Source organism: Clostridium sp. CM042, from assembly GCF_055080995.1.
On sequence record NZ_CM143646.1, the window covers coordinates 2,901,543 to 2,959,213 of the forward strand.

The following is a 57,671-nucleotide window of genomic DNA, read 5'->3' on the forward strand; positions in this document are numbered from 1 at the left end:
GAAAAGAAAGAAGAAATATGCTAGAGAGAATATTTGCCTTAGAAAAATACGGCACCAAGCTTTATGAAAAAATAAGATCAGTTAGAAATGAAAACCTAAAAACTCAGACTATGATTCAGGGAGAAATGAAGGGATATGAAGACGTAGGTGAAGAAGGTCATAATGAAATAAAATCTGTACTAGATGGGTTAAAGCAGGAAGAAAAACAAATTAAAGCTGAGAAAAAAACTGTGGATAAAGACTTCGAGGAATATAAAACTATCTGGGAGTTACAACAAGAAAAGAGTCAGTATGAAAAAAAAGAAGCTGACTTAAACAAGCAAGCAGAAGAAATAAAAAATAAAAAAGAAAAATTCACTAAGGGAAGTTCAGCATTAAATGTAAAACCCTATATTGATAATGTGCACGAAACTAAAAAAAGATTAGCGATAAACAAGGATACACTTCAAAAACTAAGTAGTGCTTTTTTAGTCATATGTCAAAAACTGAACATTACAAAAACTTCTTATGATAAAGCATGGACTGATAAAAACAATAAACTTCCTATTTTAATTGAAAAGGAAGTAAGCCTTAAACAAGCTGCAAATATTGAAGAGAAAATAACCTATCTAGCTAAAGAAAAAGATATCCTTTTAAAACAGCATAAAGAACTTACGCGAAATATTAGTGAGAAAAATCTAAAGAATGCAATTATTGTTACTAATAAGTCGAAAATAGAAAATAGACTGGGAGTTACTGAAGAAAAACTAAGTGAAATAGAGATACTACCAGAGTATAGGGAAAAACTGTATAACGCCTATAACAGTGAACTAGAAGTTTCAGCTACGGCGAAAAATGTACAAGAGCTTAAGAAAAAAGCGGAAGATTTAAAGAATGGGGCAAATACCACAAAGTTAATGCATAGAGAAGCTATTATACTTAAGGAAAGCAAACAAAATAAACTAGTTCTTTTAGAAGAAAAAAGTAAGAAAATAGCAAATAATTTCCCGGGAGATAATAATTTGTTGCTAGAAAAGCAGGAGGCCTATAGTTCGCTACGGGATACCCTAGAGAAAGCTGTAGAAAACCATAAAATAAAGGGTGAACTTCAAGGGAAATATAGAACTATTAACATTGAAACCGAAAAAGGTAGGTTAAATCTAAAAAATGCAGAAGAATCTATAGAAAGTGTGAAAGCTCAGCTTAAAATTATAGAAGGTGAGATAAAGGAAATAGAACGAGCTAACATGGCAGCAGTTTTAGCCTCTAGTTTAAAAGAGGGAGACGAACTTGGTAAGCTAAGACTATGCCCAGTATGTGGGTCGGAGCATCATCCCCGTATAGCAGAGCTAAAAGTAGATACTAATTTAGAAGTTAAGAAAAGTTTAAAGCAAAGTGGAGAGTTAAACCTAGAAAATTTATCTAAAGATTATCAAAAAGAGCAAATAAAACTTGTGAGGTTAATAAGCGATGAGGAGTATATAAATAGCCAATTAGAAATAGTTAATGTTAAGCTTCACGATATAAATATTGAGAAACTTCGCGCCGAGAAGGATGCAAGGGAATCCTCATTAATTCAGTTTAAGGAAAACTTAGAAGTCTACAACAAACAAAAAACTGAGATAGACTTAGCACTAAATAATCTGCGTGATGAAAAAAGCAAAGTATATATGGAAGAAGCAACACTCAGGGAAGGTTTAAGAAAAGAAAACGAAGCGCTAATAGTAATAGAGGAAGAGTTGTCTATTGCAGAAGGAAGGTTAAAACTGCTGAGCGAAAAGCATGAGCTTTTAAAAGTAGACTTGATTAATCAGGAGAACCCATTTAAGCAAAATCAAAGTAGTAGCATAACATCAGTATCCATAAAGGGAAAAATACAGCAACTAAAAGATTTAGATAATGAGGTAATAAAATTAACGGGTACTGCAAGAAAGCTTCGAGTAGAGCTAGTAACATTAGAAAAGGATGCATCTGACGTAGACAAGTGCTTAAGGGATCTTACCACTTCAAAAACGGAAATAGAAACCAGCGGTAAGGAAAAGAAGGCAGAAATAGACCGTTTGACTATCCAAATAGTTGAACTGTGTGGATTTATCCCCAATAAAGATCTCGCTCTTATAGAGCGCACACCTAAAACTGAAATAGAAAAGGTGAAAAATGAAATAAAAGATATAACGTCTATTGAGGCCAGCTTAAAAGATATTTTAGAAAAAGAAAATATAGAAAAGCAAAGATTAGATACTCAAAAAACCAGTGAAGAAAACAAAAGTGAAATGCTTTTAAAGATGCTGCAAGAGGGAGAAAAAAAATTAAACGTAGTTCTTAAAGAAAATTCCTTTAAAAATGCTGAAATAGCTTGTCTCTATTTAATTTCAAGAGGAGACTTGTTACTAATTGAAAAAGAAATAAAACAGTATGAAGAATCTAAACGTAGCATAATAGATAATTTACAAAGAGTAGAAAATTTACTTAATGGGAAAGAAATAGACGCTACACTCTTTGAAGAGGTAAAAGAAAAAAGAGAAGTACTTGGGAAGATTTTAGAAGAAAAAACCAAAGCAATAGGAGCTCAACATAGGGCCCTTGAGGAAATGGAAAGAAAGCTACTAGAAGTTAAAAACCTTATAATAAAGAGAAGCGCTATAGAACACAAGCTTAGTCTTTTAAGAGAAATTGATACATTAATTCAAGGGAATAAATTTGTGGAATATGTAGCTACGAAGCAGCTAAAATACATATCTATGGAAGCCTCAAAACGATTAAAAGACATAACAAGAGGACGTTATGCATTGGAGCTTGATTCTGATGGAGCCTTTGTAATGAGAGATGATTTTAATGGAGGAACAAGACGTGAAACAAACACTTTATCCGGTGGAGAAACCTTCTTAACTTCACTATGTCTTGCGCTTGCGCTGTCTTCACAAATTCAGTTAAAAGGTAGTGCTCCACTAGAGTTCTTCTTCTTAGATGAAGGATTTGGTACACTAGACACGAATCTTTTAGAAGTAGTAATGAACTCACTTGAAAAACTTCATTCAAGTACATTATCTGTGGGAATAATAAGTCATGTGGAGGAACTTCGCAGTAGAGTGCCTGTAAAACTAATAATTACTCCGTCAGAGCAGGGACAGGGAGGAAGCAAGGTAAAACTAGAGTATACGTAGAAGTATCACATTTCTCCTGCGTGCCTTGCAAACGGGCTTAAAACTAGAAATTTGATTAAAAAATTCTAATCTTTTGCGAATATAAAATTCCCTGGCACTCACATTCAACCTCCTGTTGTTATGCATAGTGATTCTATGTGCCTTACATGCGAACAACCTATTAATTAAAATTTAACTAGAATTTAACTAAATTTAACTAAAATCTAATTGCAATCAAGCCAACTAAAATTGCGAAGTATATAAAAAAGGGAGGATTTAGATGAAATTTAATGAAAAAATTACATATCCGATAGTTACCGTGGATATTGAGATATTTATTAAAGTATAGTATCATGTAAAATAATGTTATAATAGCATTTTCAAAATGTAAAAAAAGATGAAGGAGTGATAATAGTGAGAGTAGAAGGATTAGAGAGAATATGTCCACTTTGTGGACAAGACAATAATTGTCAACATGGTCAAGGTGGATGTTGGTGTGATACAGTAAAAGTCCCTAAGTACATTTTAGATTTGATTCCTAATGATAAAAAGGGTAAAGCTTGTATATGTAAATCTTGTTTAGAAAAACACCAGAAATAAATGAAATTAGTGATTATAGGTTAATCTCAGAAAAGGGAGGTGTTTAATAAATGAATTTAATTTTTCATACAGTTTTCAGCATTTCAACTGCACCAATATGTGCTAAAAAGATAGCAGAAGGTGATAAGCCAATAGGGTATTTAACATTGGGATTTGCAGGGAATATAATTGGACATGGTATTATGGATTTAATTCCGCATAACTATCCATTAACAAGAAGTACAGATGTATTAATTTCATTCGGAATATTTCTTCTATCAGTGATATTTGTGAAAAAAAAGTATATATCTTCAGTTTTATTTTGTTTTTTAGGGGGAGCATTACCTGATTTAATAGATAAAGCATTTTTCCCATTAATAGGATTAAGACACTTGAAAATTTTCCCTTGGCACTGGGCTACCACTATTAACTTCTTTTATAATCAATACTTCAATTTGTTTAATCAATCCATTAATATAGTATTTAAAATGGTTAATAGCTTAGTAATAATTGTATCTTTAGTCTTATTATTAGTAAATGTAAAATTTATTGTTCATCATATGTTGAAACAGATAAAAACAGACGACAAAAAAACATTAACAAAATAACTTTTAATTCACAATGGTCTTAAACTGCGTCGAGAGTGTATTCTAATGTGAACAGAGGAGGTATTCGGTTGTTTCAAGATGGATTCCCAAATAATTTGATAGATGATGTGACCAGAGTAGTTGAATTGATTCCTATCTGTAGTACATCGGAAGATACCATTCAATATTATTAAGATGGTGTCGAGAATTTACATAGTAGAGTTAATTCACATTCTTCTTATATATCGGTGCAAGTAATCCAATATCATTAGATGTTGGGGGTAACGACATTTCAGAAGGAAAGTCTCCAAACTTATATAAGTGGGGGTAGCTACCACAGCAAAAAAACAAAACTTCAGTGGAAGTCTAAATATCATTCTGAAGTCGTTGATATTGCAGCTTCGCAGAAGATGATTTAATATGTTAAGTGTATATTAATATACTGAAAGTAACACAATATCAATTGTGTTACTTTCAATTTGGTCGAAATGTTAGTATAGTAATACTAAAACAAATGTCAGTAATTCTAATGATTAAGAGCATCATTTCCAATTACAAATTTTCCTAATCTCTTAAATGGATATATAATAAATTGTGCTTTTCCTTTTATATCTTTACTATCTATATACGGGTTTTCCCATCTTCGGGCATCTAATGAATCCGCTCTATTGTCTCCAAAAAACAAATATTTATTTTCTGGAATTTTAAATTTTTTATCTAAATCATCCATATATACTACATATGGTTCCTCAATTTTGCTTCCATTAATAAAAACTTGCCCTTTATTTTTTATAATAACTTCATCGCCTGGAAGCCCTATCAGTCTCTTTATTAATGTCATTTTTAATTCAGCTGATTCAAAAACTATTAAATCACCTCTTTTTAGCTTCTCTTTATTATAAATTCTTGTAACGGTAATTTTATCGCCTATCTTTATAGTAGGGTACATTGATGCCGAAGGAACTTTAATATTATAAAATAGAAATTTATATATTAAAGTTGCCAAAATTATTGCTGCAAGTATGGCGAATAACCACTCTTTGATAAAATGTTTTAATAGTTTCAATTATTTAACCTCCTCATTAAAATTAAAATGCAATAGTTGGAGTAAAAATAGTCATACAAATACATATTAAAATCCATGCTTGAATCAAAAATTTCAAAAACTTTTCTGAAACCCAAGAAAGACAAGATAAATACCAAGAACTGCATTGATTTGAGTCATAAAAAAGCTTTTGGTATATCCTTTGTTTCGTTCCATCGGGAGGTTCAATTTCTACATCTATGAATTTAAACATTTCTTTTAAGATTTCATCTTCTTTTATCATATAATTCATCTCCTGATATCTTAAGAAATTCTATTTTGAAACTGTTTTTTGATCTTTGTAATATGCCATCAATAGACTTTGGCGTTTTGCACAAACATTTTGCAATTTCATTTACACTATAATCATCTATATATTTAAGAATAAGAACATACTTATAATTGGGCTTCAAATTATTTAAGGTTTCTAAAATTATTTTTCTAGTTTCCGAATTTATAATCATAAATTCAATATCTTGGTTATCCTTTACATAATCGAGTTCTTCTGCGTAAGCAAAATCCTCTTTTCTAATATTATTTCTATAATAATTTAATATTTTATTTTTTGCTATTCCACATAACCAAGTTTTATATGAACTTGTACCTTTATAGTTAATGAGTCCTTTCATTGCACTGATAAAGGTCTCTTGAACTATGTCTTCGGTGGCTTCTTTGTTTGCTGCTAATCTTAAAAATACAAAAGAATAAACAGAATTAAAATTTGTTTCATATATTTTCTTGAAATTTTCTTTATTCACATTTAAAATATTTTTTATCATCTATTTCCACCTAACCATCTGTAGTACTAAAGTATAATTACTCTTAATTTACCATATTTTTAAAGGATTTCATATCTTTAGTAACACAACAAGAAGAAATCCCCTGAAAAAATTTAAATAAACTTACTTTTTTCTCCTGTATAATAAATAGCAAGCTGATGTAGTGCTCTTGTACAAGCTACATATAAAAGATTCCTATCAAACTCACTGTTATAATTGTCATTTGAAACATTGCACACAAGCACTACATCAAATTCTAGACCTTTTGATATATAAGAAGGAATAGCAAGGGTACCCTTTATACTCTCAGTATCTTCTGTATTTAACAATTTAATGTTAGTTAAATTGGATAGTTTTTTTTGAACCAATAGTGTTTCTTTCTCCGTTTTGCAAATAACTGCAATAGACTCATAACCACGATTTTCATAGTTATGAATATCTTGAATTATAGCTTCATAAAGCAACTCTTCATTGTCCTTAAATATAATTTGTGGCTCTGATTCATGTCTCTCAAAGGAAACAAACTCCTGTTTGCTATTTAATATTTTCTGAGTAAATGAATTAATCTCCATGGAAGACCTAAAACTTTTATTCATAGAAAGCTTTATGCTCTTTTTCTTGTGTAGAATTTTCTCTATATCATCATATATAGATTTATCACCACGTTTTTCGAGAGTTTGGTTAAAGTCACCGAGTACTGTAAACTTAGCTCTAGGTAGCAGAAGATTAAAAACTTCATATTGGAGTGGATAATAATCTTGGGCTTCATCAATAACAACCTGCCGTATATCTGAAAACTCGCGACTACCGTTAAGCCTTAGTTTGATATATAAAAGGGGAGCACAGTCTTCGTAATTAATATAGCCTTTATGGAGACTTTCTATGGTTTCTGATGCCATTTGGTTAATGTTTTTTGGTAATTCTAACCCTTGCGAAAGTTTTAAAAGAAGTCCTGTTTTATTAAAAAGTAATTTATACAAATCCGCGTAATCAACCTGCGTAAATTTATGAATATGATTCATTAATACTTTAGCTTCTTTAATTGCCATTAATCTGCTAAAAGATTTTACCTCTAATTCATGCCCGACGCCATTTAGAACAATTTTTTGGATTTTTTCAAGCCTTGCTTTTCTTAAAGGATGAATCTTATTAAGCATCATACTTTCAATTCTTTTAAGTTTTTTTGATATTGGCATATCCATTTTACTATTTAGAAAAAGATTATTTAGCTGCTCCTTTGTTTCAATAATTTTTCCATCATAATATAAGTCTTCAAAATGGGTTAATTTATGCTCATAATACTTTATTAATCTATCCAAAATAGTTACAAATGTTTTCGAACCTTTAAATTTAGTGTTCTCCATTTTTATATTTAAATTTTGGTGATTATCATTAATAATCAAAGTTTCAAGTTGCTGTTTTCTACTTTCATATATAAATCTATTATCTAAAAAATCAACTACAATGTTGTCAAAAGTAGTTTCCTCTACATTTTCCTCACCTAGTTCTGGTAAAACTCCAGAAATATATTTGCTAAAAACAGAACTAGGAGAAATTATAATAATATTGTTTGAATGTATCTTTGATTCCATACCAACATAAAGCAAATATGCAATTCTATGTAGTGCTATAGATGTTTTACCGCTTCCAGCTACGCCTTGTACAATCAAAAGCTCATTTTCAGTATCTCTAATAATTACATCTTGTTCCTTTTGGATGGTTTCAACAATATTTTTCATATTTGAGGAAGAATTGTGGCTTAACACTTCTTGTAAGATATCATCATTAATTGTTATGCTGCTATCAAAAAAATACTTAAGCTCAGAATTCTCAATTTTATATTGCCTCTTCATAAAAATATCTCCTGAAATTATTCCGAAGGGAGCATTATATGATCCTTTACCAATTTCATATTGATAAAACATACTTGAAATAGGGGAGCGCCAATCGTATATTAAAATTGAACTTGTATCATTATCTATTAAATTATAAAGACCAATATAAATTTGATCTGTATCATCATAAGCATCTTCCTTAAAATCAAACCTTCCAAAATAAGGTGAGTTTAAAATCCGTGTATATTTTTTTATTCGTTCTAGTGCTTTTTCGTAATTATAATTTTGACTATCAACGTCGCAAAGATGTTGAAGCATTTCTGGAATCCTATCAAAATCATTTGAAGAATGAACAGTTTCTTGCCACATATCTCTTCTCGAAGCAATAAGATCTCTTTTCCTAAAATTTATCTCATATTCGTCTTTACCTAATTCTTTTTTGAGGAAGTTAAGTGTACTTTTAAGATATAGAAGTTCCTCTTGTTTATTTAGCTCATAATCATTCATTTTCTCACGCTCCTATGTTTTTTGTAAAAATCATTGACATTATCATTCATTATGTGTTATAATAAAAGTGACATATATAGTATAATTATTATAGATATATCCAAATTTAATTATATCTAAAAATCTTGTTTAAGTAAAGCTTATACGTGATTTTTTTTATTTAAATACTTAAATACTTAAATACTTAAATACTTAAATTTTTAAGTTATACTAATATTAAAAACTGTAAAAGAAATTAATAATAACAATTTAATAACAGAGATATAGAGGGCAATTAGATGCCTTCTTTTTTTATTGTTTAGGAAAGTATACTTTTTTTAATATAATATATAATGTTACAAGGCAAAGTGAGCAAATATTTTGTGATAGAAAAGGATTGCATTTACGAAAATACCAAATTAAAATGTGCAATATGCTATTCTGACAACCTTGAAAAGACTAAAGAGAGAACAGTTGCAAAACTGGTAATTAAAAAAAAGAGACATTGCAAAAACTTTCTAAAACATATTCAAAGGCAGCTTTTGCATGTGAAGATTTGATTTGCAATGGCTGAGTAGTAACCTTTTCTTAATAAATTTGTAAGAATTATGATGAGTATTTTGTAAAAAATATTCTGTATAATTATTTATAGTTAGTTATTTAGGGGGGAAATCAAATGAGAAAAGCAAGCATGATTGTAATTGTTCTAGTGATAGCAAGTATAGCAATAATAATTTCAATAAATACTTATCCATATACTCAAGCAGAAAATCTGTCATTAAATAAAAATGTATATAATTTTCTAGCGGATAAAGGAAATCAAAAAGATACCTATGGTGCAGCAATAGAATTAAATCAGGGTAGTTCAAAAAATACCTGCGTTTATTTTATGGCTGAAGTGCTAAGGAGAAACAATATTAATGTGCCCAAGGAAACAAGCAATACAGAACAAATTATATCTATACTTACGGAAAAGGGCTTTAAAAAACAAAAGGATTATGAAAACTTAAAGCCTGGAGATATATGTTTCACCACAGATGATAAGAGTGGCTTTCCAAGTCATACATATGTATTTATGAAATGGGTAAAGGAGGGGAATTACGATTACGCCTATATATGTGATAATCAAGCAAAAGATTATGAGGGCAAAGTTTATCATATTCGGAATATAAATGTTATAACTAAATCTAATGGTGCTGCTAAAGATCCTTTTGCATTCTTCATGAGAAAGTCCTGATTGTAAAGTGTTCTCATTAACATATATATAATACAGGTAAGGGGATGATTAGCATGACTAAGTTTAATGTTTTAGTTGTAGACGATGAATATGAAATTAGGGAAGCTATTGAAATATATTTAAAAAATGAAGGGATGGCAGTATTTCAAGTCTAAAGAAAAGGTTTATGCTAATTTAGACGGAAAAAAGGCTTGGAGAGTATTCATTATTTAATCCAATCTCGATTTTATTCGATTATTAAGGTTACATACAAAAAAAAATAAAAATGTGTTATAAAAAATATAAATCTGGTTTCTATTATATGTCTAGACAAAAATGATGTAAAAACAAAACCAACCAAAATAAATACATATAGAGAAGATAGAGTACTATAATCGCAACGAATTTTATAGATTTGAACTTTTTGCAATGTATTTGTTTATAAAAGATAAAATAAAGACAGCTAGGAGGTGATTGTGCGATTTATGACATTTGAAGAATTATTTAAAAAGTATTATCCGGATGTTGTTAAACGTACTATCCAAATTGTGAAAAATCAAACAGTTGCCGAAGATCTTTCGCAAGAGGTATTTGTACAACTCTATAAAACAAACTGGAAAGAGATTGAGTATCTTAATGGATGGCTTGCTAAATCTGCAATATATGTTTCATATAATTATTTACGATCAGAAAAAAGACACCAAGCACGTGTAGAAAAAGCAAGTTTTTTCTTAGAATCACAAGATATGCAAACACTTGATGACAAATTGATTCGAAAACAGGAAATTGAGAACGTACGAAATATTATGGATGAATTGAAAGAGCAAGATAGAAAACTTTTATTGTTGCGGTACTCAGGATTAAAATATAAAGAGATAGCTGAAATATTAGAAATAGAAACATCTGCTATTGGTACGATTCTAGTTCGTGCTCAAAAAAAATTTAGGAATCTCTATACAAAAAAACTGGAGGTGAAGGTATGAAATGTTATGACATAGGAATATTGCAAGCATATATAGATGGGGAAATTTATCCCAAAATGATGCTAAGAGTTGCACAGCATTTGGATATATGTGAAGTTTGTCAGAGGCAATTTAATGAATTAATAGAGATGAATGAATGGGAAGTAGAATTAAAAAAACAAGAGATACAAAGCGATACAATTGATGTTGAAAAAGCATGGAATGAATTAGAATATAAATTAGATAATAAAAACATAATTAGTAAAATTAGAGGAGTGTTTATAAATATGAATAAAATGAAACGATTTGCTACGGTAGTCACAGCATTAGCCTTAATGGTTAGTATACCTGCAGGTGCAAGTACTATTTACAATCTATTCAAAAATCATGTAGTAGAAGACAAGGTGGTTAATGAAGGGTTGAGTCGTGAAGATGGAACAGTTGTAGATGCAACAAAAAATGGTGAATTTCAAACTTTAGATAAAAAAATTACCGATCAAAACATTACCGTTCATTTAACAGATTTATATGTTTCAGAATCTCGTGTCTCTGTTCACTATAGAATAGAAGATAAAAATGGTAATCTTATTCCTGTTCAATATGATACAAAAGGCATAGAGTTAAAATATGATGGCATTATAGATGGCAAACAAGTAGAAGCACCTGAATATTACTTGGACAAAAATGCTGGTACCATTTCACAACTCCAATTTATACAAAGTGAAAACCATTTGCCTTTTAAATTGCTCAAAGATAACAAGCAGTTAGAAATCGGTATTCGTGATATTGGAGATAAAGCAGATGGAACCACTACATTTGCTGGATTTAATCCAATTGATTACCCTGTGACTTTAGATATTAATATTAATAAAATTGGGAAAGTTTCAGGTTCTTGGAAGGGACAATTGGAAATTAAGGGGAAAAATTAACAAATCCAAAGTATACTCCATATGCCAAGTTTAGCTATCTGTTCAAAAATATTAAGTTGTTTAATTTTATTAATACAAAACATATTCTCCTCCTCTGTTGATAATATTTTTTGTAGTGACATTTATTCTCTCACAGTGGAGGAAAATATAAAAGCCTAACGGCTTAAAAGTTAGGTGGTTCAATGATTGATGAATTGCGCAATCGGCTAATTTATAGTTAGTTATTTAGGAGGGAAAGCAAATTATAAAATCAAAAACAAGATTCTGAGGCAAAGTTTATCACATTCGGAATATAAATGTTATAGCTAAATCCAATGTTCTTGCTAAATATGCTTTTGCATTCTTCATGAGAAAGTCTTGGTTGTAAGATTGTCTTATTAACATAAATACTATAGTTAAAGAGGTGTCTCATGGAAGTACAAACAATAAAACACAAAAAATCTATTAGTATTAGTATAATTTCTTTTTCTATTCTATTTGTCTTATATTTGGGTATGTCAATATATTTTAACAATCATTTTTATTTTGGTTCTTCAATTAATGGTATTAATGCTTCTGGTAAAACAGTAGATGAATTAGATAAAGAAATATCAGCAAAATGCAAAATATATACACTTGAACTTCAAGAACGTGGCGGTGTGAAAGAACAACTTAAAGCTGATGACATTGGACTTAAATATAATGCAAAGGATAAAATTCAAGTTTTAAAAGACAGTCAAAATTCTTTTGCGTGGATTTATGAGGTTTTTAATTCAAAAGCTTCTAAATTATCTGGCATAGTGTCCTATGATGAAAAACTATTAAAAAAACATTTTGATAATCTCTCTTGTTTTGATAGCAATAAAATAATTGAGCCTAAAAATCCTAGCTTTAAATATTCAGATACCGGATATGCAATTGTAAAAGAAGTTATGGGAAACAAAATCAATAGAAAGCAAATGCATGCAGCTATAGTAAATGCAATTCTCAACGGAGAAACAACAATAAATTTGGAAACAACAAATCAATACATTAATCCAAAATATACTTCAACTTCTAAAGAAGTTAAAAACACTAAAATTTTGCTTGATTATTATGTAGCTTCAAAAATCACTTATACATTTACTGGAGGTAAAGAAGTTTTAGATGGTTCTATAATACACAACTGGTTAGTAGTTAATAACAATCTTGCAATTTCATTTGATGAAAACAAAATGAAAGATTATGTAAGTGAACTGGGCAATCATTATAATACCTATGGGACTGAAAGAGATTTTGCTACATCACTCGGAACAACGATAAAAGTATGTGGGGGCGATTATGGATGGTTAGTTGATCGCACGGGAGAAGTCAATGATTTAATTGTGTCTATAAAAGCTGGACAAACCATAACAAAGCAGCCTAAGTATACCCAAACTGCAGTATCTCATGATGTAAATGATATCGGGAATACCTATGTGGAAATTAATATGACAAAACAACATATGTGGTTTTATAAGAATGGTTCCCTTATTGCAGACGGAGATGTTGTTACTGGTAATGTAAGCAAAAAATATACAACACCAACAGGTGTTTATAAACTAAAATACAAAGAAAAAAATGCCACATTAAAGGGAGAGGGTTACAGTGTACCTGTCAATTGCTTTATGCCATTTAATGGTGGTATTGGAATACATGGTGCAAGTTGGAGAAATGTCTTTGGCGGAAGTATATATTTAACAAATGGTTCTCATGGTTGTATAAATGCACCAGACCGTTTAGCCATTACGATATACAATAATATCGATGCTAATACTCCAGTTATTTGCTATAAATAGTAATTGTGTTGATTTCAATTTGGGGCTATCGACGTATGTAAAAATGTACGGTACTATATAGATATATTTAATATGATAGAACAAAACATAGTGAATTAAAATGGAGGAGAAAACATGAAATTATTTTTATATTATATTTTGGCGATTAACTTATACGGTGTTTTTGCCATGTATTCAGACAAGAAAAAGTCACAAAGGGGAAAATGGAGAACTCCAGAGAACACTCTTTTCACTATAGCTTCTGCTTTTGGGGCTTTGGGTATTTTTATAGGTATGCGTTTATTTAGGCATAAAACTAAGCATAACAAGTTTGTAATAGGGATACCATTGATACTTGTAGTTCAATTGTTTATATTTTTCAAATACATATATAAGATGCTATAATTCTTATAATTTTGCCTTGAAATTTTAGTGTTTTGAGGGTATAATAAAGATAAATTGTAGATAGCCATAGTAGAAAGGTGGTGGAATTATGGAAAATAAAATGTTTGAATTTATGACCAAAATGTATTCAGAAATGCAAGAAGGTTTTAAAGATTTAAAAACTGAGGTTAAAGGAAACACCCAAAGGCTTGATACCATTGAAAATAAACTTGATACAATTGAAAATGATGTTAAAAAATTAGGTATAACGATAGATGAAAAACTGATTCCAACTGACATGGCCATCTTGGATGGATATAAACATAATTCTGAACATATTACAATTATTGATGATAAAATTGATAGACTTCAAATAGATGTAAATAGTATAAGTATGAAAGTATCCTATAATGATAGTAGAATTATAGAAATATCGAAGGATCTTAAGAAAGCAAAATAACTATAACCACAGGAGGGATTTTCTCAATTAGGAGGAATTCATTTGAGGTTTATTCCCAACCTGTGGATAACTATTCTGTAAAATTAAATAAATTTTCATAAAAACTGTATTTGTTGGTATAATACGGTCTAAAAAGCATATATTATAAAAAGTTATCCTCTTTTAGTGGATAACTTTCTTTAAATTGTGGATAGATTTTCAATTGTCTGAAAATAGTAAGATTGAAATCTTCTCTGTTACAGATATTTGGTATCCATTATAATGAAAGAAAAAATCAAAGGTACTACTTAATTTACAGTCCAATATTCATAGTTTTACATATATTTACACAGAACTATAAATTTCATAATTTTGTCTTGAAATTTTACTATTTTGAGGTTATAATAGTGGACGTACTTACTTATATAACATAAAAAATAGGTAATAACTTATAAAGAAACTTTGAATTTAAAAATAAATTAAATGATGAATCACATAAAACAATATGTTATTAGAATTTGACAAGTAAAGTTCAAATTTGTGGATAACTAGTGTGTAAAATTGAATAAACCTTCAAGTAACTGTATTTTTATTAAAATATAGTTTATTTAGCGTGTTAATAAACAAAGTTATCCCCTTTTAGTGGATAACTTTGTCGAAATTGTGGATGAATTTTTAATTGCTTGAAAACAATTCACAATACAAACTTTCTTTTCTATCCTCTTTAAGTCTAAATTTTTCTCTAATCTGGGTTACGTTCTCCTCAGAGATATCAGCTATAACTAAACCTTCATCCATATATAGGCTGCTTATTACGTTCCCTAGTGGGTCTACAATCATGGAGTCACCACTGTAGGTTAATCCATTTCCTTCACCCATTCGGTTTATACCTGCTATATAACATTGATTTTCGATGGCTCTTGCCTTGAGTAAGCTAATCCAGTGTTCACGGCGATCCATAGGCCAGTTAGCTGCAACGGTTATTAATGTAGCGGTCTTAGATGCTATCTGAAATATTTCTGGAAAACGTAAATCGTAGCATATGAAAGGGGAAATAGTAAAATTAAAAGCATTGAAGTAGTTGATTTCATTTCCGCTTTGGTAAAATTTAGTTTCGCATCCAAAGGAAAAAGGATGAATTTTAGTGTAATTCACAAGATCCGTGCCTTGGGGGACGCCACTAGGAACGCCTCGATGAATTACCCGAGGAACGCCTCGATGAATTGCCCGAGGCACGCCTCGATGAATTACCCGAGGCGACACTACAGAGTATTTGTTTTTGCTGTTTGTTTTTCCTTCTACATATCCAAAGCCTATGAAAATGTTAAATTTAGAGCTTATTTCCTTGAAAAATTCTACGGTTTCATTATTATCTTCCCCTATTAAAGAAGTATTCATAGAAAAGCCTGTTAAAGTCATTTCAGGGAAAAAAATAATATCCACATTTTCAGTAGTTGCGTGCTTTATAAATTGTATTGCGGTTTCTTTATTCTTAGTTTTATCTTCCCAAACAATATCTAATTGAGCTAGTGCTAATTTCATGTTATCGACTCCTTATTAATAATATCTTCATATAATGCATATTATATCAGAGTAAGTATTAAAAGATTAAATCAAAATTTTTTGAAAAATATAATGTGTAAAATATGTTTATATTTATAAATAATTGAAGGTGAAAACATGTAGGACAGTGAGAAATAGTATATAATGGGTATGTTAACGAATGCTCTACTATCAGAGCAACCTGCATGTTGAATCTTCATAGGATAATTAATTGTTAACTGAAAAGGTGGTTGCTATATGTTAAAAAATTTAAAACAACTTATATGTAGGGTTATGGATGATGATATTACTGCATTGGCAGCTCAGCTTGCTTATGATTTGTTGTTATCATTTTTTCCTTTTTTATTGCTACTAATTAGCATGTTAAGTTATAGCAATCTAGAAACTAGAGATGTGTTGGTATATCTACATCAAATAATGCCCAAGAGTGCTTTTGATTTAATTTACAATACTGTTATAGAAGTGCTGGATTCAAGAAATGTGAATTTACTATCATTAAGTATAATAGGCATAATGTGGTCAGGGTCCAGTGGTTTCAGGGCTATAATAAAGGGACTAAATAAAGCCTATGATGAGGAAGAGACAAGACCTTTTTGGCAAACATTAGCTATATCTATATTATTTATGCTAGGACTTGTAGTAGCTATTATTGTGGGAGTATCCCTGGTAGTTTTTGGACAAATGATAGGAAGAGTTATAGTAGCACGTTTAAATCTATCTAGCGAGTTTATATTGAATTGGGATATTATGAGATACTTAGTATCTTTAGGCGGGATGGCATTTACATTTGCAGCATTATATTATTTTACTCCTTGTAGAAGGTTAACATGGAGAGAGGTAATGCCCGGAGCTGTTTTTAGTACTTTAGGATGGTTAATATCTTCTTTAGGGTTTGCATATTATGTTAATAATTTCAATAATTATTCTAGGATATATGGTGGAATAGGGGCAGTAATAGTGCTTATGTTATGGCTTTATTTAACATCCGTAATAATACTATTAGGGGGGGAGGTTAATGCATTGCTAGCTTTCGAGCGAGAAGGCAAACAAAAACCTAAGTGTAAAAAGTATTAACGACATTTTACAAGGAAAGTCTCCAAATTTTATAAGCTAGAAATCTATATTATAACAAAAAGAAAAATTTAGTGGGAGTTTAAACCTCCTTCTGAAGTCGTTAATATTACAGCACTGTAGGTGATGATTAATGATATAATGAAGAAGATGTAAGACAAAAAAATAGCTTTGTATTGTGAAATTTTAAGTTTCATAAAATATTAACACTTATTTAAAGGTATTATGGTATACTTAATACTGCAGTGAAACTGAAGAAAAGTGTATTAAATTGTAATTAATAAGTTTTTAATAATATTTTATTATATATAAAATAAAGAGGTGCATTATATGAAAACTCTAGGAAAATGGAAAAAACCAATATTAATACTAAGTGATGCAGTACTAATAAACTTAGCATATATATTAGCTATCTTTTTTAGATATAATTATAAAAATTTCAAGTTCTATTCAAGTGACTTTAAAGAGATAGCGTTAATTGTGACAGTTATATACATAGCTTGCTTTTTTCTCTTCAAACTTTATGACAGCCTTTGGAGTTATGCAAGTGTAGATGAATTTATGCTTGTTATTGGGGGATGTCTTACTGGTAATATTGCAACTATTGCTTTTATTAGAATTATTGGACATAATTTTGCTTATGGGGTAAGTATAATAGCTTGTGCTTTTAGCATTATATTTATAGTTGGTATTAGAATGTCCTTTAGAATCTACGGTAGATTCGAAAGTATTGTAAGTTGTAATGTCAGTAAAGGTGACCGAAAGAGAGTAATGATAATTGGTGCTGGAGCGGCTGCAGCTATGGTTATAAAAGAAATGAAAAGCAGTAACCAGAGTAAATATATACCGATAGCTGTAATTGATGATGAAGATTATAAAAAAGGAAACACTATTATGGGAGTGAAGGTCCTTGGAGATAGACGAGAAATACCTACCATAGCAAAAGAAAAGAATATAGAAACCATACTTATAGCAATTCCAACCATAGAAGATGAAGATAAGAGACAAATACTCGAAATATGCAAAAAAACAAGTTGTAAGATAGAAATTATTCCAGGCATGTATGACATAATAGACGGCAAAGTTTCATTAAGCCAAATTAGGAAAGTGGAGATTGAGGACTTACTTGGACGTAAGGCAGTAGAACTTGATATGGAAGGCATAGCAAGTTTTATTCGCGATAAAACAATACTAGTAACAGGTGGCGGTGGATCTATTGGTTCTGAATTATGTCGTCAAATTATAAAATTTGGACCTAAGCAATTAATTATTTTTGATATATATGAAAATAATGCTTATGATCTTCAAATGGAACTTCAGTATAAATATCCGAACTTAGATTTAAAAGTATTAATAGGGTCTGTTAGAGATAAACAAAGACTTGAGAATGTCTTTGAAGAATATTTACCAAATATAGTTTTCCATGCAGCGGCACATAAGCATGTTCCACTAATGGAAGAAAGCCCTATGGAAGCTATAAAAAACAATGTGTTCGGAACCTTTAACGTAACGAATTGCGCGAATAAGTTTAATGTTGAAAAATTCGTGATGATATCCACAGATAAAGCGGTAAATCCAACCAATGTTATGGGTGCTACTAAGAGAATGTGTGAAATGATTATACAATCTATGGACAAAATAAGTAAAACACACTTTGTGGCAGTTAGATTTGGAAATGTATTAGGCAGTAACGGATCCGTTATACCCCTATTTAAAAACCAAATAGCTCATGGTGGTCCAGTTACACTTACTAATAAATATATAACTAGGTTCTTTATGACAATACCCGAAGCAGCACAATTGGTGCTTCAATCTGGAGCATATGCAGAAGGTGGAGAAATTTTTGTGCTTGATATGGGGCAACCTGTTAAGATATATGATTTAGCGTGGGATTTAATAAAGCTTTCAGGGTTTGAACCAAACAAAGATATTAAAATAGAAATTACAGGACTTAGGCCGGGAGAAAAGCTTTATGAAGAACTATTAATGAGTGAAGAGGGACTTATTAATACTAAACATGAAAAGATTTTTATTGGGAAACCAACGTTTAGTGATTTGGATGTTATGAAAGAGAGAATGAAAGAACTTAAGGTCATTATCGAAAAAGATGATATAACATTATTACTTGAAAAAATAGAAGCAATAGTTCCAACATATAACAGAGGTACGGCAGAAAGTGAAGACACCACTGTAGAAGAATAATCAAAAAGCAGAGTAATTTTAAAAAAACAGGGGGCATAATATGGAGAGATTTCTGGATGTTATAATTAGCCTATTGATAATAGTGTTGTTATCACCACTATTTTTAATTATAGGGATAATCATAAAGCTTAATTCAAAAGGGCCAATATTTTTTACCCAGATGAGAATAGGCAAAAATAATGAATTATTCAAATTGTATAAATTTAGGACGATGAAAATTGGAACTCCTAATGTTGCAACTGATAAACTTGATAATTCAAAAAGTTATATAACGTGTATTGGGAAAATTCTAAGAAAGACTAGTATTGATGAACTTCCACAATTAATTAACACTCTTAAAGGGGATATGACTTTTGTGGGACCAAGACCTGCTTTATATAATCAGCTTGAGCTTAAGGAAATGAGAACGAAAGCAGGAGTTCATAAACTACTTCCAGGAGTTACTGGATGGGCTCAAATTAATGGACGAGATGAGAATGATGATTCTGAAAAAACAGCACATGACGTATATTATTTAAACAATAAATCATTATTACTTAATGTGAAAATATTATTTAAAACGGTATCCAAAGTTTTAAAAGCAGAGGGTGTTCGCGATGATGGGCAAAAAAAAAAATAGGTCTGAAGACTTAACGACATTTCAGAAGGAAAGTCTACCACTTCTATAAGTGGTAGTTACATGCCCTAACAAATAGAAAACTTCAGTGGAAGTATAACTCTCCTTCTGAAGTCGTTAATGCAGCTCCGCAGGAGATGATTTAACAATTTAAATTAGTGCTACTGGTAAGCTAGGACACATTGGGGTTTCTGCTAAGAAGGAGAAGATGTTAAGATGAAAAAGATACTTATAACAGGAGCGAATAGCTATATAGGTACATCCATTGAGAAATGGCTAGAAAAATATTCTGATGAGTATTCTATGGATACATTGGATATGAAGGACGATTCATGGAAAGAAAAAGATTTTACGCAGTATGATGTAATCTTTCACGTTGCAGGTATAGCACACGTCTCATCAGACCCTAAAATGGAAGAGTTATATTATAAAGTCAATCGTGATCTTACCGTAGAAACTGCTAAGAAAGCAAAGAAAGCTGGCGTTAAGCAGTTTATTTTTATGAGTAGCATTATTGTTTATGGTGATAGTAGCAATGTTAACGGGGAAAGAATCATAGATAAAAACACTGCTCTAATTTCCAGTAATTTTTATGGAGACAGTAAAATTCAAGCAGAAAAAGGAATAAAACCTTTACAGTGTGATGATTTTAAAATTGTTATTCTTAGACCACCTATGATTTATGGGAAAGGCTCTAAAGGAAATTATCCCAAATTAGCAAAACTTGCTCAGAAACTACCTATTTTCCCCGACATTAACAACAAGCGAAGTATGCTTCATATAGATAATTTGTGTGAGTTTATTAGGCTTATGATTGTAAATGAAGAGAGTGGAGTATTCTTTCCACAAAATAGTGAGTACGTTAAAACTTCAGAGATGGTGAAGCTTATTGCAGAAGCTCATGGCTCGCGTATTAGCTTAACTAAAATATTTAACCCCTTATTACGTCTTATGGGTTTAAAAATCCAAACATTTAGTAAGGTATTTGGAAGTTTGGTTTATGAGAAGAGCATGTCTGATTATAAAGAGAATTATAGAATTAGAGATTTGAAAGCATCGATTATGTCAACAGAGGCAGTTGGGGTAACAGAAACAGTTACCACAACAGAGGCAGTTGGGGCAACAGAATCGGTTGATACAAAAGAATAAGTTGTGGGAAAATAGAAATACTAAAGAAGGGGGGTAATGAGATGAAAAAACACATTTTAGTTATAGCGCAATATTTTTACCCTGAACAATTTCGTATAAATGATATTTGCACAGAGTGGGTTAAGAGGGGATATAAAGTAACAGTTATAACTGGAATACCTAATTATCCCAAAGGTGAGTATTACGAGGGGTATGGACTGTTTAAGAAGCGAAAAGAAATGTATAATGGTATTGAGATAATAAGGATACCACTAATACCTAGAGGAAAGAGCTCAATAATGCTTGCTTTAAACTATTTGTCATTTGTTGTATCCGGGTTCTTTTGGAAGATGTTCACAAAAATAAAAGCTGATTATGTATTTATATTTGAAGTATCACCCATGACACAAGCTTTGCCTGGTGTATGGTATGCTAAAAAGAGAAAGATCCCATGTTACTTGTATGTTCAAGATCTTTGGCCTGAAAATGTTGAAATAATTACAGGCATAACTAACAAATATATTATTGGGGCTATAGGTAAGATGGTTGACCATATATATTCTGGTTGTACACATATTTTCACCACATCAAATAGTTTTGTGAAGTCAATACACAATCGTGGCGTTGCACTAGATAAGATAGAGTACTGGCCACAATATGCAGAAGATTTTTATGTGCCACTTGAGAAAGCAAGCATTGAAGAAATTCCAAATGATGATGCATTTAATATAACTTTTGCTGGTAATATTGGCAATGCACAAGGGCTAGATATATTGCCAAAAGCTGCAACACTTATAAAAGAGAAAAATATAAATAAAAAAATCCGGTTTAACATTATTGGAGATGGCAGATATAAAGAAGAATTAATGCAGCTTGTACGTAAAGGTGAGTTGGACGACATGTTTAATTTCATTCCAAAACAACCTGGAACCCGGATTCCACAATTTATGGCAGCAAGTGACGCCGCTTTCCTGTGCTTAACAGGTGGTCCACTGTTTTCAATGACTATTCCGGCTAAACTACAGTCATATATGGCTTGTGGTATACCGATTATCGCGTCAGCCAATGGTGAGACTGATAAAATAATAAAAGAATCAAATTCAGGTGTTTGTGGCCTTGCTTCCGATGCACAGATACTCTCAGATATGATAATAGAGTTATCTAATGAATCACAAGAGCAATTAACAAAGCTCGGGATAAATGCAAGAAATTACTATGATAATAATTTTAACAAGCAAGAATTGTTAAATAGGATAGATAAATATTTTATAAAAAATTTATTATTGGAGGAGATATATCATGTTTAAAGGTAAAACATTATTAATTACAGGAGGAACAGGTTCTTTCGGGAATGCTGTAATGAAAAGATTTCTTGATACAGATATAGCAGAAATTCGTATATTCTCAAGGGACGAAAAGAAACAAGATGATATGAGAAAATTATATAAAAATGATAAAATTAAATTCTACATAGGTGATGTACGGGACATAGCTTCTGTAAAAAATGCTATGCATGGAGTAGATTATATATTCCACGCAGCTGCTTTAAAACAAGTTCCATCTTGTGAGTTTTTCCCTCTTGAAGCGGTAAAAACTAATGTAATAGGAACAGATAATGTGCTTACAGCAGCAATTGAGTATGGAGTCAAAAAAGTAATATGTCTTTCCACTGACAAAGCAGCATATCCAATAAATGCTATGGGTATTTCAAAGGCTATGATGGAAAAAGTATTTGTGGCTAAAGCTAAAACAGTATCTCCGGATAGGACACTTATTTGTGGTACTAGATATGGAAATGTTATGGCATCACGTGGTTCAGTAATTCCACTATTTATTGAGCAGATAAAGAATGGAGAGTGTTTAACTGTAACAGATCCTAATATGACTAGGTTCCTTATGAGCCTCGATGAGGCTGTGGAACTTGTAATATTTGCATTCAAAAATGCTCAGGCAGGCGACATAATGGTTCAAAAATCTGATTCATCAACAATACGAGATTTAGCACAAGCAGTGGGTGAATTATTCAATTCGAAAAATGAAGTTAAAATTATAGGTACTCGTCATGGAGAAAAGCTATACGAAACACTTCTTACAAAAGAAGAGTTTGTAGTTGCTCAGGACATGGGGGGATTTTTCAGAGTTCCAGCAGATAAAAGAGATCTTAACTACGATAAATATTTTGTTGAAGGCGATATAAAACTATCCACAGAGCAAGAATATAACTCTCAAAACACTGCAATTCTTAATGTAGAGCAGATAAAAGAAAAGTTACTTAAACTTGATTATATACAAGAAGAATTAAAAACCAATTCTTAAATTAGTGAAGTCCACAATATTAGGTATTAATACTTAGTATTGTGGAATTGTTTAAATAAAACAGACGAAATGTGAGGTAAATATGAAAATACTTGTTACTGGCGCAAAAGGATTTGTAGGAAAAAACATTATAGCAGAACTTAAAAATAAAGGTTATACAGATATATTTGAATATGATCTAGGAACTGATGAATCACTTCTTGAAAAATACACTAAGGAATGTGAATTTGTTTTTCATCTTGCCGGAGTTAATCGTCCAAAGGACGAGCATGAATTTATGGAAGGTAATTTTGGATTTACATCAGTGCTTCTTGATCTTCTTAAAAAAAATAATAATAAAGCACCGGTGCTTATAACATCCTCTGTGCAAGCAGAAAAAGAGAATCCTTATGGCATCAGCAAAAAGGCAGGCGAAGATTTATTATTTGCTTACAATAAAGAAACTGGGGCAAAGGTACTGGTTTATAGATTACCAAATTTATTTGGTAAATGGAGTAGACCTAATTATAATACTGTAGTAGCTACCTTCTGTTATAATATTGCAAGAGGCATAGAAATACAGATATCAAATTCAGATGCTGATTTAGATTTATGTTATATAGATGATGTATTAGATGAATTTATTAGAGCATTAGAAAACATGGAAAGCAAAAAAGACGAATATTGTTATGTACCTATTGTGCATAATATTAAACTAGGGGACCTTGCGCAAAGGATAAGAAGTTTTAAGGAAAGCAGATCTGACTTAAGTGTGCCTAATATGGGTGATGAACTTACTAAAAAGCTTTATAGTACTTACTTAAGCTTTTTACCAGAAGATAAATTTTCTTATGACTTAAAAATGAATAAAGATAACAGAGGATCTTTTACGGAATTTATTAGAACAGCTGAAAATGGACAAGTTTCGGTAAATGTATCCAAACCTGGAATAACAAAGGGTGATCATTGGCATCATACTAAAAACGAAAAGTTTATGGTAGTTAGCGGTGAAGGAGTTATTAGATTTAGAAAGATAGGAACAGATAAAATAATTGAATATAAAGTTAATGCAGATAAACTAGAAGTAGTAGATATTCCTACAGGATACACTCACTCTATTGTAAATATTGGTGAGAACGATTTAGTGACAATAATGTGGGTTAATGAATGCTTTGATCCAAAAAAACCAGACACATTTCACTTGGAGGTATAGAAATTATGAAAAAACTTAAGGTAATGACAATACTAGGAACAAGACCTGAAATAATAAGACTATCAGAAGTTATAAAATCTTGCGACAGATATTTTGATCATATTCTTGTACATACAGGTCAAAATTGGGACTATACACTTAATGATGTTTTCTTTAAAGAGCTAGAGCTTAGAGAACCAAATTACTTTTTAGGAGTTGTAGGAAGCAATCTTGGAGAAACTATGGGTAACATAATAGCCGAGAGTTATAAAATATTAGTTAAGGAAAAACCAGATGCATTAGTAATACTTGGGGATACAAACAGTTGCCTTAGTGTTATCGCTGCTAAAAGATTAAAAATTCCTGTATTCCATATGGAAGCAGGAAACAGATGTTTTGATCAAAATGTACCTGAAGAAATAAATAGAAAAATAGTTGACGTTACAAGTGATGTTAATATGGCATATACAGAGCATGCGAGAAGATATTTGTTATCAGAAGGAATGAGAAAGGAATATACTTTTGTTACTGGCTCACCACTTCCAGAAGTTTTCCATAGATATATGGAAAAAATTGATGAAAGTAAAGTACTAGAAACATTAGGACTTGAAAAAGGTAAATATATTTTGGTAAGTGCTCATCGAGAAGAAAACATAGATAATGAAGAAAACTTTAAGAGTATAACGGACGCACTGAATGCAATAGCAGAAACTTATGATATGCCAGTTATCTATTCAACACACCCAAGAAGCTGGAAAAGAATTGAAGAAAAAGGAATAGTGTTTCATAAAAATATAAAACAATTAAAACCATTTGGGTTTTATGATTACAATAAACTTCAAAAGGATTCATTCTGCGTTTTATCTGATAGTGGATCACTCGCTGAAGAAACTAACATTATGGAATTTCCAGGAGTTTCAATAAGAACAAGCACAGAAAGACCAGAAGCAATTGACAAAGGTTCAGTAATACTTGGTGGAATAACTTCTGATAGCATAACTCAAGCTATTGAAATAATAACTATGCAAAAATCATTAGGAGAAAAAACTGTGAAAGCTCATGATTATACAGATATTAATGTTGGTATGAAGGTTGTTAATATTATTCAAGGGTATACAAGCGTCATAAACAGGTTTATATGGAGGAAGTAATAAGTAATTAAGATAAGGATGGTCAAAATAATTATGAGTTGCACTGATTATTTAACGAATAGAGGAGAATAAGATGGCAAAAACGATTTTTATAAATGTAACAGCAGCAGAGTATGGCGGAGCTTTAACTATACTAAAAAGCGTACTAACTGACATCTCACAAAAAGATAATACAAATTTATATTATGTTTTTACGTCTATTGATTTAGATGAATTTGAAAGAAATAATATAAAAATTATAAATACAATAAAAGGTAAAAAAAGCAGGAAGCGATGGGATAGAATATTATGGGATTTTAGAGGGGTACAAAAATGGTCTGCTGATAATAATATTTATGCTGATATAATTTTATCATTGCAAAATACCAGTGTTAAATATCAAAAGAGTACCTTGCAAATTATTTACCTTCATCAACCATTGCCGTTTGAAACTCAATATAAGTGGAGAGTTTGGAAGAAAGAGGAAAGAATATGTTGGTTATATAAAAACATTTACCCTTTTTTTATAAAACGATTCATTAATGAAGATACTATCTTAATAGTTCAACAAACGTGGCTTAAAGATAAGGTGGTTGAAAGATTTTCTTTGGATAAAAAACATGTTAAAGTAATTCCGCCTAAAGTAACACTTCCAGAGATTGAATTAAAGCAAGATGAGGTAAGTACAAAAGATAAGGTCAATATTATATTATTTTATCCTGCTTCTCCATATATTTATAAAAATCATCGTATTATAATTGATAGTTTGATTAAAATAAAAAATGAGAACCCAGATTATTATTCGAAATTAAGAGTATATTTTACTATAAAGATTGATGAACTACCAAAAGTCGATGTGAAAAAAGTAATTGATAATTCACTTGAAAATATAATCTTTTTAGGAGCCATAAAACCTTCTGAAGTTGTTGAGTATTATAATAAATGTAATTGTGTTATATTCCCTAGTTATATTGAGACTTTTGGACTACCATTACTAGAAGCATCATCATTAGGTAAAAAGATAATTTGTTCGGATACAAGTTTTTCAAGGGAAATTATGGGCCGATATACAGGAGCTACATTTTTAAAATATAATAATGAAAACGACTGGGCAGAACAGATATATAATTTAAGTAATTATATAGATGAAAAACACCATTATACATATAATTCTTCAAAAGATTATGAATCAGTATATGATTTGTTAAGAGAACATTTATAAGAAAAATTAAAAATATAATCTTAAAGCTATAAAGCAATAAAGCAATAAAGGAGAACAAAAGTATGAGCTTTTTTTTATCATTTAACAAACGTTTTTGGGTTATCGAACTTGTCTGCCTATTAATAATAGGTACTATAGTATTATTTCCAATGGGAACTGTGAGCATTGCCTTATCAGAAATAATCGCAATAGGATTTTTTCTTTATTTGTTTATTTATCGTGGATTATATAAGCGTAATTATATTTTCCCAGTGTTATCAAAAAAAGTATTTAGGGTATTGTTTGGATTTGGTATATATTTCGTTATACTATTTGGTGCGCGTATTATACTACATTTACCATTCAAGGATACAATATGGCCAATAAGATCATTAATACTTGGTTCATCTGTATTTTTTCTAATTGATGAATATAAACCAAAAGTAAACCAACTTTTAAGTGTAATAATAGTTCTTTATTCTGCATTAAATATAATGGAATTAATCGATTGTTTTAGATTTTCAGATATTCGAAAATTAAAGTTTTTAGATAATATTAATATATATATGTATATATGTATTATGTTTATTTCTTTTACAGTATGGGCAATAAAAGAAAGCAAAGAAAAAAGACTACCATCATGGATTGCACCAATTGCATATACAAATATGGGAATAAGTATGGTTTTTGCATTTCTTTCCGGAGGACGCTCAGGATGGGTAGTTATGGGAGGAGTACTAACAGTATCATTTTTATTAGTATTTGGTTTTAAATGGTGTTCGTGGAAGAAGATCATATTATTTATTATGGCATGTGTTGTTGTTACTATAATTTCTGCATCAGTAAACTTTATGAAATCACGTACTAATGTATATAGATCATTTTCTTTTATTGTAACTAAGATACCAGCACTAACACAACCAAAATCTGAAGATCAAGAAGAAAGTGGACTCGAAACTGCTGAAGCTAGTGATAAAATACGTGGTATATTTTGGACAAAAGCATGGACTGCAATAAAAAAGAATCCTATTTTGGGAGCTGGTACATTTGCAGTAGCATATAAGGAAATACCCACTAAAACTCAGGTACAAACACCAACTACGGAGCAACCACCTATAAAAGAGAAAACATCTACGAAAAAGATAGAACCAAAAAAAGAATTAACACCTATGCAGGAACAAATAGCCAATGCAAACAAAGCACCACGACCTGCCCATAATTTCATACTTGAAACTTGGATGGGATGGGGACTAGTAGGATTAATATTATACTTAGCAGGTTTATTTTCTGCTTGTTATTATGTAGTAGTGAAATTAAAGAATATTCCAATGCAATTGCGAATTTGTTGCATTCTTCCTATTGTGTCAGCAGCATTTATAAGTTTGATACAGTCATTTATACTTTTAAATTTCCAAGCAACATATATTATGTGGTTCTGCCTTGGCATCGCATCAGTGGCAGACCACTACTATAAGGTGGGAGAAAAACTTTGAAAAAGAGAATATTATTAACATCTCAAACTGAAGATAATATAAAAGCATTACACAATTATTATTTGAAGAATATAAAACCTACTCGAACTGATATTATAATAGAATATAGTAGTTTTTATAAGTATAAAAATAATAAACTTCTACATTATTTTATACGAGCAAGTGAACTTTTGAAAAAATATACTGTTGTTATTTCTGATTCTACAACTAGTGTATTTTGGAAAGCTCAAAATGGTGTGTTTATGAGCCATGGTTATGGAACCAAAAAATCTCCAGGAAATAATGAAGTAAATGATAAAACAAAAATGGATATCTATAAGGGCATTAGAACTAGAATAAAAAATGTTGTAACACTATCGGAAAGAGATAGCACTTATTTTTTAAGATCTACAGAACTTGATAAGTGTGCTCTTCCAAATTATATGCCACTGGGATTACCAAGAAATGATATGTTGTTTGACAAAGAATACATTTGTGAATGTAGAGATAAGTTCGACTTAAAACATAATACTTGCGGAAAGAAAATTCTGTTATTTTGTCCAACTTGGAGAGGTTACGAAATAGAAAAAGCTTTCCCAATTACTGAAGAGGACTGGATAAAGTTTGATAAGTTTATGGGACAGCGCAACTGGAAAATGATTTATCGGCCTCACCATTTAGAGCGACTCATAGATGATAAAATCTTTGATAATATGAAAAATATAGTAACTATAAAATTTGAAGATGAATTATCTACTCAAAGCATACTAGCAGTAACGGACATGTTACTTACTGATTATAGTTCAATCTATGTGGATTATTTAGTGTTAAATAGACCAATTTGTTTCTTGCCATATGACATAGAGCAGTATGAAGAAAAACGAGGACTTGCTATAGATTTTAGTAGCTATGTAGATACTCCTGGTCCTAAAATAAAATGCATTGATAATTTAATGACTTACATAAAAAGTACGAATCAGAAGGATGAATATATAGCCATTAGAGAAGCTGCTCAAAAGAACTTCTACCATTACTTGGATGGGAATAGCTGCAAAAGAGTGTGGGATTTAATATTAGATCTTGTAGATAAAAAATAGGAGGTAGATATTATGAATATTGCTATTATACTTGCCGGTGGAAAAGGTACTAGAATGGGTATAGTTGATCAACCTAAGCAGTTTATTGATATATATGGTAAACCAATAGTTGTGCATACAATCGAAGCATTTGATATACATGAACAAATAGATGCAATAGCTGTTGTTTGCCTTAAAGAATGGCATGAGGATATAAAGATATGGACTAGAAAGTTCGAACTTAATAAAGTGAAATGGATAGTGGATGGTGGAGAAACAAGGCAGGAATCCGTTTTAGCAGGGCTTAAGGCAATTGAAGAGGATGTAACATCTGATGATATTGTAGTTATTCATGATGCTGCAAGGCCACTAATTTCTCATAGAATAATAGGTGATAATATTGAAGGGGCTAAAGAATACGGCGCCGTAGACACTGTTATCCCTGCTACTGATACTATAATTCAAAGTAGTGACGACAGTACTATATCGTCTATTCCAGTGAGAAAAGAGTTATATCTAGGTCAAACTCCTCAAAGTTTTAAATACTCGACTATAATGGATGCTCATAAAAGTGCGGCAAAATCGAAACTTCAAGACTCTACTGATGACTGTAGGGTAGTATTAAATTATGGGGAAAAAGTTCATCTAGTAAATGGAGATAAACTCAATTTTAAGATTACTACAATGGAAGATTTACTTTTATTAAAGTCCATAATTAAAATGAGTAAACTGGAGAGAATATAATGTTAACGCGAGGATTTAAAATAGTTCAATCTAAGAGATTTGAAATTTATATAGAGGATTTAGAAGTGTGTACAGGACATGTAGTGGTAAAGATTGAAACAGCAGCTATATGTAAAGCTGATTTAAGGTATTACCTTGGCAGCCGTGATGAGCGAACACTTAACTTAAAATATCCAATAAATTTGATTCATGAAGCTGTAGGTACTGTAGTGAAAGATCCTACAAACTCCTTTAATAAGGGAGATAAAGTTGCACTAGTTCCAAATATAATGATTCCAAAAGATAAACAAGATGATTTTGATATTGCTTTATCTAGTGATAAAAGATTAGGAGAAAACTACTGCCCTAAAGCATTATTTGCCTCAAGTAGTTACAATGGATTTTCTAAGGATTATATTGCATATCCCGCAGGAAATCTTGTAAAGATAGAGGATAATATTGATTCAAATATTGCTGTGTTCTCAGAACTAATTTCTGTGGCAAATACAGCAATTCGTAGAATAGTATTAAAACCGGATGACGTTATAGCTGTTTGGGGTGATGGCATCCTCGGGTATATAATATGCAGCGTATTAAAGCAGATACACAATGGTCCCATTATAGTGATAGGCCATAACAAAGAAAAATTAGATAAATTTGTTGGTGTACAAACTTACCTTTCAAATGATTCAAATATTAAGAAAAGCAAAATTAATGTTGCATTTGAATGTATAGGTGGCGCTGCGTCTGAGAGTGGAATTGATGAGATTATTAACTCAATACTTCCAGGATCCAAAATGGTGTTAACAGGTGTATCAGAGAATCCCATAAAAATTAATACCCGAAAGATATTAGAAAAAGGATTGGCATTTTATGGAATTACAAGAAGCAATGTAGAAGATTTTAAATTTGCAGCAGAGTTACTTAAAAAACCTGACTTTAGATCGGATATTTCAAAATTGATTTTAGAGGTAGCACCCATATATGGAATTAAAGATTATTATAGAGTATTCGAATCAGAATCAGAAAATAGGGCACTTGGAAAACACATTATGAATTTCAAATTTTAATTTTTAAATTTAAAATTATAAAGCGAAGAGGAAATTAAATGAATATAAAAAAATCAGTAAGAGTAATATTTGTAGAGTGCTTTGGGATATTGATTGGTATATTGAATGGATTACTGATACCAAAGGTTCTTGATATACAATCCTATGGTTATCTAAAAACATTTACGTTATATATCACATATGCAGGAATGCTTCATTTTGGATTCTCAGATGGAATGTATTTAATATTGGGTGGTAAAAATATAACAGACATAAAAAAAGAAAAAATAAAAGGCTATTTCTATGTTATGCTAAAGATTGTAATGGTTGCAGTAGCTATTTTATTTATCGTTTCAATATTTTTTATAAAAGATATGGCGTTTAGGTACTTTGTATTTTATATATTACCGTTTCAGGTTGTGTTATTTGTTTCTCTATTATATAGAGCGACAGGTGAGTTTAACAAATATGTAGTAATAAGAATAGTGCAAAATATAGTGAATTTAACATCTATTCTTGCAGTTATATTAATTATAAAATCACCAATTTTGTATATGCAGATTCAAGTTATTGGAAATATAGTTTTAGCAATTGTTAGTGGAGCGTTAATTATTTTCTCAACAAAAAAAGCAGAAAAAATAGAACGCTCAGAAATAAAATCCATAACAAGTATGGGTTTTACTATAATGATAGCAAACGCTATAAGTCTTCTATTTGTTACTTTGGATAGATGGTTTGTTATGATGAAATTCACAGATAATGATTTCGCATTTTATTCTTTTGCGGTATCTATGCTAAGCTTATTTATAGTTTTAATAAATTCAATCACAGTTTTGTTTTATCCTTATCTAGCAAGAAGTAAGGGAGATGCGAAAGTCGTCTCAAATGTTAAAAAATACATTATATTAATATGTAGTTTTGCACCTGCTGGTTATTTTGTGTTGGAATTTATAGTAAAGAACTTCCTAAAAGAATATATACCATCATTAGAAGTGTTAGGAATATTAATAATTGGTATACCATTTATTACTTTAACAAATGTTTTATATGCAAATCTTTATAAAGTAGGAAAAAGGGGCAAGGAGTATTTAATTGTAGCCTCTAAAATGGTAGCATTAGCATTTATATTAAATGCATTTGCGACATACGTATTAAAGGATCCCGTAATGATTGCATACGCTACACTTGTTACTTTAGTTGTATGGTATGTATATTCTTCATTTGACTTTAAGGGCCTTGAAATACACAAAAATGAGATAATACATTTTATAGTATATTTGTTTTGCTATAAAATTATTAGGATAATTCCTATTCCATCATTAATCAAAGCATTTATGTTTATTATCAGTATGATGATTACAGAATGCATTTTATTTAATGCTGATATGAAAGACATATTTTCAATGATTGCTAATAGAAAAAAGAATAACAGAGTATAATTCGTCAGCATGGCTTGCAAACGAACTTGAAATAGAAAATTTATAATATAATTCATAGCCACTGTGTGAACTATATGAAAGAAAAAGACTACCGAAATGCATAATAATGTATTTCGGTAGTCTTTTTGTTTGTTATAAAGTTATTTGGGCATAATCCTAATATAAACACTTATAAGGAGGGGATGCGTAGTGAATGAAGGCAAATCAGATATACTAAAGAATATCTCGATTTTGATACCAGCCTTTAACCCAGATAATAAACTGATAACTTTAGTAAGTAATCTTATAAAAGCAGGATTTACAAATATTAGCATAGTGGATGATGGCAGTAGTGAGGAGTATAAACCAATTTTTAATGAATTAGGGCTTATGATGCAATGCCAAATCTTAGTTCATGCTGTAAATATGGGAAAAGGTAGAGCACTTAAAACAGGATTTAATTATTTTCTGAACAATTGCCCGGAATGCGTTGGGATTGTTACAGCTGATGCTGATGGTCAGCACAACATTAATGATATTATAAAAGTTTCACAAAAGCTAATAGAGAACCCTGACAAGCTTATATTGGGGTCTAGAAACTTTTCAAAATCAAATATTCCTTTTAGGAGTAGGTTTGGAAACATAATGACTAGAAAAATGTTTGGGTTTTTAGCCGGAATAAAAGTAAGCGATACACAAACGGGTTTAAGAGCGATTTCATCGGAGTTTGCACTGGATTTAATGAGTGTTCATGGAGAAAGATTTGAATATGAGACCAATATGCTACTTGAATGTAAAAATCAAGATATTGATATTGATGAAGTGTGCATTGATACGATTTATATAGAAGAGAATAAATCATCTCATTTTAATCCAATAGTAGATTCAATGAAAATTTATGGGGTTTTCTTTAAGTTTATATCATCATCATTTTTATCTTTTGGTTTAGACATTTTGTTATTTTCAATGTTTACAAAACTTTTTCATAGCATAACACCAAAGTATTTCATTTTATTAGCAACTATTGGTGCAAGAATTATGTCTTCCTTCTTTAATTACAATGTAAATAAAAATGCAGTATTTAAACATAAGTCTTTTGATAAATTAGTATTAGTTAGATATTACATATTATGCTTAACTCTTATGTTAGTGTCTGGGGTAAGTGTATCGGCTGCTTATCATATTTTTGGGCGCTCAGCGGTTGTTCTCAAAGTTGTAATAGATGGTATTCTGTCACTTGCTAGCTATAAAGTTCAAAAAGAATGGGTGTTTAAGAAAACATGCGTTTCGGAGGAATTATAATATGTATTTAGTATTAATATTTGCAGTGGTATGTTTTGGCGCCGCTATGATTTCCATTAAATTCAATAAAAAAATTGAACAAACGCTTCCATTTTGGATTTTTGTAATAATTCTTATTTTATACTTATTTGGAATGCTTAGTATGCTAAATGTTGGAGTATATGTTGTAATTGCAATTGGAATAATTGGTATGTTCTTTTGCATCTACAGTATTTACACCAAAAGACAAATGTTTAAAGAAAATATTTTGACTCCTGGTCTTGTAGCATTTGCTGTATTCTTTGGATTAGCATGGTGGGCACAAAGAGGAAGAATGCTTACATCTTGGGATGAATTTTCACATTGGGGAACTGTAGTTAGAAATATGTACATATTTGATGCTCTTGGTAATCATCCAGATGCAACTACCATGTTTAGAGGGTATCCTCCTGCAACGGCATTACTGCAATACTTCTGGGTGAAATTATCTGGAGATTTTACGGAGGGTAACTTATATAGGGCTATGAATATATTATACTTTTCATTAATGATTCCTATATTTAGTAATGTAAAATGGAAAGATTTTTCAAGGATAGCTATAAGATTTGTTTTGATATTAATACTCCCTTTGGCATTCTTCCAGGACTTTTACAATAATATAATGGTGGACGCTATACTTGGAGTTATGTTTGCTTATGTTCTCATAAGCTATTATTCAAACAAAATGAGCACCTTTAAAATTCTTAATATAAGTTTAGCATTATCTGTATTAACACTTACAAAAGCTTCAGGATTTGGGCTCGCCATCATAGCTATTATAGTAATTGCGGTGGATCTTTTATTTTCGCAAAGACAGGAGTTAAATCATCTCCTGCGGAGCTGCGATGTTAAACAAAATAATAAAATTAATACTTTTAAAAGAACTGTACTAGTTTTGTGTCCTATATTTTTTGCTTTAGCATCAAAATATTCATGGACGCTATATCTTAAAACCACTAAAACAAATGAAGCTTGGAATACAAGTGAAATTGGACTGCAAAATTTTAAAGATTTATTTACTGGAAATGCACCACGTTATCAAATGGTAACAATAAAAAATTTCTTCACTGCAATTTTTGAGTCTTTTTTAACTGATTATACGATTAAAATATCATTTATGACTTGGATGGTATTATTAATATCAATTTTTATTATACTAATTCATTTTTCTTGTAATGAGGATGAAAAAGGCCGTTATGCAGTAGCTACTAAGAGTATATTTGTAGGAGGAGTTATGTACACTTTCTCTTTACTAATATTATATGTCTTTACATACTCAGAATATGAAGCTACTAATTTAGCTTCTTATTCAAGGTATACAAGTACATATCTTTTAGGAGTCTTAATCTTCTTTGTTGTAACTATATGTTTAAAAGAGAAGGCGGCAGGTAATAAATATAAACCATCATGTTCTATTATCATATTATTATCATTACTACTCATCATAAAAGTAACTCCAGTTATTAATTATACGATACTCGCGCCCTACAATATAAGGACTTCAATAGCGACGCGTGCACCATATGCGCCTATAACAAAAGTAAAAAAGGTAGTAAACCCTAAAACTGATAAATTGTATTTTATTTCTGTTGCAACTAATGGTTTTGATTTTTGGGTGAGTAGATACAATATAACACCAATAAAAACAAATTTGAGCCCAGATAGTTGGAGTCTTGGCATGCCATATTATAAGGGTGATATTTGGACTAAAGACATAAGTGCAAAAGAGTGGGCAGAAAAACTGAAAAATGAGTATACCTACGTTTATATATTTAAAACCAATGATGGGTTTAACAAAACTTATGGAGAAATTTTTGAAGGTGGGAATAAATCCATTAAAAATAATACTTTGTATTATGTTAACAAAAGTAAAAATAAATGTGTTCTTGAAAAGGTGAAATAGAAGTTTTCAGTTGTATTTTAACGACATTTCAGAAGGCAAGTCTCCCACTTCTATATAAATATAAAATTTTTATGGATTTTATTTCTACTACTCTCTATACTCTCCTAAACCAATCTAGGTATAATTTTTTATACATTGCAAATAATAATTGATAATGTAAATCGGTTTAGGAGGCTGATATGAAAAAAAATTTATCTTTAATATTTATATTAATTTTTTTAATCTCTATCTTTGGATGTTCAAGACCTATTTCAAAACCCATTCCAAAACCTATAACAAAGACTATGCCCATAACAGAAAAAGCGGATCCAGTCAATAAACCTTATGGTAAAAGTATTCCAGTACTAATGTATCACTCAATTACCTCCGGAAAACGTAATTCCAATTCTCTTCCTATTGATACGTTTAAGGAGCAAATGAAATATCTAAAAGATAACGATTACCAGATTATAACGCTTACGGATTTATATAAGTATTTTATGAATCAGAAGCCAATACCTGAAAAATCTGTAGTACTTACTTTTGATGATGGCTATGAAGATAATTATACTGCTGTGTTCCCGGTTTTAAAAGAATATAATTTTAAAGCAACAATTTTTGTTATTACTTCTCATATTGATAAAGATCCTAAATTTATGACATCTAAACAACTTTCGGAAATGCAAAAATATGGAATTGATATAGAGGGGCATACCGTAAATCATGATAGGTTAGAATTGCTTTCTAAGGATAAGCAACTAAAAACATTAATTCAATCTAAAAAAGATTTAGAAAAAATATTTAATAAAGAAATAAACTTCTTTGCCTACCCTGGTGGTGGGTACAACGAAAGTGCCATTGAGGCTGTAAAAGAAGCTGGTTACACAATGGCTTTCACCATTGATGATAAGCGGTCTGGTTGGTCCTCTAAAAATGATGGAATGTTTTCTTTACACAGGATAAATACAGGTTTATTTCGGGATATGAATGATTTTAAAACTGGAATCTCTAATCCTAGTTATAAACATATAGCTCAATAGCAACAAAGATTAACCCTTCGTTATTTGTGAACGAACTTACAACAAAAAACTCATAATCACAATGTGAAAAAGAAAATAAAATTTTACAAAGACATAAGAATCAGAAGCTATTAGGTTTCTGATTTTTTTGCGTGGAATTATAAGGTTGTTATCAAATGGATTAAAATTAAATAAAGTAGTTTTTTAATTATATAAAATTAATTAGAAAAAAGAATCGTTTTTTACTATGTATACGATGTAAACAAATTATAAAAAATCGTATTATGTCGATAGATGTATAATTATTAAGCCTTGATATATAAGACTTTAAAGTTATACATATTTTTTAAAAATAATAAAATCATTAAGGATTTGATGTATCCTTGAGTATGTGGTTATTAATACACTATATTGATAAATTAAACATTTGCAATAAAATTTTCTAAGTTATACAATGAAGCTAAAAGACTTTACAAAAAAATCACAAAAAATAAAATTAAAAAATTGAAAATTTTATAGAAATTTGAGGTTTGGTGTAAATTAGTGGGGGTAAGATTTTCATACTAAAAGGGGGGGCATAAATGCAACAGTTGGAAAGAAATTCAACAACAAAACAGGTGGAGATTGTCCGCGAGTATGACAAAAACGTAGGATATTTTATAATCAAAAGAATAATTGATATTATAGGTGCTTTATGTGGGATAATACTTCTAAGTCCGGTGATGATCGTTGTTGGGATTTGGATAAAATTAGATTCAAATGGACCTGTTTTTTTTACCCAGAATCGAGTTGGCCAAGATGGCAAAGAGTTTAGGATGTATAAGTTTAGGTCTATGTGTTCAGGTGCGGAATGTCTTCTGGACAAGCTTCAAGAAGATAATGAAATGTCAGGACCTATGTTTAAGATAAAAGAAGATCCAAGAGTAACTAAAATAGGAAAATTTATAAGAAAGACAAGTATAGATGAGTTACCTCAGCTATTTAATATATTAAAGGGAGACATGTCACTTGTGGGACCAAGGCCAAGTCTGCCTAAAGAAGTAGTGCAATTTACATGTTTCCAAAAACTAAGATTAATTGCAAAACCAGGTTTAACTTGTTACTGGCAGGTAAGAGGGAGAAGTGAGGTTGGGTTTGAAGAATGGATGGAGATGGATGTTGAGTATTTAGGGGATAGAAATACTTTAGTTGATTTGGGTCTTATATTTAAGACGGTGGGAGTGTTGTTTGGAGATAAGACTGCGAGTTAATTAAAATAGTAGGAATTAAAAATAAATGTTTAGCAAGGAGAATGAAAATTATGAAAGGTATTATTTTAGCTGGTGGATCAGGAACAAGGTTGTATCCTGTAACTAAATCAGTATCAAAACAGATATTGCCTGTATATGATAAACCGATGATATACTATCCATTATCGGTTTTAATGCTTGCGGGGATAAGAGAGATATTAATAATATCAACTCCAAGAGATACTGTAGGTTTTGAAGAACTATTAGGTGATGGAAGTCAAATAGGAATTAACATACAATATGCAATTCAAAAAGAACCAAAAGGACTTGCAGAAGCGTTTATAATAGGAGAAAAATTTATAGGAACTGATAAAGTAGCTTTAGTACTTGGGGATAATATATTTTATGGATATGGCTTTTCAGAAAGACTTCAAAAGACTGTTGAAAGAGAAGAAGCCACTATATTTGGATATCACGTAAGTAACCCAAAGGAATTTGGAGTGGTTGTATTCGATGAAAATAATAATGTTATGTCTATAGAAGAAAAACCACAGAATCCAAAATCAAATTATGCTGTGCCGGGGCTTTATTTCTATGATAATGATGTAGTAGAAATAGCTAAGAATGTTAAACCATCTGCAAGAGGAGAAATTGAAATTACTGCGGTGAATAATGAATATTTAAAAAGAGGAAAATTAAAAGTTGAATTGTTTGGAAGAGGTATGGCTTGGCTGGATACAGGAACACATAGAGCCTTATTAGATGCATCAAACTTTGTTGAAGCTATTCAAACAAGACAAGGTCTATATGTAGCATGTATTGAAGAAATAGCTTATAGAAAAGGTTTTATAGATAGGGCACAGGTATTAAATTTGGCAGAGCCACTATTGAAGACTGAGTATGGAAAGTATTTGGTCAATATAGTAACTATTGAAGAGCAAGATGTATCCTCTAATGAAGCGGCAGCAACAATATTATAATAATAGAACTTTATAACTATAAAAACACATTAAAGCAGGTGTGAAAGAGGAGATAATCATGGAAATTGTAGTAGCAGGAACAGGATATGTTGGATTAGTTACAGGTGTATGTTTATCGCATTTAGGCCACAATGTAACTTGTGTTGACACAAATAAAGAGAAGATAGAGTTAATGAAAAAGGGAATATCGCCAATATATGAACCTGGATTAGAGGAGCTACTTAAAAAAAATTATGACGAAGGCAGATTGAAGTTTACAATTGATTATAAATCAGCATATAAAGATGCAGATGTAATCTTTATTGGAGTAGGTACTCCAGAAAGAGAAGATGGTTCAGCTAACTTGGATTATGTATATGCCGTTGCAGAGCAAATAGCGCAAAATGTAGAGAAAGATTGTTTGGTAGTTGTTAAGTCTACAGTTCCAATAGGAACTAATGATAAAATAGAAGAATTCTTAGAGGAACATTTGAGAAATGATGTTCACATAGAAGTGGCTTCTAATCCAGAGTTTTTAGCTCAAGGGACAGCAGTTAAGGATACATTGTATGCTAATAGAATAGTAATAGGTGTTGAATCAGATGCAGCTAGGGATACTTTGAAAGAAGTGTATAAGAGATATAATCAACCTATAGTTGTGACCAATAGAAGAAGTGCAGAAATGATAAAGTATGCATCAAATGACTTTCTAGCATTAAAGATATCATTTGTAAATGAAATAGCAAATTTCTGCGAAATTGTTGGTGCAGATATAGAGGATGTAACAAAGGGTATGTCTTATGATCCAAGAATAGGAGAAAAATTCTTAAATGCAGGATTAGGCTATGGTGGATCTTGTTTTCCAAAAGATACAAAGGCCCTTCATTGGTTAGCTAATGATAATGAATATGAGTTAAAAACTATAAAGGCAACAATAGAGGTAAATGAAAATCAAAAATATAAATTATTTAGAAAAGCTAAACAGAGATTTGGCAATTTAAAAGGAATGAAGGTTGCTGTTTTAGGACTAACATTTAAACCAGGCACAGATGATTTGAGGGAAGCACCATCTATACCTAATGTAAGAAGATTATTAGAAGAAGGCGTAGAAATTGTGGCATATGATCCAGTAGGAGAAGAAAACTTTAAAAAACTATTTCCAACTGAGATTACATATGTGGAAACTCCAGAAGAAACTTTAAAAGATGCAGATGTAGCATTTATATTTACAGAATGGAATGAAATTAAATCTTTAGATTTAAATATATATGTAGAATTAATGAACACTCCAGTTATATTTGATGGAAGAAATTGTTACAAAATTAGTTTAGCAGAGAAAGAATCAATAGAATATTATTCTGTTGGGAGAAAGACTGTTTTAAACTTAGCTGAAACTGCTAAAAGCGAAGTGGCAGCGACTATACGATAGGGTAACACATAAGGGGATTAGAAAATGAAACACGTGTTTATTATAGGATCAAAAGGAATACCAGCAAAATATGGTGGATTTGAGACGTTTGTTGAAAAACTAACACAAGGACAAAAAAGTAAGGAAATAAAATATCATGTTTCTTGCTTAGCAGATAATGATAAAGACTTTAAATATAATGGCGCTAGGTGCTTTAATGTAAAAGTACCTAATATTGGTGCAGCTAAAGCAATTTATTATGATATAGCAGCATTAAAAGAAAGTATTAAATACATAAAAGAAAATAATATTAATAATTCTATAATATATATTTTAGCTTGTAGAATAGGTCCATTTGTCGGACATTATAAGAAGAAGTTAGAAAAATTAGGTGGCACTTTAATTGTTAATCCGGATGGGCATGAATGGAAAAGAGCAAAGTGGAACAAAGCCATAAGAAAATATTGGAGGATTTCGGAAAAATATATGGTTAAGCATGCAGATCTATTAATATGTGATTCAAAGAATATAGACGAATATATACAAGAAGATTATAAACAGTACAATCCAAAAACAACATTTATAGCATATGGAGCTGATACTGAAAAATCAAAATTAGCAGATGATGATAATACTTTGATTAAATGGTATAAAGAAAAAAATGTTAGCGAGAAGGAATATTATCTAGTTGTAGGTAGATTTGTACCGGAAAACAACTATGAAACTATGATAACTGAATTTATGAAATCAAAAACAAATAAGGATTTTGTTTTAATAACGAATATTCAAAAGAATAAATTTTATAACCAATTAAGGGAAAAAACTAATTTTGACAAAGACTCAAGAATAAAGTTTGTTGGAACTGTTTATAATCAAGAATTATTAAAGAAGATTAGAGAAGGTGCATATGGTTATATGCATGGGCATGAGGTTGGTGGGACTAACCCTTCACTTTTAGAAGCGCTAGCGACAACAGATTTAAATTTGCTTTTAGATGTTGGATTTAATAGAGAAGTCGGCATGGATGGAGCGGTGTATTTTAATAAGGAAAGTGAAAATCTAGCAGGATTAATAAATGTTTTAGAAGTATATGATGAAATTGCTGTTACGAATCTTGGCGAGTTAGCTAAAGATAGGATTGCGAAGGAATATACTTGGGAGAAAATAGTTAATGATTATGAAAAATTATTTAGTGAATATTAAAGAAAAAATAAAGTGAATATTTTATGGGCATTTTCAATAGAATCGTAAAAACAACAATAATATGTTATACAATGAAAATTCACTGTTATAGTATCAGTAATAAAGATAACACAAGGAGTAATATATATGGAACCTAAGATAATAGCATTTTATTTGCCTCAATTTCATGCAATACCTGAAAATGATGAGTGGTGGGGTAAAGGATTTACTGAATGGAGTAATACTTCTAAATCTAAACCATTGTTCAAAGGTCATTATCAACCAAGAGAACCATTAAATAACAATTACTATTGCCTGCTAGATAAGAAAACTCAAGAATGGCAAGCTGAACTAGCCAATGAATATGGAGTATATGGATTTTGTTATTATCATTATTGGTTTAATGGTAAGCTATTATTGGAAAAACCTCTAGAGAATATGATTGAAAATTCTAATATAAAATTACCATTCTGTATGTCATGGGCAAATGAACCTTGGAGCAGAAATTGGGATGGAAGAGAAAAAGAGGTAATAATGGCTCAGAAATATGGTGGGGAAAAAGAGTGGGAAGAGCATTTTCAGTATTTAATTAAATTTTTTAAAGATGACAGGTATATAAAGAAAGAAAATAAACCAGTTTTTTTATTATATAGAACCAACAGTATTAAAAATTGCGAACAAATGATAGCTTACTGGAATGAGAGAGCAAAGGAAATTGGATTTGATGGAATATACATCATAGAGACATTGTCAGGCCATCAAAAGGAATCATGTTTAAAAAATTCTAATGCACAGGCAGAAATGGAACCTATGCATACAATAAGGCATGAATTACCAATATTGAAGCAAGCGTTAAGATTATGTATTAAAAGAATGAATAAACATAATATTAATGTATACGATAAAATTTCATATGATTGTATATGGAAAAGAATTTTAGCAAAGAAAAGAAGAAATAGTAAAAAGACATATATTGGTGGATTTGCTGATTGGGATAATTCTTCTAGGTGGGGAAGAAGGGCTATGATATTAGCAGGCGCTGATTCTAATAAATTCGGACAATATTTCACTAAACAATATGATATAGCAAAACAAATGAATAGTGAGTTTGTGTTTTTTAATGCTTGGAACGAATGGGCAGAAGGAACGTATTTAGAACCTGATAAGAAAAATGGATACAAGTATTTAGAAGAGTTAGGAACAATAGTTGGCAAATAACGAAGATATAATTTTGAAGGGATGATGTTTTGAATATTTTATTTGTTGCTCATGAAAAAGATATGAATGGTGCAAGTTTATCATTATTAGGTATAATTGATAGAATTAGTAAATCGAATAAGGTTCTAGTTTTGACTTCATATAAAAAAGGATTATTCGTGAATGAATTAATAAGAAAAAAAATAGATTTTATTTATGCTCCGTATTTTCGCTGGATGGCTTGCAAAAATTGTGGAGATATTAAATGGTATATGAAAAAAATTGTACTAGGTATTCTAGGTGCGGTTAATTATATAAGTGCATTAAAAATATCAAATAGTGTAAAAAAATACCATATTGATATAATACATACGAATTCAAGTGCAATAAATATTGGTGGAATATTATCGAAAATGTGTAATATAAAACATGTATGGCATATTAGGGAATTTGGGAAAGAAGATTTTAATATGGAATTTGTCTATCCAGAGAAAAAGTGTTTAGCGTTTATAAATAAAAATTCTTCGAAAATTATTTTTATATCAAATGCAATTGCTAATAAATATATTAAATATTTTGATTCTAAAAAATGCAAAATTATATATAACGGATTGAGTGAGAGTTATATTCAAAAGAAATCAACTAGAAAATCGGAAGAATTTAATATGATAATAGCTGGTAGACTTGAAGAAGCAAAAGGGCAAAAGGATGCTATATTAGCTGTTAATGAATTAGTTGATAGAGGAAATAAAAATATACGATTGTATATAGTAGGCACAGGTAAAGATGAAGAACTTAAAAAACTAGTTTCAAGCTTTAGCCTAAATAAGTATGTTGAGTTTTGCGGCCAGATCCATGATTTAAATAGCATAAGAAAAAAAATGGACATTGAGTTGGTCTGCTCTAGATGTGAAGCCTTTGGTAGGGTGACAATAGAATCTATGTTAAGTATGAATCCAGTTATAGGTGCAAATACTGGTGGGACAGTAGAGCTTATAGAGGAAGGATATAATGGATTCCTCTATAGCCAAGGGAATTGTATAGATTTAGCAAATAAAATAGAATTGCTGCTTGAAGATAAAATATTGCTTAGAAAATTGGGAGTAAATGCGTTTGAATTCGCAAGTACTAAGTTTACAGCTGATAATAATGCGAATGAAATATTAAAATTGTATCAATCAATAAATTAAATGTATTTTTGAAGGCAATATGAAATATCAACACTATCAATACTGTAGTAGTTTAAAATAATATTGCAAAAATGTAGGAGTGAAATAGAATGAAGGATATAAGAACATTATATTATCCAGGTGTGAACAAGAAAAATAAGTATACATCAATTATTATAGAGGCAATAAGGAAAAATAATATAATAGTAGATCCATTTACAAAGAAAAATGTATTAAAAAATAAATATGATATAGTGAATTTTAATTGGTATGAATTATTTCCTTCAAATAATAAAATTATTTTATATTTAATGTATATTAAAAAAATTTTTATCATAGAGTATTTCAAATTTAATAAAATTAAAATTATATGGACAGTTCATAATAAGGTACCTCATGATACTAAAAATACCAACTATTGTATTAAAATCATGAAAAAACTTATTAACAAATCTGATGCTATAATAATACATAGTAGAGAAACAATTAAACTTTTAAAAAATCTAAATTCTAAAATAGATAAGAGTAAAATTTCATTTATTCCTCATCCTAATTATATTGGAGCATACACAGATAAAAACATTAATTATAGAAGTAAAATGAATATATTAGAAGATGAAATGGTTTATTTATTTATTGGATTAATTAGACCATATAAAAATATCGACTTAATTGTAGAAGCAAGTAAGAAAATAAGTAAAACTAAAAAAATAAAATTTATAATTGCAGGTAATCCATTTGATATGGAGTATGCAAATCATATAAAGAAAATGATTGGAAATGATAAACGATTTATCTTATTTTTTGAATTTATCGAAGATGATAAGTTGACATCTTTAATTATGTCAAGTGATATTATTGTTTTACCGTATGATTTAAAAAGTAGTTTAAATGCTGGAACTATAATTTTAGCATTTTCATTAGGAAAGACAGTGATAGCTCCTGAAATTGGAACAATAAAGGAAGTTATCAATAATGAATTAGTGTACTCATATTTTTACACAAATAAAGAAGAACACATAGAAATGTTATATAAAAACATAGAAAAGAGTTATGCAGATTTTAAAAGTGATTATGAAAAATTTAGTAACAAGGGGAGAAATTTAAAACAATTGATGGAAAAAGAAAATGATATAGAAATAATAAGTAAAAAATATAAGAAAGTATATGAAACAATAAAATAAGACTTGGGATGGAGAGTTAACATGAAGATATTAGTAACTGGATATTATGGGGCTGGTAATTTTGGTGATGATATAATGTTAGAAGTTTTTTGCAAAGAAATAGAAAAAGACTATAAAGATGTCGAAATTAGTATTTTAAAAATGTTTGGAAAAGATTTAGAGATCGAATTAGATAGTAGCATTAAAATAATTAATTTTGAAAAATTAAACAAACTTTCTCGAATAATATTTAAATTATCATTAGTTAAATACGATATGCTATTATGGGTTGGTGGAACTTGTTTTACAGATCAAGATGGTGATGGATTTTATTACTTTATGAAGTTAGCTAAAAAACTTGGAGTAAATTTTGGGTACGTAGGAGTAGGGGTTGGACAACTATCATTAAAGGATAGGATTGACAAGACTACGTATTTGGTTAAGAACTGTAGTTTTATATCATTGAGAGATAAAAAATCATATGACTATATTTGCAATATTAAAGGCAATAAAAAAGATGTTTTTTTTACAGAAGACCTAGCATATTTATTTGTAAATAAATTTATTAAGAATAAATCACATAAAGAAGAAAGCGTATCAAGAAATAGAAAGATAGTAGTATCTTGGCGTGATCTGATGAATTATAAATCAAAAGAAGAAGAAATAAGTTTAATAAATAAATTAATAGATTTTTTAAGAACTATGTTGGCAGAAGACTTTAACACTGAAATAGTCATATTGCCATTAGATGATAGAAGAGATAAGGCAAAAAATAAATTTATATTTGATAAATTAAGGGAATATGATAATTCATCGAATATAATATATAAACCAGATTTAACACCTATAGAAAAAGTGAATATAATTTTATCTTGTAATATTAATATATCAGCTAGATTACATGGCATATTTGTATCAGAAATTGCAAACATTAAAACTATTGGAATAAGTTACAGCTTGAAAATAGATGAATTTTTAAAAAGTATAGGAAAAGATAAAGATTATATTAATGTTGACGAATTAAGTGTTGAATCTTTAAAATTAATTTGTAAACAAAAATTGTACGCTATAAGGGATGAAGATATACGAAGCAAAGTTATTCAATCCCAAGAAAATATAGAACATTTAAAATCCTACCTTATAAAATCGAGCAAGAAATAAAAGGATGATTATGTAATCTTAGCGTATAAATAAAAGAGGTGAGGAACAAATGAGATTTATAAATAGAAAACTGTCTCCAGAAATACTGGTTGGGCTGATTGGTGCGTTACTACTAAGTTTAATTACTAGTTGTTTCTTATATTTTGATAAAAACATATATATTGGGATATTAGTAGTATTATTATTGAGCTTTATATTATTAATACTTATGAAGTTTAAGATCCAGAATTTGATAGTAGCATTGTTCTTTTTTTGTATACCGCTTTTTATGGATTATGAATTTAAGAGAATAAGTAATGATTATCATATGATCACAAGACCATATTATGTATTTAATGTTATTCAATTGTTTGTGTTGGCGTTTTTAATTTTAATTATTAACAATAGAAAAAAATTAAGGCTGCAAATAGATATAATTCTGCTTTTCTTATTTAATATTATATGTTTTTCAAGCTCTATTTATTCAGTAAATTTTAAAGCGGCAATATTTGATTCCTTAAGATACTTGCAGATGACTATAATATATATATATATTTCGCAGATTTGTGATCTAAAACTTTATAAGAATATAATAATAAAAGCTTTGGTAGGTAGCATATGTATTCAATTCTTAATTGGGATAATACAAATTGTCATTGGAGGGCCTGTTGGACTTGGATTTTTAGGAGAATCATCAAACGTATTTAGAGAAAACACAGTAGGATTGGAAAAAGGTATGAGTGGAACTTTAGAGCATCCAGGACCATTGGGATTTTATGGATGTATGATATTGGGGTTATTGTTGTTTGATAAAACAATAAATAAAAAAGTAAGAATGATTGGTTTAATATGTTCAACATTAACAATATTGTTAACATTCGGAAGAACAACAATTGCTTTTATGATATTAATGTATATAATTTATTTTTTTACAGAGATAAGGAAAATAACACTAAAGGAAACATTAGTCTTATGGTGTGCACTTCTGCTTTTTATCATCATTTTAGCTGTCACTGAAAAAGAGATAGTAATCCTTGTGAATAGATTTGTAAACTCAGACATATCACAGCAAGTAAATAATAGAGATCAACATAATGAGCTTGCAATTTTTTATATTAAACAAAATCCTATTTGGGGAGCTGGTATTAATAATTATTTGGATTTAACGTATAGAGATTTTCCGGGTATATTTTATACTAATTTCTTTTTGAATAATCCAATCCATAATGGATTCCTGTTATATTTTGTTGAAATTGGAGCGGTGGGATTAAGTATTTTTATCAGTATACTAGTTAATACTTTTAAGCATTGCTATAAGTTTAGTAAAGAAAATAGAAGTGAAAATAATAAAGTTATGATAGGATTAGCCTTAAATCTAGTATACTATTGTATATATAGTGCGCAAGGGTGGGGAGGGCTAAAAATAAGAAGTTTTATTATGTTAATTATAACAATAGCCTTTATTAATCAATACTATTACAAGTTTAGGTCGGAAAAGTTTGGGGGTAATTAATTGAACAGAGTTGAAGATAAAATACCGTTACACAGAAATAGACAAGCCTTTGTGCAACTAATAACAATGATACTGTTAACAATAATTACACAAGCGGTAATATTGATAAAAGCTTCAATGGTAGCATCTACTTTTGGGACTACAGTTCAGATGGATTCATTTAATTTTGCTAATAGTATTGGAACCTTTACATTTAGCTTTATCGGAGCTGGAGTTACAACTGTACTAATTCCAGCTATTATAAGTAAAAAGGATAGCAAATCAATAAATAATTTTATAACTGTTTTATATGGTGTAGCATTATTATGTGTATTCTTTATATTTATAGGAAAAAGGTATATAATTTCATCATTTAGTTCAGGGTCTTTAGAGTTTATTGAAATTACGTGCAATATTATGCTAATAACATTAGTGAGTCAATTTTTTAATACTTTTTTGGGTGTAACTAATGCTGTATTTCAATGTAATGGAAAATTTAATATTCCCAAATATATAACTTTAGGAACAACATCATTATTAATGTTACTAGTATTAATTAATAAAAATTTGACAATATATGAGTACGCCTTTTACATACTTATTACTATGGGTATAAATGTAGTAATACAATATTATCTCGCACATAAATCAGGATTTAGATATATACCAATTATAGACTTTAAGGATAAGGAATTAAGCAGAATGTTGAAAATATTTTTACCTACAATGTTTAGTTCCGGGGTATATCAAATATCACTATTAATAGATTCAATGATTTCATCAGGATTAGGTCAAGGTCAAATATCAATACTTAGTTATTCTAACACAATTATGTCAATGATTAACATGTTACTGGTTGGTAATGTTATGATATATATATATCCTAAAATTACAAAGCAGATAGATGAAGATAATGGTCAGAAAGGTTTATTTGATTATTTAACATTGTTTAATGCGATTATGTGCTTAATGGTAGTGGGGTTTGTAATTGTAGGTAAAGAAGGAATAGAGTTATTATATCAAAGAGGACAATTTAATAATTCTATTACAAACATGGTTTATATTTGTTCATTTATTTATATTATTGGAATGCCTATAAATGTTATGAGAGATGTTATATACAGATACTTTTATGCAAAAGGTAATACTAAAGCTACATTTAAGAATAGTTTTTCTGCGAGTATAGTAAATGTTATCGTAAGCATTATTTTATCAAAGTTCATCGGGGTCTATGGTGTTGTTTTAGGAACAGTTATTGCTTCTATTTTTTCATTGACTTCTATACTTATAAGATTTAGGAAACAATATGGTTTTTATATTGATAAACAATATGTAATTATAGAAAATCTTAAAATTATCTTAGTATGCATAATAACAATAGGATTAATGATGTTGCTAAAAAACTATTTTTTAATTAATCAGCCTATAGTAGTAATATTTTTTTATGGTATTATTATTATTTTATTATATATATTATTGCTATGGATGCTTAGAAGTAAAGTAATAAATATAAAATTGTAGAAGTATGTTGTAGAATTATTAATATATAAACACTAAAAATTTATCATGGAGCAAGTGAGTCACAGTTGTTCACTTGATTTCCTACAACTATTAATTTTACCACTTGAGTTTTTGAGTATGCAATACTATACTAACACCAGATTGTCAATGGGTCTGGGAAAAGCCAAATTTGCAAGATATTAAATATGAATATTTTAGTATTTGATAGATTATTGGCCATGAATGATGAGTAACGTTTACGTTTGTCCTATGTGAAAAGTTTACTACAAATATCATAAGGCTCCGTACCTACTCGACAAACTTAAGAATTAATATATTTATTGTTTAAAGAAGATTGTTTTGTTTAAGTATTTACTAACTATTCGTCTGGACATACTGATTTTATAACAATTGTTTTTATTGAATATTTATTGCTGTGAATATCTCTTACATCATTTATTAACTTATCTTTTCTCGTAAATTTTTCTTAGTGTTGTTTTTGTAAAGAGTTTTTTAATTATTATAAACGCTATTAACTATTCATAGCAATAATTTATTAAATACGCTGATATTTAGATATAATAGGCTACAAATTTTACTTTTTTCAAGACCGTCATGCGAAAAAAATGTATAATGTAACACTCATATTTAATCTAAATTAGTGCGCTTATTATTAGATTTATAATCATAAGTAAATTCAAAAAATAAGGGGATTGACTATTTATGAAAACTTTTTTTAAAAAATTTTTTTTTTGTTTTATCATGCTTTCTTTAGCAATTCTTTTACTATGCTCAGTAATTTATTTATTTTATAGATCTAATTCCAGCATTAGTTTTGATGGCTCAACTTATGGTGTTGATAATAGTAGCGGAAGGAAAGCTTATGCCTTTAAAAATTTAGAAGGTGAAAAAGGTTCCATCAGAAATAGGAAGAGTAATATGCGTAAGTACTATTTAAGTAATAAGGGTAATGATAATAATGATGGAAGCATCACTTCCCCTTGGGCATCTTTGAGCAAAATAAGTTCGTTATTACCTGATGATTACGTATATTTGAGATGTGGAGATACTTTTTATGGAAATATTATTCCACCTTCTTTAGTACCAATTAGTTCGAAAGTAACAATAAGTTCATATGGAATAGGTAAAAAACCAGTAGTATCTTTATATAAAATGTTAAATATATCAACATCATGGATACAAGACTCAACAAATGTGTGGAAAATTGATTTGTCGGATGTTAGTAAATTTACCGGAAACATTACATCTATCAATGTAAACATTGGATTTTTAAAGGTTGATAATGTTATAAAACCATTTAAAAAATGGTCAAAAACAGAATTATCAAAACAGTGGGATTTTTATTCAGATAATGCACAATATTTATACGTGTACTCAGCCCAAAATCCAACGTCTTTAGCCAATGATATAAAAGTTGCTCCGAAAGGGAATATAGTTAAACTGAAAAACTCGATTAAAATTGTGAATTTGGAATTATGTGGTAGTGGTGGGCATGGGGTTGATGGCACTCCTAGTAATGCATATGTTGGCAATTGCAATATACATGAAATTGGTGGTTCAATCTTGAAAGGAACAACCCGGTATGGAAATGGAATTCAGCTTTGGAGTTCTGCAAAGGACACATTGGTTGAGCATAATAATATATATGGTTGCTATGATGTAGCTTTCACAATGCAAGGTCCAATAGGATGGAATGGATTCACAAATATAAAATATAGTAATAATATAGATTGGGACAATAACCAATCTTTTGAAGTGTGGACGAAAGGCTCATTGGCTAATACGGGGTTTTTCAATTGTATTTATAAAGATAACATATCTATTAATGCTGGGTATGGATGGAGTTATTCAGTAAGACCTGATAAAAATTCTGCGTCGTCATTATACATACAAATGATGGAAGCTCCTAGTAATGATATAACTGTTACAAATAATATATTCTATAATCCTAGACAGGGAATTATATGTTCAAATGTTATTTTAAATGGAGATGTTCCCAATGGATATAAAGTACATGACAACTACATATTTTTAAAACAAGCTCATTTTATAAAGAACTGGAAAGCATATATTTCTTTTCTTTTTTTTATATGTTCTATTGGATGCTTGTTGTGTAATAAAAAGAGAAAGAGTTATAAATAAAGTAATACTTACATCTTCAGCTTCATAAGTAGTACCATTTGCTAAAATTAACACACAGATTTAACCTGTTTGTTTCTAACTGAAATGGATTATCAGTAGTATCTGGTATGGTTGTTTTTACTATAGGACTGTATGACTTGCCTGAATTCTTAAACACATCGCCTTCGGTAATGTCTAATATTTGTAACATGGTCGCATTGTATTTAAAATTTACTGGTACCACATAAAGATTATTTATATTACACAATTCACATAAATGTTAAGGTTTGGTCAATTACTATGGAACTATTAACTAAAAGCTAAAAAATTATAGGTAAAGGTGCAGCATTGACTTTTATGCTATATATATTTGTAATTATTGCCTCTTTCTAATTGGTAAATCCCCAGACATTGTAAATATCAATTGTGGCTTTGGTAGTAGTCCCGTGGTTTTGACAGCCTTTAGAGAAAAACTAATTCTTTATATTTTTAGTTGTATAAATCAAACAAATGAATGGGTATATAAAGGATGATGATAAATATTTAACTAATAGTACTGATACTGTTAAAAAATTCTACGCTACTATTTTCGAGTTCAAAACTCCATATATTTATGAATTATATGATATATGGCGACCGTTTAATGAATAGAAACGGCGTTGGCACAAGATTTTAAAATTATTAGTGACAACCATGTTGAGTAAATTGATTTTGATGTTTTGGTATCTTAGAGTTGCGACAGGCACATCTTAGGCGCATGATCTTGTTGAAGTTGTAAGTGTACAAGATGGAACTAGCATTATAATGGGTTTATTCTAGCCGATTGAATGCTATTAAATTTATAAAGAAAAATTGTAAGAATTTTTCCTAGTGTTTATAATAAAGATAAGTGGGGAGTTGATTTTATGCGTGGATTCACAATAATAACATCAAGAATAAAGAAAAAATATATTATATCATATAGCCACATATCTTTATTAGACATGTGTTATATTGTATTTATAAAAATAACAAGGCTAATAAGAGGATATATTAAAAAAATTTGGTTCAAAAAAAGTGGCAAATTAATGTTCATTGGCAAAAGAACTAATATAAAACATAGAAGACATATAATAATTGGGAATAATGGCACAATAAATGATTACGTTGAAATAAATGCAGAATCGCAAAATAGTGTTGTAATGGGAGATAATATTACTATAGGGAAGTATTCTATAATAAAATGTACAGGCCATTACAAAAATGCCAAGACAGGTATAAAAATTGGAAATAACTTTGGTTGTGGTGATTTTTGCTATTTTGGTTGTGCTGGTGGGATTAGTATTGGTAATGATGTAATAATGGGACAAAATATTAGATTTCATGCCCAAAATCATAATTTCGATAGAATAGATATTCCAATCAGAGAACAAGGTACTACTCAAAAAGGGATTACAATAGAAGACGATTGTTGGATTGGGGGAGGAACAGTAGTTTTAGATGGTGTTACCGTAGGCACAGGCTCGGTAATTGGGGCAAATTCTCTTGTGAATAAAGACATAGAACCTTATAGCGTAGCAGTAGGCAACCCTATTAGAATAATTAAAAAGCGAACATAGAGTTAGTACACAATAGGGAAATAGAACTAAACCGCTAAAAACGGTTGCAGACGAGTGATATTTGCGTTAATTTAAATTTTTTCTTAAATAGCAAGGCGGACCTCCAGTCCACCAAAGTCCACCGAGGGGTTGTGAACGAATTGTGAACAACGTCGAGCGAAAGCTAGGCGAAGAAGGGGCATCTGATGCGAATTAAGCAGATGTAAAGTTGGGTTGAAGAGTTGAGAGATTTGGAGAATAATAGAAACAAAAAAACTTGGCGGTAGCCACGTGGGGAGACCACCGAAATATAATAAAGGGGATTTTTGTAATGAAAGTTAGAAAAGCCATTATACCAGCAGCGGGACTCGGAACAAGGTTTTTACCAGCGACAAAGGCACAACCTAAAGAAATGTTACCTATAGTTGATAAGCCTACAATGCAATATATTATAGAGGAAGCTGTTGCATCTGGTATAGAAGAAATATTAATTATTACAGGAAGAAATAAAAGGTCTATTGAAGATCACTTTGATAAATCGGTAGAATTAGAGCTAGAACTAGAAAACAAACATAAGGATGACCTTCTTAAACAGGTTAGAAATATATCAAACATGGTAAATATACACTTTATAAGACAAAAGGAACCTAAAGGACTTGGACATGCTATTAATTGTGCAAGAGCCTTTGTAGGTAATGAACCTTTTGCCGTTATGCTAGGCGATGATATAGTTGATGCGGCTACTCCATGCTTAAAGCAACTTATAGATTGTTTTGAATAAAAAAAAGTGTCAATTTTAGGGGTTCAAGAAGTAGCTGTGGAAAATGTAAATAAATATGGCATAGCTGATGGAATTAAAATTAGTGATAGAGTATACAAGGTAAATAACCTTGTTGAAAAACCACAAGTAGATTTAGCACCATCAAATGTAGCTATACTTGGTAGATACATAATAACACCTGATATATTTGATATATTAGATAATACGAAGCTTGGCAAAGGCGGAGAAATTCAGTTAACTGATGCACTAAAGACATTAAGTTCACAACAAGATATGTATGCATATATATTTGAAGGAAGAAGATATGATGTAGGTGATAAATTAGGATTTCTTGAGGCTACAGTAGAATTTGCTTTAAAAAGAGATGATTTAAAAGTTCCATTCATGAAGTATCTTCAGACTTTAAAAAATGATCATAACTTTAATGATTTATACGAAGAAATAGCTTGCAGTAATGAAAAGTAGTTAGTAACAAAGTTATATACATAAAATAGATAGAGGAGGAGTTATTGGTGTTTAATTTTATAGAAACTAAGATAAGCGGTGTATACATAATTGAGCCTAAAGTTTTTGGTGATAATAGAGGATATTTTATAGAGACTTACAATAAGAATGATTTTTTTGAAGCTGGGCTTACAATGGAGTTTGTTCAAGATAATGAATCAAAGTCTAAAAAAGGTGTTTTAAGAGGGCTTCATTTTCAGACTAAACATACTCAAGGTAAATTGGTTCGTGTTACGCAGGGGAAAGTATTTGATGTAGCTGTAGATTTAAGAAAGGGTTCATCCACCTTTGGAAAATGGGAAGGAGTAATTCTTACAGACGAAAATAAGAAGCAGTTTTATGTTCCAGAAGGATTTGCTCATGGGTTTTTAGTTATGTCAGATGTGGCCGTATTTAATTATAAGTGTACAGATTACTATGCACCTAAATATGATAGTGGATTATTATGGAATGATGAAGATGTAGCTGTAGAATGGCCTTTAGATGGTATAGAGGAAATTCTATTGTCAGATAAAGATAAAATACAAAAGCAACTAAAAGATTTAGAAATACCATTTGAATATAAAGGGGTGTAATTATTATGAAAACTTATTTAGTAACAGGTGGGGCCGGATTTATAGGTTCAAATTTTGTGCATTATATGTTAAATAAATATTCAGATATAAAAATTATAAATTTAGATAAATTAACTTATGCAGGTAATTTAGAAAATTTAAAAACTATAGAAAAGAATCCAAATTATAAATTTGTTCAAGGGGATATATGCGACAAGGAATTAGCAGAAAAATTATTTGAAGAAAATGATATTGATTATGTTGTAAATTTTGCAGCAGAATCACATGTAGATAGAAGTATAAAGGAACCAGAGATATTTGTTAAGACTAATGTCTTAGGTACAGTAAACATTTTAAATGCAGCTAAAAATGCATGGGAAGTACCAGGTGGCTTTAAAAAAGGTAAGAAGCTTATGCAGGTATCTACAGATGAAGTATATGGATCACTAGGTGAAACAGGATTCTTCCTCGAAAATACACCACTAGACCCGCATAGTCCATATTCTTCAAGTAAAACAGGTGCAGATTTAATGGTAAAAGCATACTCAGATACATATAAAATGCCTGTAAACATAACTAGATGCTCAAATAATTATGGACCATTCCAATTCCCGGAAAAATTGATACCATTACTAATAAATAACTGCTTAAGTCATAAAGATTTACCAGTATACGGTGATGGAATGAATATAAGAGATTGGTTATACGTTGAAGACCACTGCAAAGCTATAGATATGGTTATAAATGATGGCAGGGTAGGCGAAGTTTATAATGTAGGTGGACATAACGAAAGAACTAATATGCAAATAGTTAAAACGGTTATAAGTTATTTAAATGAAAATGTGGATAGTGAAATAACAGAAAAACTAATAAGCTATGTTGAGGATAGAAAGGGTCATGACATGAGATACGGAATAGATCCAACTAAGATAAAAGATGAGTTAGGGTGGTATCCAGAAACTACCTTTGAGGTAGGGATAAAGAAGACAATAAAATGGAATTTGGACAATAAAAAGTGGATGGATAATATTACTACAGGCGAGTATCAAAATTATTATAACAATATGTATGAAAAATAATTAATAAAAATAATACTCTTAGGGATTGTAAAATGGATCCTATGTCAAGGACATTTAAAAAAGACTATGCAACTAAAAGTTGATTTCTGTATTGTACAGGAGTCAACTTTTTTAATCCCCATTGATATCTATAGTTGTTATAATAATCCATATAATTATCAATTAGATTCTGTAAATCAGTAAATGTATCACAACTTTTATAGTCAATCTCATCCTTCATATGACCAAAAAATGATTCTTGTGGGGCATTGTCCCAACAGTTTCCTCTTCTAGACATTGACTGTCCAAGTTTATATTTTTTAAGTAGTTTTTGAAATTTGGGACTGGTATAATGAGCCCCTTGATCAGAATGTATAAACGATTCTGAAGTCAATAATTTCTTATGACGTCTAATTAATCTTTCAATCGTTTCCGTTGCAATATCTAATGTAATGCGCTTAGACAGGTGGTATGAAAGTATTTCGTTTGTAGAAGCATCTTTAATTGTTGATAAATAAGCCATACAAGAAGCTCCATATGGCATATAAGTGATATCCGTTAACAAAACCTTTCCAGCTATGTCCTGTTTGAATTTTCTATTTAAAAGATTTGGTACAACAGTATGTTCTCGAGTTGCTTTCATCATCCTACGATAAGGATTTGCTTTCCTAATTGGACATTTGATATTATATTTACGCATAATTCTTTGAATACATTTTCTATTAATAATTAAATTGAACTCTTGCTCGAGTACCATCTTAATAGAACGTGAACCCTTCTTGTAACCCCTATGTTCAAATGCCTTAAGAACTATTTTCCTTAATTGTAAATCTCTTTGTTCTCGAATATTACGTGTAGATTCTGATTTTAGGTAATTATAATAACCTGATCTTGATACTCCAATTACACCACATAGATGTCTAATCATATTTTTATATTTAGATTTAGAGAGAATGTTCTGAATAAGTGCAAAAATTGAAGAGATCCTTAAACTACCGTTTTTCACCTGCCTTTCTTGCAGCTCGATTTTTTTTAATAGTTCTGCTTCTGCCTTCCAGTATTCAATCTCAGCATCTTTTCTTGTGATTATTTCTTCTAGGGTTAATTCACGTTTAAGTGGGCGTCCACTGCTGAATTTTCTAGTATCTCTAAGGCCTAATTCGCCAGATTCCTTATAAGCCTTGCGCCACCTCTTACTAGAAGACTTGATTCTAGTATTACCAAGTGTTTCTATATCGAACCCTGCATCTTGAAAAATCTGAGACGATAATTTCCCCATTATATGCTCAGCTACAAATAAGGATTTGAACTCATCTGTATATGTAATTCCTTTTTCACTAACTCGTTTAATATATCTGTTTTTTGAGAGCGCTAAAATTTGTTCATTAGTAAATACTTTTTTACTCATAATGCTCACAACCTTTCTAATTTAATTGTACAAAAAAAAATCCCATATGAATAGACTTTTTTAGTGTCTATCATATAGGATCCATTTTATTGTACTCTGAGAGTTTTATTTTAAGCGCATATCACAAGAGATAATGGGAGTATTGTTTTAATTATAAAAAATAACGAGATATAAAGAGGAGAATGAATTATGAAGATATTAATTACAGGAGCTAATGGTCAGCTAGGTCGCGAACTCGCTAACCAATATAAAGAGAAAAAAGGCATTGATTTAATACTTACGGATGTATCAGATTTAGATATAGCAAACATAAACGAAGTAGTGTAACATGCAATGATTTTGAACAAGAAAATATTAAGAAATATTCTGAGGCAAACTATTATAAATTAAGTATTGGAGGATTATTAGATTGAAGAAAGAAATCATATTAGCAGTAATAAGTGCAGCAGCTGCTGTTATATTATCTGGTTACAATAAATGGAAAGAACGAGCAGTAAAAGAAATAAGTTTAAAAGAAGAGAAGTATATAAATTTTTTAGTAGCATTAATTGAAAATAGAGCTAATGTAGGAAAGATACAAGAACTTGCAAATACTTTGCAAATAATTAATTTGATTGGGAATTCAGAAGTTGTTAGAACGACGAAAGAATTTGTAAAAATAATGACGTCAGCAA

50 protein-coding genes and 2 pseudogenes (2 of these 52 cut by a window edge) are annotated in these 57,671 nt (G+C 30.0%); 44 read left to right on the plus strand and 8 right to left on the minus strand.

The window, feature by feature from the left end:
- The 3 genes from ACWJJ7_RS13880 to ACWJJ7_RS13890 form a co-directional block, all read left to right on the plus strand.
- Window positions 1-3,143, plus strand: partial view of an AAA family ATPase gene (locus ACWJJ7_RS13880; RefSeq protein ID WP_462962602.1) — the 3' portion only. The gene continues 490 nt to the left of window position 1, outside the view; only the last 3,143 of its 3,633 coding nucleotides appear in the window; its start codon lies off the left edge, out of view; its stop codon occupies window positions 3,141-3,143.
- A gap of 393 nt (window positions 3,144-3,536) precedes the next feature.
- Window positions 3,537-3,722, plus strand: coding sequence for a cysteine-rich CWC family protein (locus tag ACWJJ7_RS13885; protein WP_462962603.1), 186 nt, complete (start codon window positions 3,537-3,539; stop codon window positions 3,720-3,722).
- Between the two features lie 50 nt (window positions 3,723-3,772).
- Entirely contained in the window at window positions 3,773-4,309 is a 537-nt protein-coding gene (locus ACWJJ7_RS13890; protein WP_462962604.1) for a hypothetical protein, read from the plus strand.
- A gap of 505 nt (window positions 4,310-4,814) precedes the next feature.
- On the opposite strand, the gene lepB is transcribed toward ACWJJ7_RS13890, so the two are convergent.
- The 4 genes from lepB to ACWJJ7_RS13910 all read right to left on the minus strand — a co-directional run bounded on the left by lepB (window position 4,815) and on the right by ACWJJ7_RS13910 (window position 8,493).
- Window positions 4,815-5,354, minus strand: coding sequence for a signal peptidase I (gene lepB, locus ACWJJ7_RS13895; RefSeq protein ID WP_462962605.1), 540 nt, complete (start codon window positions 5,352-5,354; stop codon window positions 4,815-4,817).
- 22 nt (window positions 5,355-5,376) lie between these two features.
- Window positions 5,377-5,616: a hypothetical protein gene (locus ACWJJ7_RS13900; RefSeq protein ID WP_462962606.1), complete on the minus strand. Its 240-nt coding sequence runs from the start codon at window positions 5,614-5,616 to the stop codon at window positions 5,377-5,379.
- Window positions 5,600-6,151 (minus strand): RNA polymerase sigma factor, encoded by a 552-nt coding sequence (locus ACWJJ7_RS13905; RefSeq protein ID WP_462962607.1) that lies wholly within the window; start codon window positions 6,149-6,151, stop codon window positions 5,600-5,602. The genes ACWJJ7_RS13900 and ACWJJ7_RS13905 overlap by 17 nt, the downstream gene beginning before the upstream one ends.
- Before the next feature lie 113 nt (window positions 6,152-6,264).
- On the minus strand, window positions 6,265-8,493 hold the full coding sequence (locus ACWJJ7_RS13910; protein ID WP_462962608.1) for a HelD family protein: 2,229 nt from the start codon (window positions 8,491-8,493) through the stop codon (window positions 6,265-6,267).
- A 655-nt stretch (window positions 8,494-9,148) separates the two neighbouring features.
- Here ACWJJ7_RS13910 and ACWJJ7_RS13915 point away from each other — a divergent pair.
- The 4 genes and pseudogenes from ACWJJ7_RS13915 to ACWJJ7_RS13930 all read left to right on the plus strand — a co-directional run bounded on the left by ACWJJ7_RS13915 (window position 9,149) and on the right by ACWJJ7_RS13930 (window position 11,579).
- Window positions 9,149-9,709: a hypothetical protein gene (locus ACWJJ7_RS13915; RefSeq protein ID WP_462962609.1), complete on the plus strand. Its 561-nt coding sequence runs from the start codon at window positions 9,149-9,151 to the stop codon at window positions 9,707-9,709.
- A gap of 53 nt (window positions 9,710-9,762) precedes the next feature.
- A pseudogene (locus ACWJJ7_RS13920) lies at window positions 9,763-9,858 on the plus strand (DNA-binding response regulator); the annotation flags it as partial.
- Between the two features lie 315 nt (window positions 9,859-10,173).
- Window positions 10,174-10,671 (plus strand): RNA polymerase sigma factor SigX, encoded by a 498-nt coding sequence (locus tag ACWJJ7_RS13925; protein ID WP_462962610.1) that lies wholly within the window; start codon window positions 10,174-10,176, stop codon window positions 10,669-10,671.
- The gene (locus tag ACWJJ7_RS13930) at window positions 10,668-11,579 is read left to right on the plus strand and encodes a DUF4179 domain-containing protein (protein WP_462962611.1); all 912 of its coding nucleotides are present in this window, start codon (window positions 10,668-10,670) and stop codon (window positions 11,577-11,579) included. Before ACWJJ7_RS13925 ends, ACWJJ7_RS13930 begins: the two co-directional genes overlap by 4 nt.
- Here the strand turns inward: ACWJJ7_RS13930 and ACWJJ7_RS13935 are convergent.
- Window positions 11,576-11,701, minus strand: coding sequence for a hypothetical protein (locus ACWJJ7_RS13935; protein ID WP_462962612.1), 126 nt, complete (start codon window positions 11,699-11,701; stop codon window positions 11,576-11,578). The genes ACWJJ7_RS13930 and ACWJJ7_RS13935 overlap by 4 nt on opposite strands.
- 288 nt (window positions 11,702-11,989) lie before the next feature.
- Here ACWJJ7_RS13935 and ACWJJ7_RS13940 point away from each other — a divergent pair, with 288 nt between their 5' ends.
- The 3 genes from ACWJJ7_RS13940 to ACWJJ7_RS13950 all read left to right on the plus strand — a co-directional run bounded on the left by ACWJJ7_RS13940 (window position 11,990) and on the right by ACWJJ7_RS13950 (window position 14,198).
- Window positions 11,990-13,375: a L,D-transpeptidase family protein gene (locus ACWJJ7_RS13940; RefSeq protein WP_462962613.1), complete on the plus strand. Its 1,386-nt coding sequence runs from the start codon at window positions 11,990-11,992 to the stop codon at window positions 13,373-13,375.
- Between the two features lie 114 nt (window positions 13,376-13,489).
- Entirely contained in the window at window positions 13,490-13,759 is a 270-nt protein-coding gene (locus ACWJJ7_RS13945; protein WP_462962614.1) for a DUF1294 domain-containing protein, read from the plus strand.
- An 88-nt stretch (window positions 13,760-13,847) separates the two neighbouring features.
- A complete protein-coding gene (locus ACWJJ7_RS13950) occupies window positions 13,848-14,198 on the plus strand; it encodes a hypothetical protein (protein WP_462962615.1) in 351 nt (116 codons plus the stop codon).
- Between the two features lie 654 nt (window positions 14,199-14,852).
- Here ACWJJ7_RS13950 and ACWJJ7_RS13955 read toward each other — a convergent pair.
- Window positions 14,853-15,719, minus strand: a complete 867-nt coding sequence (locus tag ACWJJ7_RS13955) for a nitrilase-related carbon-nitrogen hydrolase (RefSeq protein WP_462962616.1) — start codon at window positions 15,717-15,719, stop codon at window positions 14,853-14,855.
- 258 nt (window positions 15,720-15,977) lie between these two features.
- On the opposite strand from ACWJJ7_RS13955, the gene ACWJJ7_RS13960 reads away from it, so the two are divergent.
- The 28 genes from ACWJJ7_RS13960 to ACWJJ7_RS14095 all read left to right on the plus strand — a co-directional run bounded on the left by ACWJJ7_RS13960 (window position 15,978) and on the right by ACWJJ7_RS14095 (window position 51,136).
- Window positions 15,978-16,814, plus strand: a complete 837-nt coding sequence (locus tag ACWJJ7_RS13960) for a YihY/virulence factor BrkB family protein (RefSeq protein WP_462962617.1) — start codon at window positions 15,978-15,980, stop codon at window positions 16,812-16,814.
- Between the two features lie 327 nt (window positions 16,815-17,141).
- Entirely contained in the window at window positions 17,142-19,013 is a 1,872-nt protein-coding gene (locus tag ACWJJ7_RS13965; RefSeq protein ID WP_462962618.1) for a polysaccharide biosynthesis protein, read from the plus strand.
- Between the two features lie 40 nt (window positions 19,014-19,053).
- Window positions 19,054-19,632: a sugar transferase gene (locus ACWJJ7_RS13970; protein ID WP_462962619.1), complete on the plus strand. Its 579-nt coding sequence runs from the start codon at window positions 19,054-19,056 to the stop codon at window positions 19,630-19,632.
- A 213-nt stretch (window positions 19,633-19,845) separates the two neighbouring features.
- The gene (locus tag ACWJJ7_RS13975; protein ID WP_462962620.1) at window positions 19,846-20,778 is read left to right on the plus strand and encodes an NAD-dependent epimerase/dehydratase family protein; all 933 of its coding nucleotides are present in this window, start codon (window positions 19,846-19,848) and stop codon (window positions 20,776-20,778) included.
- 41 nt (window positions 20,779-20,819) lie between these two features.
- A complete protein-coding gene (locus tag ACWJJ7_RS13980; protein ID WP_462962621.1) occupies window positions 20,820-22,064 on the plus strand; it encodes a glycosyltransferase family 4 protein in 1,245 nt (414 codons plus the stop codon).
- Entirely contained in the window at window positions 22,057-23,073 is a 1,017-nt protein-coding gene (locus ACWJJ7_RS13985; RefSeq protein ID WP_462962622.1) for a polysaccharide biosynthesis protein, read from the plus strand. Before ACWJJ7_RS13980 ends, ACWJJ7_RS13985 begins: the two co-directional genes overlap by 8 nt.
- 82 nt (window positions 23,074-23,155) lie before the next feature.
- Window positions 23,156-24,265, plus strand: a complete 1,110-nt coding sequence (locus ACWJJ7_RS13990; protein WP_462962623.1) for a capsular polysaccharide biosynthesis protein CapF — start codon at window positions 23,156-23,158, stop codon at window positions 24,263-24,265.
- Window positions 24,266-24,270: 5 nt separating this feature from the next.
- The gene (wecB, locus tag ACWJJ7_RS13995; protein WP_462962624.1) at window positions 24,271-25,395 is read left to right on the plus strand and encodes a non-hydrolyzing UDP-N-acetylglucosamine 2-epimerase; all 1,125 of its coding nucleotides are present in this window, start codon (window positions 24,271-24,273) and stop codon (window positions 25,393-25,395) included.
- Window positions 25,396-25,468: 73 nt separating this feature from the next.
- Window positions 25,469-26,596 carry a glycosyltransferase gene (locus tag ACWJJ7_RS14000; RefSeq protein ID WP_462962625.1) on the plus strand — a complete coding sequence of 376 codons (1,128 nt, stop codon included), beginning with the start codon at window positions 25,469-25,471 and terminating at the stop codon, window positions 26,594-26,596.
- Window positions 26,597-26,658: 62 nt separating this feature from the next.
- On the plus strand, window positions 26,659-28,068 hold the full coding sequence (locus tag ACWJJ7_RS14005; RefSeq protein ID WP_462962626.1) for an O-antigen ligase family protein: 1,410 nt from the start codon (window positions 26,659-26,661) through the stop codon (window positions 28,066-28,068).
- Complete coding sequence (locus ACWJJ7_RS14010) at window positions 28,065-29,144, plus strand: CDP-glycerol glycerophosphotransferase family protein (protein WP_462962627.1); 1,080 nt, start codon at window positions 28,065-28,067, stop codon at window positions 29,142-29,144. Before ACWJJ7_RS14005 ends, ACWJJ7_RS14010 begins: the two co-directional genes overlap by 4 nt.
- Window positions 29,145-29,156: 12 nt before the next feature.
- A complete protein-coding gene (gene ispD, locus ACWJJ7_RS14015; RefSeq protein WP_165413774.1) occupies window positions 29,157-29,867 on the plus strand; it encodes a 2-C-methyl-D-erythritol 4-phosphate cytidylyltransferase in 711 nt (236 codons plus the stop codon).
- Complete coding sequence (locus tag ACWJJ7_RS14020) at window positions 29,867-30,916, plus strand: alcohol dehydrogenase catalytic domain-containing protein (RefSeq protein WP_462962628.1); 1,050 nt, start codon at window positions 29,867-29,869, stop codon at window positions 30,914-30,916. Before ispD ends, ACWJJ7_RS14020 begins: the two co-directional genes overlap by 1 nt.
- Before the next feature lie 38 nt (window positions 30,917-30,954).
- Entirely contained in the window at window positions 30,955-32,334 is a 1,380-nt protein-coding gene (locus ACWJJ7_RS14025; protein WP_462962629.1) for an oligosaccharide flippase family protein, read from the plus strand.
- A 189-nt stretch (window positions 32,335-32,523) separates the two neighbouring features.
- Complete coding sequence (locus ACWJJ7_RS14030) at window positions 32,524-33,615, plus strand: glycosyltransferase (protein ID WP_462962630.1); 1,092 nt, start codon at window positions 32,524-32,526, stop codon at window positions 33,613-33,615.
- A 1-nt stretch (window position 33,616) separates the two neighbouring features.
- Entirely contained in the window at window positions 33,617-35,536 is a 1,920-nt protein-coding gene (locus ACWJJ7_RS14035; protein ID WP_462962631.1) for a hypothetical protein, read from the plus strand.
- 179 nt (window positions 35,537-35,715) lie between these two features.
- A complete protein-coding gene (locus tag ACWJJ7_RS14040) occupies window positions 35,716-36,555 on the plus strand; it encodes a polysaccharide deacetylase family protein (RefSeq protein WP_462962632.1) in 840 nt (279 codons plus the stop codon).
- A gap of 560 nt (window positions 36,556-37,115) precedes the next feature.
- Window positions 37,116-37,784 carry a sugar transferase gene (locus tag ACWJJ7_RS14045; protein WP_462962633.1) on the plus strand — a complete coding sequence of 223 codons (669 nt, stop codon included), beginning with the start codon at window positions 37,116-37,118 and terminating at the stop codon, window positions 37,782-37,784.
- A gap of 50 nt (window positions 37,785-37,834) precedes the next feature.
- A complete protein-coding gene (gene rfbA / locus ACWJJ7_RS14050) occupies window positions 37,835-38,743 on the plus strand; it encodes a glucose-1-phosphate thymidylyltransferase RfbA (protein ID WP_462962634.1) in 909 nt (302 codons plus the stop codon).
- Between the two features lie 58 nt (window positions 38,744-38,801).
- Window positions 38,802-40,151, plus strand: a complete 1,350-nt coding sequence (locus tag ACWJJ7_RS14055) for a UDP-glucose dehydrogenase family protein (RefSeq protein WP_462962635.1) — start codon at window positions 38,802-38,804, stop codon at window positions 40,149-40,151.
- Between the two features lie 24 nt (window positions 40,152-40,175).
- Window positions 40,176-41,333 carry a beta 1-4 rhamnosyltransferase Cps2T gene (cps2T, locus tag ACWJJ7_RS14060; protein ID WP_462962636.1) on the plus strand — a complete coding sequence of 386 codons (1,158 nt, stop codon included), beginning with the start codon at window positions 40,176-40,178 and terminating at the stop codon, window positions 41,331-41,333.
- A gap of 126 nt (window positions 41,334-41,459) precedes the next feature.
- Complete coding sequence (locus ACWJJ7_RS14065; protein WP_462962637.1) at window positions 41,460-42,530, plus strand: glycosyltransferase WbsX family protein; 1,071 nt, start codon at window positions 41,460-41,462, stop codon at window positions 42,528-42,530.
- A 29-nt stretch (window positions 42,531-42,559) separates the two neighbouring features.
- Window positions 42,560-43,699, plus strand: a complete 1,140-nt coding sequence (locus ACWJJ7_RS14070) for a glycosyltransferase family 4 protein (RefSeq protein WP_462962638.1) — start codon at window positions 42,560-42,562, stop codon at window positions 43,697-43,699.
- Between the two features lie 89 nt (window positions 43,700-43,788).
- The gene (locus tag ACWJJ7_RS14075) at window positions 43,789-44,862 is read left to right on the plus strand and encodes a glycosyltransferase (RefSeq protein ID WP_462962639.1); all 1,074 of its coding nucleotides are present in this window, start codon (window positions 43,789-43,791) and stop codon (window positions 44,860-44,862) included.
- A 21-nt stretch (window positions 44,863-44,883) separates the two neighbouring features.
- On the plus strand, window positions 44,884-46,002 hold the full coding sequence (locus ACWJJ7_RS14080) for a polysaccharide pyruvyl transferase family protein (RefSeq protein ID WP_462962640.1): 1,119 nt from the start codon (window positions 44,884-44,886) through the stop codon (window positions 46,000-46,002).
- Between the two features lie 49 nt (window positions 46,003-46,051).
- The gene (locus ACWJJ7_RS14085) at window positions 46,052-47,494 is read left to right on the plus strand and encodes an O-antigen ligase family protein (protein ID WP_462962641.1); all 1,443 of its coding nucleotides are present in this window, start codon (window positions 46,052-46,054) and stop codon (window positions 47,492-47,494) included.
- Window positions 47,495-48,994: a murein biosynthesis integral membrane protein MurJ gene (gene murJ, locus ACWJJ7_RS14090; protein WP_462962642.1), complete on the plus strand. Its 1,500-nt coding sequence runs from the start codon at window positions 47,495-47,497 to the stop codon at window positions 48,992-48,994. It begins immediately after the preceding gene.
- Window positions 48,995-49,696: 702 nt separating this feature from the next.
- Window positions 49,697-51,136, plus strand: coding sequence for a hypothetical protein (locus tag ACWJJ7_RS14095; RefSeq protein ID WP_462962643.1), 1,440 nt, complete (start codon window positions 49,697-49,699; stop codon window positions 51,134-51,136).
- Window positions 51,137-51,158: 22 nt separating this feature from the next.
- On the opposite strand, the gene ACWJJ7_RS14100 is transcribed toward ACWJJ7_RS14095, so the two are convergent.
- A complete protein-coding gene (locus ACWJJ7_RS14100) occupies window positions 51,159-51,326 on the minus strand; it encodes a hypothetical protein (RefSeq protein WP_462962644.1) in 168 nt (55 codons plus the stop codon).
- A 694-nt stretch (window positions 51,327-52,020) separates the two neighbouring features.
- On the opposite strand from ACWJJ7_RS14100, the gene ACWJJ7_RS14105 reads away from it, so the two are divergent.
- From ACWJJ7_RS14105 to rfbB, 4 genes and pseudogenes are all read left to right on the plus strand, one after another.
- On the plus strand, window positions 52,021-52,713 hold the full coding sequence (locus ACWJJ7_RS14105) for an acyltransferase (RefSeq protein ID WP_462962645.1): 693 nt from the start codon (window positions 52,021-52,023) through the stop codon (window positions 52,711-52,713).
- 310 nt (window positions 52,714-53,023) lie between these two features.
- Window positions 53,024-53,938 (plus strand): annotated as a pseudogene (galU, locus tag ACWJJ7_RS14110) (UTP--glucose-1-phosphate uridylyltransferase GalU).
- Window positions 53,939-53,985: 47 nt separating this feature from the next.
- Complete coding sequence (rfbC, locus tag ACWJJ7_RS14115) at window positions 53,986-54,552, plus strand: dTDP-4-dehydrorhamnose 3,5-epimerase (protein WP_462962646.1); 567 nt, start codon at window positions 53,986-53,988, stop codon at window positions 54,550-54,552.
- 5 nt (window positions 54,553-54,557) lie between these two features.
- A complete protein-coding gene (rfbB, locus tag ACWJJ7_RS14120) occupies window positions 54,558-55,610 on the plus strand; it encodes a dTDP-glucose 4,6-dehydratase (protein WP_462962647.1) in 1,053 nt (350 codons plus the stop codon).
- A gap of 64 nt (window positions 55,611-55,674) precedes the next feature.
- Here rfbB and ACWJJ7_RS14125 read toward each other — a convergent pair whose 3' ends face one another.
- Window positions 55,675-56,997 (minus strand): IS3 family transposase, encoded by a 1,323-nt coding sequence (locus tag ACWJJ7_RS14125; protein ID WP_462961899.1) that lies wholly within the window; start codon window positions 56,995-56,997, stop codon window positions 55,675-55,677.
- A gap of 189 nt (window positions 56,998-57,186) precedes the next feature.
- On the opposite strand from ACWJJ7_RS14125, the gene ACWJJ7_RS14130 reads away from it, so the two are divergent.
- Together ACWJJ7_RS14130 and ACWJJ7_RS14135 are read left to right on the plus strand one after the other, a co-directional pair.
- Window positions 57,187-57,324, plus strand: coding sequence for a sugar nucleotide-binding protein (locus ACWJJ7_RS14130; RefSeq protein ID WP_462962648.1), 138 nt, complete (start codon window positions 57,187-57,189; stop codon window positions 57,322-57,324).
- Window positions 57,325-57,406: 82 nt separating this feature from the next.
- Window positions 57,407-57,671, plus strand: the 5' portion of a protein-coding gene (locus ACWJJ7_RS14135; RefSeq protein WP_462962649.1) for a hypothetical protein. Its footprint extends 128 nt past the window's final position; 265 of the gene's 393 nt are visible here — the first part of the coding sequence; it begins with the start codon at window positions 57,407-57,409; its stop codon lies beyond the right edge, outside the window.

What these genes read in the sequence shown, in the direction of transcription:
- ACWJJ7_RS14100 (WP_462962644.1), bottom strand. Translation starts at nt 51,326, where the DNA reads ATGTTACAAATATTAGACATTACCGAAGGCGATGTGTTTAAGAATTCA.
- ACWJJ7_RS14025 (WP_462962629.1), top strand. Translation starts at nt 30,955, where the DNA reads ATGAATATAAAAAAATCAGTAAGAGTAATATTTGTAGAGTGCTTTGGG.
- ACWJJ7_RS13930 (WP_462962611.1), top strand. Translation starts at nt 10,668, where the DNA reads ATGAAATGTTATGACATAGGAATATTGCAAGCATATATAGATGGGGAA.
- ACWJJ7_RS14055 (WP_462962635.1), top strand. Translation starts at nt 38,802, where the DNA reads ATGGAAATTGTAGTAGCAGGAACAGGATATGTTGGATTAGTTACAGGT.
- wecB (WP_462962624.1), top strand. Translation starts at nt 24,271, where the DNA reads ATGAAAAAACTTAAGGTAATGACAATACTAGGAACAAGACCTGAAATA.
- ACWJJ7_RS13985 (WP_462962622.1), top strand. Translation starts at nt 22,057, where the DNA reads ATGTTTAAAGGTAAAACATTATTAATTACAGGAGGAACAGGTTCTTTC.
- rfbB (WP_462962647.1), top strand. Translation starts at nt 54,558, where the DNA reads ATGAAAACTTATTTAGTAACAGGTGGGGCCGGATTTATAGGTTCAAAT.
- ACWJJ7_RS14065 (WP_462962637.1), top strand. Translation starts at nt 41,460, where the DNA reads ATGGAACCTAAGATAATAGCATTTTATTTGCCTCAATTTCATGCAATA.
- ACWJJ7_RS14035 (WP_462962631.1), top strand. Translation starts at nt 33,617, where the DNA reads ATGTATTTAGTATTAATATTTGCAGTGGTATGTTTTGGCGCCGCTATG.
- ACWJJ7_RS13915 (WP_462962609.1), top strand. Translation starts at nt 9,149, where the DNA reads ATGAGAAAAGCAAGCATGATTGTAATTGTTCTAGTGATAGCAAGTATA.
- ACWJJ7_RS14085 (WP_462962641.1), top strand. Translation starts at nt 46,052, where the DNA reads ATGAGATTTATAAATAGAAAACTGTCTCCAGAAATACTGGTTGGGCTG.
- ACWJJ7_RS13970 (WP_462962619.1), top strand. Translation starts at nt 19,054, where the DNA reads ATGGAGAGATTTCTGGATGTTATAATTAGCCTATTGATAATAGTGTTG.
- ACWJJ7_RS13945 (WP_462962614.1), top strand. Translation starts at nt 13,490, where the DNA reads ATGAAATTATTTTTATATTATATTTTGGCGATTAACTTATACGGTGTT.
- ACWJJ7_RS14130 (WP_462962648.1), top strand. Translation starts at nt 57,187, where the DNA reads ATGAAGATATTAATTACAGGAGCTAATGGTCAGCTAGGTCGCGAACTC.
- ACWJJ7_RS13965 (WP_462962618.1), top strand. Translation starts at nt 17,142, where the DNA reads ATGAAAACTCTAGGAAAATGGAAAAAACCAATATTAATACTAAGTGAT.
- ACWJJ7_RS13950 (WP_462962615.1), top strand. Translation starts at nt 13,848, where the DNA reads ATGGAAAATAAAATGTTTGAATTTATGACCAAAATGTATTCAGAAATG.
- ACWJJ7_RS13900 (WP_462962606.1), bottom strand. Translation starts at nt 5,616, where the DNA reads ATGATAAAAGAAGATGAAATCTTAAAAGAAATGTTTAAATTCATAGAT.
- ACWJJ7_RS14080 (WP_462962640.1), top strand. Translation starts at nt 44,884, where the DNA reads ATGAAGATATTAGTAACTGGATATTATGGGGCTGGTAATTTTGGTGAT.
- ACWJJ7_RS14105 (WP_462962645.1), top strand. Translation starts at nt 52,021, where the DNA reads ATGCGTGGATTCACAATAATAACATCAAGAATAAAGAAAAAATATATT.
- ACWJJ7_RS13975 (WP_462962620.1), top strand. Translation starts at nt 19,846, where the DNA reads ATGAAAAAGATACTTATAACAGGAGCGAATAGCTATATAGGTACATCC.
- ACWJJ7_RS13940 (WP_462962613.1), top strand. Translation starts at nt 11,990, where the DNA reads ATGGAAGTACAAACAATAAAACACAAAAAATCTATTAGTATTAGTATA.
- cps2T (WP_462962636.1), top strand. Translation starts at nt 40,176, where the DNA reads ATGAAACACGTGTTTATTATAGGATCAAAAGGAATACCAGCAAAATAT.
- ACWJJ7_RS14125 (WP_462961899.1), bottom strand. Translation starts at nt 56,997, where the DNA reads ATGAGTAAAAAAGTATTTACTAATGAACAAATTTTAGCGCTCTCAAAA.
- ACWJJ7_RS14005 (WP_462962626.1), top strand. Translation starts at nt 26,659, where the DNA reads ATGAGCTTTTTTTTATCATTTAACAAACGTTTTTGGGTTATCGAACTT.
- ACWJJ7_RS13935 (WP_462962612.1), bottom strand. Translation starts at nt 11,701, where the DNA reads ATGTCACTACAAAAAATATTATCAACAGAGGAGGAGAATATGTTTTGT.
- ACWJJ7_RS13905 (WP_462962607.1), bottom strand. Translation starts at nt 6,151, where the DNA reads ATGATAAAAAATATTTTAAATGTGAATAAAGAAAATTTCAAGAAAATA.
- ACWJJ7_RS14095 (WP_462962643.1), top strand. Translation starts at nt 49,697, where the DNA reads ATGAAAACTTTTTTTAAAAAATTTTTTTTTTGTTTTATCATGCTTTCT.
- ACWJJ7_RS13955 (WP_462962616.1), bottom strand. Translation starts at nt 15,719, where the DNA reads ATGAAATTAGCACTAGCTCAATTAGATATTGTTTGGGAAGATAAAACT.
- rfbA (WP_462962634.1), top strand. Translation starts at nt 37,835, where the DNA reads ATGAAAGGTATTATTTTAGCTGGTGGATCAGGAACAAGGTTGTATCCT.
- ACWJJ7_RS13890 (WP_462962604.1), top strand. Translation starts at nt 3,773, where the DNA reads ATGAATTTAATTTTTCATACAGTTTTCAGCATTTCAACTGCACCAATA.
- ACWJJ7_RS14000 (WP_462962625.1), top strand. Translation starts at nt 25,469, where the DNA reads ATGGCAAAAACGATTTTTATAAATGTAACAGCAGCAGAGTATGGCGGA.
- ACWJJ7_RS13960 (WP_462962617.1), top strand. Translation starts at nt 15,978, where the DNA reads ATGTTAAAAAATTTAAAACAACTTATATGTAGGGTTATGGATGATGAT.
- ACWJJ7_RS13990 (WP_462962623.1), top strand. Translation starts at nt 23,156, where the DNA reads ATGAAAATACTTGTTACTGGCGCAAAAGGATTTGTAGGAAAAAACATT.
- ACWJJ7_RS13910 (WP_462962608.1), bottom strand. Translation starts at nt 8,493, where the DNA reads ATGAATGATTATGAGCTAAATAAACAAGAGGAACTTCTATATCTTAAA.
- ACWJJ7_RS14040 (WP_462962632.1), top strand. Translation starts at nt 35,716, where the DNA reads ATGAAAAAAAATTTATCTTTAATATTTATATTAATTTTTTTAATCTCT.
- ACWJJ7_RS13980 (WP_462962621.1), top strand. Translation starts at nt 20,820, where the DNA reads ATGAAAAAACACATTTTAGTTATAGCGCAATATTTTTACCCTGAACAA.
- ACWJJ7_RS14020 (WP_462962628.1), top strand. Translation starts at nt 29,867, where the DNA reads ATGTTAACGCGAGGATTTAAAATAGTTCAATCTAAGAGATTTGAAATT.
- ACWJJ7_RS13925 (WP_462962610.1), top strand. Translation starts at nt 10,174, where the DNA reads ATGACATTTGAAGAATTATTTAAAAAGTATTATCCGGATGTTGTTAAA.
- ACWJJ7_RS14075 (WP_462962639.1), top strand. Translation starts at nt 43,789, where the DNA reads ATGAAGGATATAAGAACATTATATTATCCAGGTGTGAACAAGAAAAAT.
- ispD (WP_165413774.1), top strand. Translation starts at nt 29,157, where the DNA reads ATGAATATTGCTATTATACTTGCCGGTGGAAAAGGTACTAGAATGGGT.
- ACWJJ7_RS14045 (WP_462962633.1), top strand. Translation starts at nt 37,116, where the DNA reads ATGCAACAGTTGGAAAGAAATTCAACAACAAAACAGGTGGAGATTGTC.